The organism is Flavobacterium sp. ABG (assembly GCF_001027725.1).
In the GTDB taxonomy this organism is placed as follows: Bacteria; Bacteroidota; Bacteroidia; order Flavobacteriales; family Flavobacteriaceae; genus Flavobacterium; species Flavobacterium cupriresistens.
In genome coordinates this window covers 115344-167974 of sequence record NZ_LEKS01000014.1, presented here as the reverse complement: position 1 = coordinate 167974, position 52631 = coordinate 115344, and the positions used below count along the sequence as shown (strand labels likewise).

The following is a 52631-nucleotide window of genomic DNA, read 5'->3' as shown; positions in this document are numbered from 1 at the left end:
AATTCGTATATTGTTCTGCTAAAATTGTATATACCAAATAGATACGCTTTAGAATAGCTGTCTTCAAATGTTTTTCCGTTCATTTTAATAGAAATAATCTAAATCATGAAAAATTCATTACTACTCTTCATTGCATTCTTAGCTTTTACATCGTGTTCAAAACATCAAGGGGAAAAAAATGTTGCGATCACTGGAATAGATTCCACACTGCGACCAGGTGATGATTTTTTTAAATATGTAAATGGCAAATGGTATGATTCTGTGCCAATACCTGCATCTCAAGCCGGAGTTGGTGCTGGTATGTTTATGAATTACCCACAACGAATGCGCTTGCAAGTAATATTGGACAGTATTTCGCAAAGCAAGAATCCGGCAGGAAGTATAGCACAAAAGGTAGGGGACTTTTATGCATCAGGTATGGATACTGTAACCATTGATAAACGCGGTTATACACCTATCAAACCTCTATTAGCCAAAATTGAAGCAATTAGCGATGTGCCGTCCTTAATGAACTTTGTGGTTAATGAAGTAAAAGTGGACAATTCTTCTATTATAGGTTTCGGAGTGTTACCCGATGATAAAAACAGTAGTATGAACATTGCTCAAGTCTATCAAACAGGTATCGGTTTGCCTGACAAGGACTATTATTTCAAATCAGATTCATCAACTGTTGCCATACAGAAATCGTACAAAAAATACCTTGCCGCATTATTTCAGCAAACAGGCAGCAATGCCAAAGAGGCTATAAAGAATGCGAATTTGGTTTACGATATTGACAAACAACTTGCACTTTCGCATAAAACAAAAGTTGAACTTCGCGATGTACAGGCAAATTATAATAAAATGGCTGTGACAGATCTTGTAAAAAGACATCCCAACATAGGTTGGACTACTTTTTTAAAAAAAAAATTCGTATATTGTTCTGCTAAAATTAAATATACCAAACAGATACGCTTTAGAATAGCTGTCTTCAAATGTTTTTCCGTTCATTTTAATAGAAATAATCTAAATCATGAAAAATTCATTACTACTCTTCATTGCATTCTTAGCTTTTACATCGTGTTCAAAACATCAAGGAAAAAAAAATATTGCGATCACCGGAATAGATTCCACACTGCGACCAGGTGATGATTTTTTTAAATATGTAAATGGAAAATGGTATGATTCTGTACCAATACCAGCATCTCAAGCCGGAGTTGGTGTTTATATGTTTATGAATTACCCACAACGAATGCGCTTGCAAGGAATATTGGACAGTATTTCGCAAAGCAAGAATCCGGCAGGAAGTATAGCACAAAAGGTAGGGGACTTTTATGCATCAGGTATGGATACTGTAACCATTGACAAACGCGGTTATACCCCTATCAAACCTCTACTTGCCAAAATTGAAGCAATTAGCGATGTACCGTCCTTAATGAACTTTGTGGTTAACGAAGTAAAAGTGGACAATTCTTCTATTATAGGTTTCGGAGTGTCACCCGATGATAAAAACAGCAGTATGAATATTGCCCAAGTCTACCAAACGGGTATCGGTTTGCCTGACAAGGATTATTATTTCAAATCAGATTCATCAACTGTTGCCATACAGAAATCGTACAAAAAATACCTTGCCGCATTATTTCAACAAACAGGCAGCAATGCCAAAGAGGCTATAAAGAATGCGAATTTGGTTTACGATATTGATAAACAACTTGCCGTTTCGCATAAAACAAAAGTTGAACTAAGGGACGTGCAGGCAAATTATAATAAAATGGCTGTGACAGATCTTGTAAAAAGACATCCCAACATAGGCTGGACTACTTTTTTAAATAATTTAGGTGCCAAAACCGATTCTATTAATGTATGCCAACCGGCCTATTATGATGCCCTTAATAAGCTCTTAAGAACCATTCCCATTACGAATTGGAAGATTTACTTGAAAGCAAATTCTCTGGAAAGATATGCAGATGACTTAAGTAAGCCTTTTGTAGATGCTTCATTTGAATATACCAAAGTACTTTCCGGTCAAGCTGTTCAAAAATCACGTGGCGAAATAATGGCGAATGTCCTTGATAATTACTTAGGCGACGCGTTGGGCGAATTGTATGTAAAGAAATATTTTTCAGAAGATGCCAAAAAGCGTATGTTGATTCTGGTGAATAATCTGCAAAAAGCGTATGCCAAAAGAATTGATAAATTGGAGTGGATGAGTCAAAGTACAAAACAAAAAGCCAAAGAAAAATTGGCAGCTATGACTAAGAAAATAGGATATCCGGACAAATGGAAAGATTATAGCAATGTACAGATAGCGAGGAACACTTATTTTGAGAATGTAGTTTCGGCTGCTACAGTTGCCTATCAATTTCAATTGGCAAAATTGGGCAAACCAGTCGGTAAATCAGAATGGTATACTACAGTTCCAACAGTTACGGCTTATAATAACCCAACTGCAAATGAAATTGTTTTTCCTGCAGGTATTTTACAACCCCCGTATTTTGATAATAATGCAGACGATGCGCTTAACTATGGAGGTATTGGAATGGTTATAGGCCACGAAATGACCCATACTTTTGATGATCAAGGTGCCCAATATGACAAGGATGGAAACTTAAAAAACTGGTGGACAAAAGAGGATTATGCAAAGTTTAAATCAAGAATACAACAGGTTATCAATTTGTACAGCACGTATACCGTTTTAGGCGATCTGCACGTTAATGGCGAAATGACAGTTGGTGAAAATACGGCGGATATTGCCGGAATAGCAGTTGCTTATGATGCTTTTAAAATGACTGAAGAAGGAAAAGGAAATACAAAAATTGACGGTTTTACTCCAGATCAACGCTTCTTTATTTCTATAGCCAAAATATGGAGAGTAAAAATGAAAGACGAGTTCCTGCGTTTGTTGATTAACAATAACCCACATTCTCCACCAAATTGGCGTGTTAATGGCCCCCTAATGAATACGACACCTTTTTACGACGCCTTTAATGTACAACCAAAAGATAAAATGTTTTTGCCAAAGAAAGAGAGAATAACAATTTGGTAATACACTAGCTCTGTGGAGTATTCCCGTGAAAAGCTACGCAAAGGTCCCTGTGAACTTTGCGTAGCTTTTTGGCTTATTAGAAATTATGTTTCAACTTTTGAATAGGAAAATAGCTCACAAAAAGTTGGAATTTGGAATTTAAAAATATTGGAATTTACCCTATAAGTATGACTAAAAACAAAAAGCCTCAGATTTCTCCGAAGCTTTTGGCTAGTGCCAGGAGGTATTCAAATATGTATGCAGTTTATTGGAGACTTTTACTAAAATGTTCTTAGTTTATGGGGACGAAGTTGGGAGACTTTGCGCGACAGGGTTGCGGAGATTTCATAAAAGTGTATTGTTTAACCAAATTTCTCCAGTATTGTCCTTTCGACGAAGGAGAAATCTTCGCAAGAAACTCCACAATATAAGGTAATTACGGATTTCCATAATAAAGCTATGAATTTATTAATGTTATTTGTTGTTAGTACTCTTCTTGGTTGAAGAGTTTATTGTTTAATTTAAAAATATATTATGGAAAAAACTGAAGCTATTAAGCCAGGGCCAAAGCCAAAAACTCCTGATGGAACACCTGATGAAAGAAGGAGAGTTACTCCGCCAAATCAACCAAAACATCCGGATTTAAAACCTCATATTCATAAGCCAAAAGATTAGAGGTTTAAGTTTTTTGAGTTTAAAGAAAAGACAGCTTTATAACTGTCTTTTTTCTGTGTTATGATGATAAATAAGATTTGTATTCAGTTTGTTTTAATTTAATTGCATAAAGAGAGTAATGTATAAATTTGTTTTAAAGTCAGAGACTTTATAGAGGTTTGTGATTTTAAGACTTTTTAAAAAGGGCAAAGTCGGAGACATTTGCGCAGCGGATTATTACAATATTTTAGCATGTACATCTTAATTTTTTCTATGCTTTTTGTTTGTATAGCCACTCCTATAAGTGCTAAAAAGCATCAATCCAATTTAATATCCTTTTGATAGTTTGTAGTGGAAATATTATATATTTGAAAATAAATAAGATATGAAATTTATCACACATATAAATACGTTGGTGGCAATTTTGCGAGACTTCTAACCTACATTAATTAACAAGAAATAAAAAATGAAATTAACAATTACAATCGGACTTCTTTTAATTGGACATCTTACATTTGGACAAGACAGAATTCAAAAAATTGACAGTTTACTTAATTCCCTTTATTCAAAAGAGAAAATCAATGGAAATGTTCTAATTGCAGAAAAAGGGAAAGTTATATATAGCCATAGTTTTGGACTTGCAAACGAAACAACAAAAGATAAATTGAACGAAAATTCGATTTTTGAATTGGCATCTTGTTCAAAGCAGTTCACAGCTATGGGGATAATGATACTTAAAGAAAAAGGGAAGTTGAATTTGGACGATGACATCAAAAAATACTTACCCGAACTTTCTTTTTATAAAGGTATAACTGTAAGAAACTTATTAAATCATACTGGAGGTCTACCAGACTATATGCAGCTTATGGATAGTTTATTTGACAAATCTAAAATTGCCACTAACAAAGACATAATTACTATATTTAGTAAACATCAACCAAAAATATTATTTGAGCCAAATACTAAATGGGAATATAGCAACACGGGTTATGCACTATTGGCATCAATAATTGAGAAAGTATCGGGTTTGACATACGCTGACTATCTAAAGAAAGCTATTTTCCAACCGTTGAAAATGAAAAATACCTTTGTGTACACTCGTAGATTATCGCCAAAGAAAATTGACAATTATGCTTTTGGTTATGTTTACTCAGATAGTTTGAAAAAATATGTTTTACCAGACGAATTGAAAGAAACTAAAATGGTTATTTGGCTTGATGGTATTGTTGGAGACGGAACAGTTAATTCAACTGTAAAGGATCTGCTGATTTGGGATAGAGCATTATACACCAATAAATTACTCACAAAAGAGGGAATGAAAGCAGTTTTTGAAGTAACAACTTTGAAAGACGGAGCTAAAAGAAATTATGGTTTTGGTTGGGGAATTGAAGAAAATACTGATTTTGGAAAAATTGCAAACCATAGTGGTGGTTGGCCAGGTTACGTAACTTTTATCGATAGACATATTACAAATGATAAAACAATAATAATACTTCAAAATCACAACAACGTTACAATTCCTTCAAAAGCAATTAGAAGTATTCTATATAATAAACCATTACCTGTGCAAAAAATCAGAAAAGAAGTTATTATTACAACTGAAGAACTTCAAAAGCTTGTTGGGACTTATCAAGTTGAAAAAGATTTTGAAATCAAAATTTCATTAGATAAAGACCAACTATTTTCACAATTGACAGGACAAAATGTGTTCCCGATATTTGTAGAAAGTGAAATGTTATTTTTCTATAAAGTAGTAGATGCACAAATTCAGTTTGAAAAGAACGAAAAAGGAGAAATTTCAAATTTGTTTTTATTACAGAATGGAAATAAGATAGAAGCAAAACGGACGAAATAAAAACGGCTACCAACACACCTGCTAAAACCTCAGCTCTCCGAAGAGTTCTTATGAAAAGCTGCGCAAGTGTCTCCGACTTTGCGCAATTTTTATTGTTGTAAGAGAATGAAACCTCTATAAAATCTCTAACTATTATCAATATCTTCACGAGAATAAAAAGGCAAATAGAATAATTTAGTACTATTGATTATTCAAAAACAGAAATCCTATTTATATATGTCTTTATTCAAAATCAATTGCCTAAACTAATTTTACTTTTTCAGTACTTTTGAAATTTAAAACAAGGTTTCGAATACTTGAGATTACAAATCTGCGTGATTGAAATTAGAAATTTCAATCTAAATTAAATTCATTGATTATGGAATCAAATAAAAATAGCAATAAAGGTTACACACCTATTGAGCCTGATATTTATGATAAACTAAATTGGGATTACGATTTAATTGTCCAATGCTTGGAGTATATCCGAAAAGAGATTCCAAATATTTTAAAAATTGAGGATAATAAAGTTGATGTATTTTTAGTTTCGCTATGTAATTTTTTAGGACAAAATTATCCTGCAATTGGGATTAGATGTAAATCAAATTTAAAAGACCTTGTAGATTTTGATTTTTTTGAAATTGACGAGAAAATAGAAACCTGGTTAGACAGTATTGGAGGAGTTGAATCTTTAAAGCAAAAATCAAAAGGTATTAAATGTATTGATTGGAAGACATAGGAGTTGTCAAGTTTTTGTTCTGATTTTTTAATTTCACAACTCTGTAACTTTGCGAGATTCTTGTTTCTCTATAACTCTTGACCCAAAGGGTTCACAAAAAGTTGGAATTTGGAATTTAAAAATATTGGAATTTTCCCTATGAGTATGGCAAAAACAAAAAAGCCTCAGATTTCTCTGAAGCTTTACCTAGTAGCGGGAACAAGACTCGAACCTGTGTCCGCCGTGGCGGATATAAGCCCTCTGGATTATAATTTAAAATTAGATTTTATAATAAATTATGTTTCAATACTAGATTTTAAGTAGTCTTCTATTTTGAAAGTTTTTGTTATTGAATAAGAAAAGGGTTCACAAAAAGTTGGAATTTGGAATTTAAAAATATTGGAATTTCCCCTATGAGTATGGCAAAAACAAAAAAGCCTCAGATTTCTCTGAAGCTTTACCTAGTAGCGGGAACAGGACTCGAACCTGTGACCTTCGGGTTATGAGCCCGACGAGCTGCCTACTGCTCTATCCCGCGTTGTTTCGGGTGCAAAGATACGCCCATTTTTGAGAAATCCAACGAAAACTTAAAAAAATGTTTTATTTTCTGTATTGAGTTGATATGACTACCTTTGCACCCAAGACCTTTGGGTCGAACCGTACGGAATAAAATTAAATAATACACAAATGTCACATAAAGCAGGTTTTGTAAACATCATCGGGAATCCAAACGTTGGAAAATCAACATTGATGAATGCCTTTGTTGGAGAAAGATTATCGATCATTACATCAAAAGCACAAACAACACGCCATCGTATTCTTGGAATCGTAAATGGTGAGGATTTTCAACTTATATTATCGGATACTCCAGGGATCATCAAACCGGCTTATGAAATGCAGGAATCGATGATGAACTTCGTGAAGTCAGCTTTTGAAGATGCAGACATTCTGGTTTATATGGTCGAAATAGGGGAGCAGGACTTAAAAGACGAAGCTTTCTTTAATAAAATCATTCACGCTAAAATTCCGGTTTTGTTATTGTTGAATAAAATTGACAATTCAAATCAGGAACAATTAGAAGAGCAAGTAGCATTTTGGACAGCAAAAGTACCAAACGCGGAGATTTTCCCAATTTCGGCTTTGCAGAATTTTAATGTACCTGAAGTTTTCTCGAGAATTATTGAGTTGCTTCCGGAATCACCTGCTTATTATCCAAAAGATCAATTGACAGACAAACCGGAACGTTTTTTTGTAAACGAAACCATCCGTGAGAAAATCTTATTGAATTACAGTAAAGAGATTCCATACGCAGTTGAAATTGTGACAGAAGAATTTTTTGAAGATGAAAAAATCATCAGAATTCGTTCGGTAATTATGGTGGAACGAGAAACACAAAAAGGAATTATCATTGGACATAAAGGAGCAGCTCTTAAAAAAGTAGGTATGGATTCCCGTATCGATTTAGAGAAATTCTTCGGAAAACAAATTCACATTGAACTTTATGTTAAAGTGAATAAAAACTGGAGAAGCAACGCGAATATGTTGAAACGATTTGGATATAATCAATAAGGAGTTTTTTTGTTTCAGGTTTCAAGTTTCAGGTTTGAGGTTGTGAAATGTGAAACTAGAATTTCTTGTGTATTTTGGACTAGCCCTGATAGTAGTGGAAATCCTTTTGTGAGCTTCTTTAGCGAACAAAAGATTGAAACGGATAGCAGGAATCAGCTCCTGAGAGAATAAATTATTTTGTTTTTTTAGTTTCAAGTTTCAAGTTTTGGAACGTTAACCTGAAACCTGAAACCTGAAACTAAAAAAAAACAACAAAAACCACAGCAAAAAAGTTAGATAGTGACTTAGCCACTTTTTTAACTACCTTTGCAAAAAATTAAAATACAGTATTTTGGATTTATAAGAGTTGTGATTTTGGGAAACCGGAATCTAAAATCTAAAGTCCGGGATCTAAAATAAAAAAAGATGAATAACATTGTTGCGATAGTAGGAAGACCTAATGTAGGGAAATCAACCCTTTTTAATAGGCTGATACAAAGAAGAGAAGCTATTGTAGATTCGGTTTCTGGGGTTACCAGAGATAGAAACTACGGTAAAAGCGAGTGGAACGGAAAAGAGTTTTCTGTAATTGATACCGGTGGATACGTTCGCGGAAGTGATGACGTATTTGAAGGTGAAATCCGTAAACAAGTAGAGCTTGCTATCGATGAAGCTGATGTTATTATTTTTGTAGTAGATGTTGAGGAAGGTATTACACCAATGGATGAAACGGTGGCTAAATTGTTGCGTAAAGTAACTAAGCCTGTTTTATTGGCTGTAAATAAGGTTGATAACGCTATGCGTGAGAAAGACGCGATTGAGTTTTATAATCTTGGTTTAGGAGATTATTTCACTTTCGCCAGTATTTCAGGAAGCGGAACGGGAGATTTGTTAGATGCTTTAATTGATGCATTTCCGGAGAAACCAGTAGTTGAAGTTACCGAAGAGTTACCACGTTTTGCTGTTGTAGGACGTCCAAACGCAGGTAAATCTAGTTTTATCAACGCTTTAATTGGTCAGGATCGTTATATCGTAACCGATATTGCAGGAACTACCCGTGATGCGATTGATACTAAATTTGACCGTTTTGGTTTTGAATTCAACTTGGTAGATACGGCGGGAATTCGTCGTAAAGCGAAAGTTAAAGAAGATTTAGAATTTTATTCTGTAATGCGTTCGGTCCGTGCGATCGAGCATGCAGATATTTGTATATTGGTTATTGATGCGACCCGTGGATTTGAAGGTCAGGATCAGAGTATTTTCTGGTTGGCAGAGAAAAACCGTAAAGGGGTTGTAATCTTGGTAAACAAATGGGATTTAGTAGAAAAAGATACTATGTCGACAAGAGATTACGAAGAGAAAATCAAAAAAGAATTAATGCCTTTTACAGATGTGCCAATTTTGTTCGTTTCGGCTTTGACGAAACAACGTTTATTGAAAGCATTGGAAGCTACAGTTCAGGTTTTCGAAAACAGAAAGCAAAGAATTGCAACGTCAAAATTCAACGAATATATGTTGAAAGTGATCGAGGCTTATCCACCACCGGCAACAAAAGGAAAGTATGTGAAAATTAAATATTGTATGCAGTTACCAACTTTAACACCTCAGTTTGTGTTTTTTGCTAACATGCCACAATATGTTAAAGAGCCATACAAGAGATATCTTGAAAATAAGATTAGAGAAAATTGGGATTTCGCAGGAGTTCCGATTGATATTTATATTAGAGAAAAATAATATACAAAAGTAAATAAGTGTTAAAAATATAAAAACCCTTATATATGTTTAGTTTATAGGTTTTTTTTTCATTCTGTCTTTTTGTTGTTTATGCTTGTTCATTGGCCTATTCAAAAAGTGGCGAGAAAAGTGTAGTAGAATATGGGGATAAAAAAAAATCAAATAGATGCAGACGCTCGCAGTGGAAGGATTACATTATGGAGTAAAAATTCTGATGGGTTAACTTTTGTCCAACCTAAACGAGTAATTAAAATGATAGAGAATTTAAAAGGAATCAAGGATAATTATAATCAATAAAGTTAATTTTGAGTTTTATGAATTACTTAAGATTTTAAGATAGGTAAATTACATATAATTAAAAATAAAAAAATAGGCTCCATTCATTAATTGAATGAAGCCTATTTTTTATTATCTATTAATTAATTTCTTATTCGTTTTCTGTAAGGGGTATAACAACATCAGTCTGAATAACTGAATCAGGGTCAATAAGAGGAATAATGAGTCCACTAATTTCTGTTCCTTCGGTTTTTGCATGCAACATACCACGTGCAGCACCAATTGCTACGACAAGCATAATTTTAGTGGTTTCTAGGGGAATTATAAAAGTTTTTTCTTTTTTATTATAAAGCTTGTCAAAATCTTTTTTTTCAGCTTTAAAATGTGCTCCCGCTTCAATAACAAGAAGCTCTTTGTCGTCTTTTGTTACTTCAAATCTAAAAAGACAAGCTAGCATCAATTGTGAAGGTTCAATACCTAACTGTACTGAATTGTTCATTTCTATTTCAGATTTTTTAAATGCAGAAGGCAGGTGTTCTGAATAAAAAAACTGCTCTGTGGTGAGCTTTAGTAATGATACTTCGAGTTTCCTACGTTTAGCCATTTTGGAGTCGAGTGTTTTTGAAAATTATAATTGCTTTTTTGGTAAATAGGTGATGAAATAAATGGCTGTTGTCTGGCAGTCCATGTGATAGTCACCACGTGTTTTTTAGGGCTTAATTCAGGAATTTCTATTAATTTTATTCCTAACACTTTTTGAATCTTGAATATAGTTGTAATACTCAAGTTTTCTCTTGATCTTAACAGTTTTGAAACATATTGCTTTGATACATTTAGTTCATCTGCTAGTTTTGATTTTTTCCAGCCCAGTTCTTCAAGTCTCATTATGATTCTCAAAGAAAGTTCAAATAAGAAATCCTCAGATTCCTCGTTATCCAATTGAAATTGAAACTTTTCTTTCCATGAATTATCAAAAGTTGTTTCTTCAATAAGCTGTTTTAGCTTTTTATTTTCCATAATAATAAATTAGTCATTGAGATTGCACAAATCAATTTGATCGTCATCCCCAGACCTTAAAAATTCCTCGGCCTGTTTAAGTTTCAATAGTTCCTCCTGCAAATGCGTTGGAGACATATCTCTTGTCAGTTTAATACCTCCACCAGTAATTACAAAGGTGTTTTTAGAGCAGCGAATAGCATAAATTCTCAGCCAGTTATGATTTAATAAGCCTTTGCCTTTATCCCATTCAAATTTTCCAATTTTACCATTTGTTAATGGCTTAAAATAATCTGAGAGATATTTAAAATCGTTGCTTTCTCCATTCGCGATATTCAGAATTGTTTTTTGTACATCTTTTGCTTGCGCACGAGTGTCACGAATGGCTCTTTCAATATCAATACCTCCCCAAGCATCGCACTTTAGATCAGTTAGATTGGCTTTAAAAAATTTATTTAACCAATATGGATCTCCCCAATTATTAAACAGTTTTTCAAATTCATTTTTTTTCTCCCCATCATATTTTACGGAATATAATATATCTGGTATTAAACCTTCAAGTTTAAATTTACGATTTTCAGCCATAAAAATCAACTTATAGGTTTATTTATTAAGCAAATATATTTAATTAAATGACATACCAAACATTTTTAGTAGAAACATTTCAATCTTTTCACAATAATACTTTAATGATTTCATTCCTCCAATTATATGAAAAGGAGCTTAACAACAGTGTACAAGATGGAAATTAAACTTGAAAAATTAATTATAGAATTATATCTCATTAATTGCATAATCATAAACTTGGAATTTTAAGTGATTTGAAAGTCAGTTAAAAATAATTGTAATTTTTTGTAGCCTATTTGTGTTTTTATTTTGTAATTATTTGATTTTCAATTTTTATATTAGAGAGAAATAAAATTTTCTTTTTAAATAAGATAAAAAAAAAAGCAACCTTTCAAACTTTGAAAGGTTGCTTTTTTAGTTTAATGCAAAAGCATGTTTTACGGTTGGTTTTCATCATAGAAGAAAAGTTGTTCTAATGCTGGACTTCCGTCAGAGTCGTCAACATCCCCATTATGTTTTCTGGTCGAAGAAGCCAGTTTTAGGGTATAGGTACATCGTGTCAGGTTATTATTCGGTGGAGCGTTGAGCGGTGAATTGTCTTTTATTCGTTTTAGTAATACAGAGTCTATTACTCCATCTGAAATGTACCTGTTTATAGTATAACTGTTATTATTTAAATGCAAACTACCGGAAGCTAAATACGGGTGATAAAGCGTGTATTTGGCATTTATTGTACCTTTTATTGGACTGCAAAGCGTACTTTCTTCAAGCTCTTTAATGGCCAATTTTCTATAGATCGGATTGTTGTTCATGACAATAGAATTAAGCGTTTTTCCATCGCCTTCAATTATTCCAAAACTATTTGCAGCTTTATCAATTACTTCTCTGATTTCAAAACGAATGGCAAATTTCTCGATCAGAATATCGTTTGCTGCAGGAATTGGTTGTCCGGCACTAAAGAGGTCCGGTACATTCGGTGCATTGGTTAATTCTGCTGTATTGATAGAAATAAGTGTATCTTCTTCAATGACATTATATAAATCTAAATCTGCTAGGGTTAAACCATTGGCAATCAAAGTTCGTTCAATCGCATGGTTGACATCAAACCAGCCATCTGAATCAAAATCACTTTGAGCGCTGTCTACAAAAATATCATCAAGGTATAAAATAGGTATTTTTCTGGATAGTTTAGAAACGGTACTCGGAACAAATAGGTTGTTGTCCAATTTGCCGACAATTTTTGTGAAGTTGTCTTTATCTACAGGAGGTGTGTTATTTAGAGCTGTTACATCACTAACTCTGAATCGGTATTCGATTGGGTTTCCGGCTATTGATTTTAAGGCCGCCTGACCTGTTAATCTGATGATGGAATGCAGGACATGTTTACCTGAACCGGCAAAACCTTCAGCGTCAAAGGCGTTGGGACCTAATCCGTAAGAAGCAGTGAACTGAGATCCAATTCCTGCCCATGCACTTGGGAAAGAAACTCCGGGATCTGTTACCTTTACTTCAGAACATAAAGTCACACACAAACAGTATCCGACATTTTTGCGTGCATTGGCTTTGGTCTCTTTAACTAATTTTGTGCCTCCCAGTTCAGCTTTAAAATAAACATCGGGACCACTTTTGAAAGAAAGAAAAGAGGGGTCAGTTTCGATGTTGAACCACGGCGATAAAAAAGTCTTTTTGAAGTCGGCCGAAGAATAATCAATTCTAAAGTGTCCGTGAGAATCAGTTGTTGCGGTTCCTAAGGTATCATCAGTAAGAAGATCAGCATCCATTGCGATTACTTCTGCGTTGGCAATTGGAGTATTTGTTTCACAGTTCATCAAATGCCCACAAATCGTCCAGGCATCAAAAAAGTGACCTCTTATATAACACCACCATTTATGTGCTATAGTATACCTCCATCTGTAAGTTTGGTCTTTTTCCTGTTTTTCAAGTTCAGACTGCATTGAGATAGAAGTAAGGTGAAATTGTATAATTTCATCTCTTTTTGGTTTTGGAAATTTGAACGGTACAGTTCCGCAAACAAAATCAATATCGTAATCACCAACTACAAATCTTTCGTCCAATTCAATTTCAAAATTCCCATTCTCATCTGTTTTTTTTCTGGTGATAAGTAATTGCTCTCTTTGTTTTACCTCTTCTTTAGAAACAAAACGGAATGTTTCTTTTAGATTTGCATTAGCGGCAACAGTTTCTTTTCTGTACGGATGATACAGTAAAATTTCAACGTCAGAGATAGACTCCAGACAGTCTTCACATATAAATCCTCTTAAGGAACCTTTAAAAATATTTTTCATGATAATGCGTTTTAAATTGCTTACTCTAATCAGTTTTGACTTTTCTGTCCTGCTCTTTTCAGGATTTTCTGAATTCTCCTTATTTTCTTTAATTACAGATAACAAAGGTTTTGTATTTAGATGTAAAAGAAGTCAGGAGAAAGACTGTTTTTGCAGGGGCATATTTCCCCTTTTTTTGTGTTTTGAAATAAAAACGTACCCAATTGCAACTAAACCTTTTTGTGTTTTTAGAGTCTTATTGTTATAATTAAAAGCCTTATGATTAAATTATATTCTTTTGTTTTGCTCTTGCTTTGCTGTTATACGGCTAATGCACAGAATGATATTGTTGTGAAAGGAACTGTTATTGACATCAATACGCAGTTGCCTTTGGAATTAGCGACGGTTTATTTTACGACCGTTAGAGATTCTACAGTAATTGAATATACTACAACCGATAAAAATGGTTTCTTTAGTCTGAACATTAAGAAATATGATAAGCCTGTTTTTTTAAAGGTGAATTATATTGGATATCAAACTTATTTAGAGGAACATAAAGGACTTACCGAAAGCAAAGACTTCGGAAAAATATACCTGCTTGAAAGTGTCAATGCGCTTAATAATGTAGTAGTGAAAAATGAGGCACCACCAATTACCATTAAAAAAGATACATTGGAGTTTAATGCGAATTCTTTTAAAGTCCGCCCGGATTCTAATGTTGAGACTTTACTAAAACAATTACCCGGTTTTGATGTAAATAACGATGGGAAAGTTACCGTCAACGGAAGAGAAGTAACGCAGTTTTTGGTTAACGGAAAAACCTTTTTTGATAAAGACGGCGCAATTGCTTTGAAAAATTTGCCAGCAGAAATCATAAAAAAAGTTCAGGTTTCGGATTTTAAAACCAAAAAAGAAGAATTGTCAAAACAAGAATCTACTTCGGATTATTCGAGTATTAATTTGACAATTGATGAGAAAAAAAACAAAGGCTACTTTGGGAAAATACTGGGAGGTTACGGTTCTGATGAGCGCTATGAAAGTAGTCTGATGATGAATTTTTTCAATAATAAACAGAAAATAAGTGTTTTGGCTTCTTCGAATAATATTAATTCGACCGGATTTTCGATGGATGATGTATTTGATAATATGGGCGGAGGAAGAAACAGTAACGGAAGAAACGCCAACAACAGCTCCGCCAGTACCAGTAAAGGAATTACCCAATCTAATCTTGCCGGAATAAACTATTCTGATGATTGGTCTGAAGAATTAGCGGCAATGGGAAGTTATAATTTCTCGAACTCCAATACTACAAACAACAGTAAAGCCAATCAGATTAGTTTTTTGCCAAAAGGAAATATTCTGACGGCATCTGACGCTACTACAAGAAATGAAAATACGGGAAACAAAGCTAATTTCGAATTGGAGTACAAAATCAGTCCTACGATGCGACTTGTTGTTGTGCCGAAATTAAATCTAACCCAATCGGACAATACTTCTAATTCGACCAGTTTTTCTGAGGATGAAAATGGGCAGGCTTTAAATCAAAGTAGTTCAGAATCTAATAGTAAAAATGAGAACACTAATTTTTCAAACGGTATCAATTTTAATAAAACCTTCGAAAAAGAAGCGCGAAATTTCAGTGTGGTTTTTAACAATAATAATACAAAGAGTGACGGGAATGTTTTAAACCGTTCTGAAACCATTTTTTATCAGGGCGACAAACCCAATGACGAACGAAACCAGAATAGCAAGAACAATGTTACTACGGATTCTTATACGGTTGATTTGGAGTACACAGAGCCGATAACGGACTCCTTAAGAATCAGATTTGGTTCTGATTTTGATTGGGAAAAGACCGTAAACGATAAGAATACGTTCAATTATAATGCAAGTACCGATTCGTATTCGGACTTAGATTTGTCTTTGACCAATTATATTTCTTCACGTCAGAACAGTATTAGTCCTAAGTTTGGAATCACCTGGCAAAAGAGGAAATTTACGCTTAATTTGAATTCTCAAACTTCCATTATCGATTATGATAATCATTCCTTATACTTAAACAAAGCGACCGATTTAAACAAAAAATATGTATTGCCTTTTGGGAATTTGCAGCTTAGATATAAATTTAGTCGTTCTAAAAATCTGACTTTTAGATACGATTATTCCAACGCACTTCCAACGGCAACGCAATTATTACCGGTTATAGACCTGTCCAATCCATTGAACAGTATTATTGGAAATCCGAATCTGAATCCGATAGAGAAAAACAGTGTGAGCGTCAATTTCAGGAATTTTGATTTCCGTACCCGTTCGGGGTATAGTGTGTTTGCTAAGACAGATTATTATAACAATGATGTGGTTACTACTTCAGTTTATGATGACAGTGGTAAACGAAACACTACTTATGCAAACATTTCGGGAACGTACACGACTTCTGTTGGCGCAAATTGGAATCAATCTGTGAAAAAGGATGCCAGTGTGCTACGATATGGGTTAGCATTAAACTCGAGCTATTCTTTTGACAAAGGATTTACAAATGCGGTGATGTATGAAGCAAGATCAATTGGAATTATACCAAAAGTATATTTAAGTTATGAATATGGAGATGTGATTACCATAGCGCCATCTTATGATTTGTCTTATAATGAAACAAAATATAAGAACTATTCGAGAGAGGCTACTTCAAATGTAATTCACAAAATTAATTTGCAGACCACGACATACTGGCCAGCCAATTTGATTTTTGGAAATGACTTTGGATATACCTATAATTCTAATATTTCAGACGATTTCAAGAAAGATTTTTTCCTTTGGAATACCAGTTTGTCCTATGGTTTTTTCGATAAAAAAATGTACCTGAAAGTAAAAGTGTACGATGTTTTAAATCAAAATCAAAGTGCTACAAGAACTATTTCTGCAACCTCAATTCGCGACGAAGAGAATACCGTTTTAAAACGATATTTAATGTTTTCTGTAGCTTATAAAATTGGAAATTTTGCTGCTAAAGAAAAAAGAGGCGGGCGAAGAGAAAGAGAAATGTAGTGTATTAAGCTTTAGTTTTGCGATTAATTTTATGATAAACCGTAAATCGAATAATATCGCGATCGTAAAAATCAACACCGCTGGCACGTCTCTGGAAGCTTTTCATATAACCCAATTCTAATCCGATGTTGGGGTTGAAATGATAACGTAAGGCAGCGTAAATTCGATTTTGATCGAACGTATTTCTCTTATTGTCTTTTCCGTAATTGAGTAAAATTTCGTCTGAAATAGTCCCTTTCAGGTTGCGTTTGTCTTTTTCCCAAAGCGTAAAAGTAGATTGCAGTCTGTATCTGAACCGCCACGAAAAAGAAAAATCATCCAGTAATTCTGTTCTGCTGGCTTTCTGCATAAAACGTTCCTCAATCTGAAAGCGATTGTGGAAAGTGATTTTCGCTATATCATTGATTAAAGTAATATCCTGCTGGCCTCTGTATTCCGGAACCGAAAAATTAGGATCAATACGCGGATCTTGTGTATTGACATTAAAATAGGCAAATCCACCGCCTAAATCGATTGTTTTATTGGCTCTGTAACGCCCCTGTACACGGACAACAAAAAGATTTTCATGAATGGGATTGACAAAACTTCGATTGTCCAGTTCCGTATGAATGGACCATTTTTCAGTTAAAGGAAAGATATTATAGTACCGAATCCAGGTCAGGGTTTGTTGATCCGTTTTTTTCTGAGCCTGCAAAAAGGGACTTGTGAGGCTTAAAAAGAGCACTATTCGGAGGATTTTCATCTAAGCTGTATAAATTCAGGCTGCGAATATATATAAATCAGAGCGAATTTATAGAATTTAAGATCGTTTTTTAAATTTGCTTTAAAAGTAATTTTGTGATTTTCAACAACTTTTTTAATAAAAAAACGAGACCTGCTACTTAAAGCGGGCCTCGTTTTGGTATCTATTCCATCTAAATCTATGTTTCTATGTGTTAAAAAAAAAGCAACAGGTTACAGCATGATCACTTTATAAAGAATATTTCAAAGTGATTCCGTACGTTCTCTGGTCACCCAAAACACCAGCATATTGTCCGGTATTTCCTCCTGCAGGTAATAATTGCTCATAATAATCCTTATTTAAAAGATTACGTCCCCAGAAATGTACCGATAGACCATCAGTAGCACGGAAACCTAAACGAGCATTAAAAATAGCATAACCTTGTACCACTAAGTATTTCGAAGCAGAAGGACTTGATGAAAATTCAGAACGAGCGTAAGAATCTAAGGCTAGAAACACTTTACCGGCATTTCCGAAGAATTTTGCATTGTCGGAAAGTTCCCCTCCTAAAGATCCTGCCCATCTGGATGCGCCCGGCAGATCAGTTCCGGACACATCTTTATAAGCAACCGGAGCTCCCGTTTCCTCTAATGGAAGTGGTGCATTGGTAAACTTAACATATTTACCATCAGTATACGTAGCCGCTCCGTTAATCGTTAAGTTTTGATTTACTACAAAACTGGCGTCCAATTCTACACCTCTTACACGAACTTTATCCGCATTGGCAAGATAACCTCTGTTTACCCCCAATTCAGCAGCCTGAACATTGGTTTGGAAGTTTCTGATATCGGTATTAAAGAAAGTCACGTTAAAAATCGAGTTCTTAAATGGAGAAGTTTTTACACCAACTTCATAATGATTTACCTCTTCCGGTTTAATTACGGCAAGATTAAGTAAGGGCTGACCAGCTGAATTGGTCGGAAGTCCGGCAACATTCACTCCAACCGGTTTGTAGCTTTTTGCAAATGTAGCATAAGCATTGATTTTGTCCGTAGCTTTATAAGACACTGTTATATTTCCGGAGAAATCGGTATCATCTGTATTTGATGTGAAGGCTTGGTCGCTGTAAACTTGTTTTTTCAAAGCAAGCAATGCAGGATCGGTAGTCTGAAGTCCTCCGTAAGTAGTACGAGTATAATCAGCATCTTTTTTGTCAAAGTTGTAACGTAAACCTGGTAATACATGCAGTTTTTCGGTTACAGCCCAGTCTAATTGTCCAAAAACAGCTGCACTGGAAGATCTTATGCGAGCATCTGTTTTGATTCCGTATCCTTCAAAAAGACCCGGAGTTTTCCATAACGGACTTGTTGAGCTTTGTGAGAATCTCCATTGTGCATTTCCGGATTCTTCAGTACCATTGGTTTTTGAAGTTTGATCAATAAAAAAGACCCCTACAACACCGCTCAATTTTGAGCTAAGTTGTCCTGCATAACGTATTTCTTGTGTGAATTGTGTTTGTCTGGTTGGGTTTTGTGATTTAGCAAGTACTTGTAATCCTGTGAAATCCCTGTCGTTTGAAGGATCCCAGTTCCAGAAACGCCAAGCTGTTGTAGAAGTAAGTGTTCCTCCTCCGATTTTGGTATCAACATTAAGAGAAACACCTCCTAAGTCTTGTCCGGAACGCCACGGCGTATCATGATCTATTCTACGATCAAATGCATTCTGACTTGGAAGCTGATAATTTAAATCGGCAATAATAGCATTAAATTGGCGGTATGGAGCTCTTTGAGTAGGGGCAACACCCGCTACAACCTGCGCATATCCGTCAGGACGCTGTGTTGTAATATCTGCTGCTAGTGTAATATTTGTATTTGCTGTCGGAGTATACAATAATTGACCTCTAATTCCTTGGTTGTTTAAGGTATTTGTAGCTCTTCCAGTGGCAACATTATCGATTAAACCGTCACGTTGTGTACCTGAAAAAGACAAACGACCGGCTATTTTTTGACTTAAAGCTCCTGTTATAGATGCTTTGGCTTGCAAAAAGGCAAAATTCCCGTAACTAACTTCAAAGTCTGCACCCGAAGTAAAACTTGGTTTGCGGGTCGTAATGTTAAAAGCTCCCGAAGTGGTATTCTTTCCAAACAATGATCCCTGTGGTCCGCGCAATACTTCGATTTGTTCTACATCGATAAAATCCAGAGTAGTGGCTGCCGGACGGGCGTAATAAACACCGTCAACATAAAAACCAACTCCCGGATCAATTCCATCATTAGTAAGACCAAAAGGAGACCCCAAACTTCTGATGTTGATTCCTGTATTTCTTGGGTTTGATGAGTATAATTGTACTGATGGTACAAGTTCTTTGATACGATTGACATTAAAAGCGCCTGTTTGCTCTGCTTGTTTACCGGTAATTACCGAAATAGCAATCGGTACATCCTGTACTTTTTCGATACGACGTCTGGAAGAAACAACAACTTCTATAAGTTTGTTTTCTTCGTTTAGTGTTACCAATAGCGGAGAGCTTGGTAAAGTTGTGATAGCAAATTCAGCAGTTGTATAGCCAACGTATTGAACTAATAACGTCAAAGGAAGTCTTCCCTGACTGTCTATGCTGAATTTTCCACTGGCATCGGTAGTAGTATTAAAAGTAGTTCCTTTTATGACCACATTAGCGGCTGGTAAAGGTATGTTTTCATCTGTTGTTACCACACCTTCTATGTTTTGTGCGAAAGAGATGGAGAAAGTTAAAAAGGATAGTATTGTAAGTATATTTTTTATAGTAGTTTTCATTTTTATATTAATTATATGTGATTAGTAGAATTTAAATTAATTTTTTTTTACCAACACATACACATACAAAAAGAATTGTTTTTCACAGTAGTGAATTGACTATTTCTATTTTTTTGCAAAAAACTTTTTGATCCACCTGATCGATTCGAATGTACTTTCATAAGGTTTTAATTTTGGACTGGTTTGCTAATTTTTTCTGCAAATATATATAAATTCTATAAAAATAGTCGAATTTAAAAAATATTTTTTTATTTCTTCACCAGTGAAGCGATAGTGATCCCTTCCATAGCTTTTAAAGTTTTGTCTCGAATAAGGACTAAACCATGATGTAAGCTGCATTCTGACTCTGTTTTACAATCAGAACAAGGTTCGTAAAAGTTTAATGAGGCACAAGGTAAAAGTGCAATGGCGCCGTCAAATAAACGGTGAATTTCGGCCAAAGTAATATCGTTTTTAGATTTTATCAAATAATATCCACCAAATTTTCCCTGCTTACTGCTCACAAAACGTCCTCGTTTCAGATCCAATAAAATCTGTTCTAAAAACTTTTTAGGAATGTTCGCTCCATCAGCAATTTCTATTGTTTTAGAAATGTGATTTTCGTCTTGTTCTGCTAAATAAAGTAAGGCCTTAAGGGCGTATTTTGCTTTATGTGATAACATTTAAATTGAATTATTAATTGTAAAATGTGACTTGTAAAATGTAACCAAAAATATCTTTTCAAAAAACCTGAAACCTGAAACCTGAAACTTGAAACTTCAAACCGACTCCAGTTCCCGCGACTTAAAACTGCGACTTAAAACTGCGACTGCGACTAGAACCCGCGACCAAAAGTCTACCATCCTCCGCTAGATCCTCCACCGGAGAAACCTCCGCCTCCAAATCCACCGCCGAAACCGCCACCTCCGCCTGATGATCCACCACCGAAGCCTCCGAAACCGCCTCCTCCGCTACTGCGACCTAAGCTGCTCAGAATAATAACGTCCATAAGGCTAGGGCCTCCACCGTTATTGCCTGAATTTCCTCCGCCACCTCTTTTGTTTCTGGAGATCAAAAATAATACAATTACAACAATAACAATAAAAGGGAGGATAGGAAAATTTTTTCCTTTTGATTGTTGCTTGCGTTCACCTTTGTATTTTCCTTTAAAAACATCAAATAAAGCGTCAGTTCCTTTGTCAAGTCCGTTGTAGTAACTACCTGCTTTAAATTCGGGAATAATAATATTTCTGATAATTTCACCACCAATTCCAGCAGTCAGACGATCTTCTAAACCATAACCTGGATTAATGGCAATTTTTTTCTCTTTTTTGGCTAATAAAATAATAACACCGTTGTCGTCTTTTGCTGTTCCGCCAATTCCCCATGTTTGTCCCCATTTTGTAGCGAGCTGACTAACATCTTCATTTTGTAAACTTTCTATGGTAATCACTACAATTTGAGTAGTGGTAGAATCTGAATACCGAATGAGCTTTTGTTCTAACTGTGTTTTTTCAGTTGCACTCAGAACGTTTGCATAATCGTAAACAGAGGTTTGAAAACTTGGTTTTTCGGGAATAGTAAATTGGGCAAAAACACAATTAACGGTAAAAAAAGCGATTAACAGAAAGGATAAATGAAAGATTCCTTTAGAATTTGAAGTTTTATTTTTGGAAATATTCATTGTTTATCCTTTTGAGATTTCGTTTGATAATTCGTTAGTATCGTCAGCCAATCGTGGAAAATATTTTTTTAATTGTTCTCCGGCGCTTAAAATGCCATCGACAATACCTTGTTTGAAGTTTCCGGATTTAAATTGAGTGACCATAATGTTTCTGGTCGAATCCCAAAAGTCTGATGATACAAGGTCATTTATACCTTTATCTCCGCAAATGACAAAATTTTTATCTGCCACGGCAAAGTAGAATAAAACACCATTTTTAAGTTGCGTTTCATCCATTTTTAATTCGTGAAAAACTTCTAAAGCCCTGTCAAAATGGACTTTAGAAGTAGTTTGTTCTATATGTACTCTAATTTCGCCCGAAGTATTATTTTCAGCCATACCAATAGCTTCAACAATTTCTTGTTCTTCTTTTTTGGATAAAAAATCTTCTACTTTTGACATTTGAGTTATTTTAGAGTTTAGATTGTTGATTTTAGATTTTAATTAAATCAATAATCAAAATATTGGGTCTTTTTAGAATTTTACTTCAACCGGTTTCTCAGCACCTGCAACAGCTTGGAAGTATGGTTTTTCTTTGTATTCACCTAAAAACCATTTGTTCGGAATAGATAAAATATAACCATTGTACTCCTGAACTGATTCGTTAAAACGAGTTCTTGCTGTTAAAATTTGGTTTTCAGTACTCGCTAATTCATCTTGTAATTTTAGGAAATTTTCATTTGCTTTTAAGGTTGGATATTGCTCAACAGAAACTAATAATCTTGATAAAGAAGAAGACACACCACTTTGTGCTTGGTTGAATTGAGACAATTGCTCCGGAGTAACATTACTTGGGTCAATAGTTACTGAGGTTGCTTTTGCACGCGCTTCGATAACCGCTGTCAAAGTCGATTTTTCGAAATCAGCTGCACCTTTTACCGTGTTTACTAAGTTTCCGATCAGGTCATTTCTTCTTTGGTAGGCAGTATTCACATTTCCCCACTCTTTATTAACAGCCTGGCTGTATTTTAATCCGGTGTTTTTAATTCCAATTGACCAAAAAGCTATAATAGCAACCAGTACTACAATAATTCCTACGGGGATTAACCATTTTTTCATATTTGTTTCGATTTAAATTTGTGTTTTGTTTTAAAATGCTGTTATAATTCGTTCTTAATTTCTGTTAATTGTATTTTTATCGACTCTAATTTACGTATTATTTCGAATTTATCTAATGTTTTCTTTTGGCCTTCTTTCAAATGGATTTTGGCGCCTTCGAGTGTAAAACCACGTTCTTTTACCAAATGATAAATCAATTGTAAATTGGTAATATCATCCGGAGTAAACATTCTGTTGCCTTTAGCATTCTTTTTGGGTTTCAAAATATCGAATTCACTATCCCAAAAACGGATCAAAGAGGCATTGACATTAAAAGCTTTGGCAACTTCGCCAATGCTGTAATATCTTTTATCTTTAGAAAGTTCAATATGCATGATTTGTATTTTTCTATTAGTACTTCAAACTTACTACTTTTTACAGTATTAATCTAATGACTGGTTTTCCTGATTGGCCATGTGTGAAATGGCAACATATTCTACTGCCGAAATATTTCCGTAATAAAAATTCAAAGGATTTACGACTTTACCATCTTTATGAACTTCATAATGACAATGTGGTCCTTCTGATCTTCCGGTGCTTCCAACGTAACCAATAATGTCGCCTCTTTTAACATGTTGTCCGGGTCTGCAGTTGTATTTGCTTAAATGTGCATACAAACTCTCATATCCAAAACCGTGCCTGATGACTACATGATTTCCAAAACCTGACGCCGTATTGTCAGCTCTGGCGATTACTCCATCACCCGTTGCATAAACAGGAGCACCCGTATTAGCGGTGAAATCCATACCGTTATGCATTTTTCTCACTTTCGTGAAAGGATCAATTCGATATCCAAAACCGGAAGCAATACGTTTCAAATTTTCATTTCGGACTGGCTGAATGGCAGGAATTGCCAATAACAAATTTCCTTTGGCACTAGCCAATTTTAAAATTTCATCCAATGACTTGGATTGGATCGCCAGTTGTTTGGAGAGTTTATCAATTCGTTTGGTGGTATTCAATACCAATTGCGAATTGTTATATCCTTCTAAGTCTTTGTATCGATTGAGGTCTCTAAAACCTGATTTTCGTATAGAATCCGGAATTTCCGCTTTATTAAAATAGACTCTGTAAATGTTGTTATCCCGATCTTCTAGTGCTTCTGTTACCTCATTAATTTCATCCATTTTTTTATTCAAAATCGAATAATGTAACTTCAAGTTTTCAATTTCACGTGTCTGTAGGCGATCTTTTGGCGTTTCGAAATAAGGAGTGTTGAGTAGAAGAACAAAAATTAAAAATCCAAACAGCGCTGAAGCCAGCAAAAACAGTAATGCATAACCAATTTTGATTCTCTTTCTGGTTTTTATTTTCGTATAAGCCAGATTTTCTGAGTCGTAATAATATTTTACTTTCGCCATATTTTAAAATACCCTATTTTTGCAGCTTGTAAAATAGTTAGTGGAACAAATTTAATAAATGTTTCAGTTGTTCCCCGCTTTTTTTCAAGAATTAAAGAAATCAATTAGATAATTAGATAATGTGGTAATTGGATAATTTATTGTTTGGAATGGTAAATTTTTAATTTTAAATGAAGCATTATTAATTGTTTTATTATCTAATCGACACAGTATCAAATTGACACATTTTCAAAATATCGCATTAATAAAAATATGAAATCACAAGACGTACGTAAACAATTCCTAGACTTTTTTAAGAGTAACGGACACTTAATTGTTCCATCTGCTCCAATTGTACTTAAAGACGACCCAACCCTTATGTTCAATAACTCGGGAATGGCCCAGTTTAAAGAGTATTTTTTAGGGAATGGAACGCCAAAAAGTCCGAGAATAGCCGATACGCAAAAATGTCTTCGTGTTTCAGGAAAACACAACGATCTTGAAGATGTAGGTTTTGATACCTACCATCATACCATGTTTGAAATGCTTGGGAACTGGTCTTTTGGAGATTATTTCAAAAAAGAAGCCATCAATTGGGCTTGGACTTTATTGACAGAAGTTTATAAAATTCCAAAAGAAAATCTTTATGTTTCTGTATTTGAAGGAAGCAAGGAAGACAATGTGCCATTTGATCAGGAGGCTTGGGATATTTGGAAAACATTAATCGACGAGGACAGAATTATTCTTGGAAACAAGAAGGATAATTTCTGGGAAATGGGAGATCAGGGACCATGCGGACCATGTTCAGAAATTCACGTTGATTTACGTACTGAAGAAGAAAAAGCACTGGTTACAGGAAAAAGTCTTGTAAACAATGATCATCCACAGGTAGTTGAAATCTGGAATAATGTATTTATGGAATTCAACCGTAAAGCGGATGGTTCTTTGGAGAAACTTCCTGCGCAACACGTAGATACCGGAATGGGATTTGAGCGTTTGTGTATGGCATTACAAGGAAAAACATCCAATTACGATACAGATGTGTTTACGCCACTTATTGAAAAGGTAGAACAAATCACAGGTTTAAAATACACACCGAATGATGTCGCTCTGAGCGGAGTCGAAGAGAGTGAGGAACAGAATAAAACTAATATTGCGATTCGTGTAATTGTAGATCACGTACGTGCGGTTGCATTTGCTATTGCAGACGGACAATTGCCATCAAACACAGGAGCGGGTTATGTAATTCGTAGAATCTTGCGTCGTGCGATTCGTTACGGATTTACGTTCTTAAATACAAAAGAGCCGTTTATTAATAAATTGGTTGAAGTTTTAGCGAATCAGATGGGAGAATTTTTCCCTGAGATAAAAGCACAACAACAATTGGTTACCAATGTAATTCGTGAGGAAGAGGCTTCTTTCCTTAGAACCTTAGATCAAGGATTACAATTGTTAGACAAAGTAGTTTCTGAAACAAACGGAAAAGAAGTTTTGGGAGCTAAAGTTTTTGAATTATACGATACGTTTGGATTCCCAAAAGATTTAACAGCTTTAATTCTGAAAGAAAAAGGGTATTCGTACAACGAAGAGGAGTTTGAAAGTGAATTGCAAAAACAAAAAGCGCGTTCACGTGCAGCATCTGAAGTTTCAACGGAAGACTGGAATGTTTTAATTCCCGGAAATGTAGAAACTTTTGTAGGATATGATCAAACGGAGAATGAAGTAAAAATTACCAGAATTCGTAAAGTCGATTCTAAAAAAGATGGAATTCTTTATCAAATCGTTTTAGACAACACTCCATTTTATCCCGAAGGAGGAGGACAGGTTGGTGATAAAGGAATCTTGGTTTCTGCAAATGAAACGATTGAAATCATCGACACCAAGAAAGAGAACAATCTGATTTTGCATTTTGCAAAACAATTGCCGGAGAATATTGAGGCTGGTTTTACAGCAAAAGTAAATACAGATTTAAGAACGTCAACGTCCAAAAATCACTCGGCTACGCATTTGATGCATTTGGCTTTGAGAAGTATTTTAGGAACGCACGTAGAGCAAAAAGGGTCATTGGTAAATCCAAATTATCTGCGTTTTGACTTCTCGCATTTCAGCAAAGTTTCTGATGCTGAATTACGTCAGGTTGAGGCGAGTGTAAATGCTCAGATAGAAGAGCAATTGCAATTAGTTGAACACAGAAATATTCCGATTCAGGAAGCTTTGTCAAAAGGTGCAATGGCTTTGTTTGGAGAGAAATATGGCGATAATGTTCGTATGATTGAGTTTGGTGACAGTAAGGAGTTATGTGGAGGAATTCACGTGAAAAATACTGCTGAGATCTGGCATTTCAAAATCATTTCAGAAGGAGCGGTTGCAGCAGGAATTCGTCGTATCGAAGCGATTACGGGTGATGCTGTGAAGAATTTCTATGAGAATCAAGAAAATACGTTAACGGAGATAAAAGAGGCACTTAAGAATCCACAAGATGTTTTAAAATCGGTTGCTACGTTGCAAGATGATAATGCTAAGCTGAAAAAACAAATTGAGCAATTGCTTAAAGAAAAAGTTGGCGCTTTAAAAACCGAGCTGGAGAAAGATTTTCAAGTAGTAAACGGCGTAAATTTCCTTGCCAAACAAGTAGATTTAAGCATGGCTTCTACGAAAGAACTAGCTTCAGCTTTAGGAAGTTCAAAAGCAGATTCGTTTGTGTTTTTAGCTTCAACAGAAGACGGTTTGCCAAATATTCACTGTTATATAGCTAAAGAATTAGTAGCAAGTAAAGGTTTGAATGCAAATGCTGTTATTAAAGAATTAGGAAAGTATATTGAAGGAAATGGAGGAGGACAACCTTTCTTTGCATCCGGAAAAGGTAAAAATACAGCTGGAATTAAAGAGGCTTTAGCTAAGGCGATCGAGTTTGTAAAATAAGTTTTTTTTTTTTTTTTTTGAATCTCGCGAAGTCGCGGAGTCGCAAAGTTTTATAGAGCTTGGCGTCTTTGCTACTTTGCGAGATTTTTGTTAAGTAGCTATTATTTCAATAGTGCTCTTTTATTTTTAATACTAAAAAGTAAGTTTTTTCTGTGTATTTGTAAAAAGAATAAGATGACAGAAAATGAAATTTCAGCAGTTGTTGTAGATGTTTGTTATAAAATACACGTAAAACTTGGACCGGGATTATTAGAGTCTGTTTATGAAGCTATTCTATATCACGAATTGACAAAAAAAGGACTTAATGTTGAGAGACAAAAAGTATTACCGGTTATTTGGGATCAAATACATTTAGATATTGGTTTTAGAGCTGATTTAATTGTTGAAAAGAAAGTGATTCTAGAAATTAAATCCATTGAACGACTTACTGATATCCATGCGAAACAAGTTTTGACTTATCTTAAAATTACAAAAATGAAATTAGGATTACTGGTAAATTTTAATGTTCCAATAATTAAACTTGGTATAAAAAGAGTAGTTTCAAATCTTTAGTTTTTTTAAGATTGAGAGTTTAGAAAAAAATAAAGCCGCAAAGTATTTAAAATAAAAACTTTGCGACTCCGCGACTTTGCGAGATTTTTTAGATTCTATTTACGCTCTCCAATTTGCTGACGCCACATAGCATAATACAACCCTTTTTCAACAATTAAATCCTCATGTTTACCTTGCTCAATAATTTTACCCTGTTCTAAAACAAATATTTTATCAGCATGCATTACGGTAGATAAGCGGTGTGCAATTAAAACCGTGATTCTGTTTTTGTCGGATATGTTTCGGATTGTCGCGTTGATTTCTTCTTCTGTTATAGAATCTAAAGCAGAAGTGGCTTCATCAAAAATCAATAAATTAGGGTTTCTTAAAATAGCTCGGGCAATCGATAAACGTTGTTTCTCTCCGCCTGAAACTTTAATTCCACCTTCACCAATTGTGGTGTTTAAGCCATCTTCGGCACGTTTTAGCAGTTTCTCACAACTGGCTCTTTTTAGGGCGTCGTATAAGTCTTCGTCTGTTGCAGATGGTTTGACGAATAATAAATTCTCCCGAATTGTTCCTGAGAATAGTTGCGCGTCCTGCGTTACGAAACCTAACTGTTTTCTTAAATCCAATAAATCAATTTCGGTTGAATCAATATCATTGTAAAGCACCTGACCTTCTTCCGGAGTATATAATCCAACCAATAGTTTTACCAAAGTTGTTTTTCCGGAGCCTGATGGCCCGACGAAAGCAACAGTTTGTCCTTGTTTAATTTCGAAGTTAATATTTTCTACGGCCTTGAATTTGGCTGTTTTATGTTTGAAACTAACATTAGAAAAAAGCAAGGATTGAATGATTCCAACATGCTTCGGTGTTTTTGGACGGAATTCTTTTGGAGCATTTAAAAGCACTCTGAAATTTTCCATGGAAACTTTTGTTTCGTTTAGGGCAATGATGAAATTCCCTAACTCTTGAAGCGGACCAAAAATAAAGAATGTAAAAAAGACCATGGTCAATAAATCACCCACAATAATTTTTCCTCCAAACAAGAAATAGTACAACGTAAAAACAACACAGGTTCTTAAAAAATGAACCGTAGTACCTTGTATGAAACTTAAACTTCTGATGAATCGGACTTTTTCTAATTCAAGTTGAAGAATTTTAAAAGTATTCAGGTTCAGACGTTTTTCTTCCTGATAGGTTAGACCAAGACTTTTTACAAGTTCGATGTTTCTTAAACTTTCAGTTGTAGAGCCTGCCAGAGCATTGGTTTGATTTACAATTTTCTTAGAAACGATTTTGATCTTTTTTCCCAGATAAGAACTTACCAAAGCAATAATTGGCGCCGTAACTAAAAAGATTATAGAAATACGATAATCGATTCGGGAAACATACAAAATCACGAATACAAACCCAATAATGGTTTGAAAAATTAAAGAGATTGATAGTGTAATTAATTTCTCAGAATCAGAACGTACTTTGGTCAGTTTACTTAAAGTTTCTCCACTTCGTTGGTCTTCAAATTCGGCATAAGGTAAATCGAGTGATTTCTTAATACCATCGGTATACATTTGAGCTCCTGTTCTCTGGATAACGATATTGGTGAAGTAATCCTGAAAGTTTTTGGTAATTCTTGAGATCATTGCGGCACCCAGCGAAAGCGCTAACCAGAAGGACAGAGATTTTATAAAACCAATTTCATTTCCTTTGTATTTCGCCAGTCCAACCCCGCAATCCTGCATTAATTTACCGGTAATAATAGAGTCTGATAAGCTGAAACAGATGTTTATTGTGGCCATAATTAAGGCAAAAAACAACAGTAACTTATGTTTGATTATGTATGAATAGAGTAATTTCATAGTTAGATTTAAAATTTTAGAAGTGTAAAAGTAGTGAATTGATAGATTCGCTAATCTTAATTTTGAGTATTAAAAAGCCAATTTTTTGTAAAATTATGTATGCTTAGATATAGGCGAGATTTTAGATTTTTATTTTTTGAAAGGAGCACTCAATTAGAATGGGAAATTCTTAAAGAGAGAATTGTCTTACATGGGTACGATGCTAGAAATAAAGCCTTTTTTTAAATTTCATCGGCGAATGTAATTGGTGTAATTTAGTACAAGTTTGTTTTTTAGAGAGTTAAATGATGAAATGCTTTTATTACGATTTCGGCGGATAAGATTCGTTTTTTTACTATTTAGAATGGACTGATTTTTAGTTCAAATTTATAATTTGAATGCAATACATTTGCCGAAACTATTTACCTGTAATTTGCTTAGAATGAAAAAAATATTATGCCTTTTTAGTGCTTTAGTGTTGATATTAACATCTTGCTCGAGTGATGATTCATCTTCGACTCCGTCGACTCCTTCCAATCCCTCCAATGTATCAAATGTTTTGATAAAAAAAATGATTTTAACAAATACTTCCGAAGGTGTTCATGAAATTAATTTTACTTATGATGGAAAAAAACTGGTAAAAGAAGTTGCAAGTAGCACGGGATTTTTAAACTACACAAAAAATTACTATTATACTGGAGATTTAATTACTAGATATGAGCAAATATGGGGAAAGTATAATAGTACTGTAACTGATTTAACATATGAAAATAATAAATTGAAAACGCTATTTGAAAAAAGAATTGATTTAAAAAAGGGTACCGTTTTTTTAACCAAAACAACTTATACTCATAATCTTGGTGGAACAGTTTCTTTTGTAATAGCTACGGTTGATAAAGATACCAATGAAGAAAGCGCTATAAGAAATGGCAGATTGATCTATGTTAATGGTGCTATTGTAAAAGATGAACGTTTTGATGATCCCACAGGAGTTGAATTTATAGCTATAGAATATGATAAGAGGAATAATCCTTTTAAAAATGTAGTAGGTTTTAATTTATTATTACGTTATTCAGATTTTAACTATTTGGTACATAATAAAACAAAAACGACAACAAAATCTATTTATAATTTTAGTGTAAGTTATTTTACTACCTACGACTATGATGAAAATAGTTTTCCGGTAGCTGCCAGACATGTTGATGATACAGGAGTTGAATATGCAAAAACGGAATATTTTTATTACTAAATTTTTGAACTTAACATAATTGAAGCCCAGATGCAATAACATCTGGTTTTTGTTTCTAAAAAGGCCAAGTTTTATAGGAAACAAAGCCATATAATTTAAGAAAAGAAATATCAATCTCTTCAAGCAATAAATCAATAGATTATAAATGTGAAATTATTTCTTTAGGTTTTTGCTTTGCGGTAAATAGGGGGAATAAACGCGATTCTTTTAAATTCGTTAATAATTATTGAAGTTGTTGATTGTTAGGTGGTTATTAGTTTATTGTTGTGTAAGCAATGATTTCTTGTGATTAATTAGTTTTTAGTGCTAAAAAAACGTCAGAATATATTGAGTAATTCAATTTACTTTTCTTTAAATTTGGCGTAAATATTAACTTTTAACTTTCTTTAAATGAAATTTTTTTTACTCTTCTTTAGTGCTTTAATATTAACGTTTACTTCATGTGCAAGTGATGATGCTAAATCTTCGCCTGACGAAAATTATATTTTGCCTAAAACCATTATTCTGAAAGAAATTGGTTCCCCGGTTGATCAAACGTTAACAACTAATACCTTTTCCGGAAATAAAATTGTAAGCAGTATTACAGGAAATTTCAAGATATTATATAGCTATGAAGGCAATTTAATTACCAAAGAAGAAACTTTTATTTTAGATCCAAATGCGGAAGTAAAGGAAAGAAAAACAAGGGAAATTTTGCACACTTATGAAAACGGTAAATTAAAGACCAGTATCCTGATGAGATTATTTACGGCAGCTAATCCTAATGGACAATATGCGAGCAAAATAGATTACACACACACTTCAGATAATTTGATTTCTTATGTGGAATATTCAGTAACTACCGGTACTCCGGAAGAGAAAATAGTTGATAGAGGTATTTTGACCTTTAAAGATGGGAATCTTGTAAAGTATGAACAGTATTTCATGGATTCACCAACACTTACAGGAACATTTCAATACGAATATGATACAAGTAACAATCCTTTTAAAAATGTTTTGGGTTACAGGTCATTGAAGGTTAAGACTAGCGCAGCCGGAAATAATAATGTGATAAGAGGCAGCTCGACTATTGAAAATATTGTTGACCAAACAATTTTTAGAAATACTTTTACTTACAATGACAAGGGGTATCCGATCTTAAGTATAGAAACAAAGGGATATGGTACCGAAATCGATTCGGAAACCAGATACACCTACTAAGAACATAAAATCTTAAAACATTGCAAAAACCAAATACTTCTGTATTTGGTTTTTTTATTGGTGAAAATTGGTGAAATTCGTGTTTTAATAAAATCCTATGCAATTCAGAACCCAGATCCCAATTTCGCAAACAAGTAACCCAATAGACTATACTTCTAAAATTATGTCTTTAGGTTCCTGTTTTGCAGTAAATATGGCAGAAAAACTGGATTATTTTAAATTCGATAACAGTTGTAATCCATTTGGGATTATTTTTAATCCTGTTTCGATTGAGCGGATTATAAAAAGGGTTGCGGAGCAAGAATTGTTTACCGAAAAAGAGGTTTTCTTTCATAACGAACGCTGGCATTGTTTTGAAATACATTCCGATTTAAGCGCTTCAAATAAAGAAGAATTAATTGAAAACTTAAATCAAACTCTCCAAGCAACAAAGCAGCGATTACAAGAAGCAACACACCTAATAATCACCTACGGCACTTCTTGGGTTTATCGCCATAACGAAAGCAACGAAATTGTTGCCAATTGTCACAAAGTGCCACAAAAGCAATTTTCAAAAGAACTAGTGTCGGTTGAAGTGTTACAGCAAAGTATTCAAAATACAATCGATCTGGTTTTGACTTTAAATCCAAATATCAAATTCATTTTTACCATTTCTCCGGTGCGCCACATCAAAGATGGTTTTGCAGAAAATCAATTAAGTAAATCGCATTTATTTACGGCACTTTACGCGAATCTAAAATCTAAAATCAACAATCTAAAATTAACCTATTTTCCTTCTTATGAAATTATGATGGATGAACTCCGTGATTATCGTTTTTATAACGAAGATATGTTACACCCCAACCAGATAGCAATTGATTATATCTGGGAACGATTCAGTGAAAACTTCATTGCTGAAAAAAGTATTCCGATTATGAAAGAAGTTTCAGAAATTCAAAAAGGATTAACCCATAGAAGTTTCAATCCCGAATCAGAGCAACATCAGGCTTTTTTATTAAAATTGCGTCAAAAAATAGCCGCTTTGGAGACGAAATTGCCCCATATTAAGTTTTAAAACAGGGCTTTATTTTTTTAGAAGTAGTCTTGAAATAATTATTTATCACTGAAATTTTAAAATAATTGGCTGTAATTATGTAAATTGTTGAAGTATAATTTTTACAATTTTGTATTTGAACAAATTCAGCTACGCTATTACTTAACGTGTTTTATTGACGTATGAATAAGAAACCCATTCATTTTCTAAAAAAAACACTTCGTGTACTTCTTTGGTGCATGGTTTCGGTTATTGTGTTAGTGTTACTTCTCACTATTCTAATTCAGATTCCGTCCGTTCAGAATTATGCAAAAGATAAGGCAATTACGTATCTGCAGGAAAAGATCAAAACCAAAGTTTCGTTAGACCGAATCGCGATTAATTTTCCCAAAGAAGTAGTTCTGGAAGGTTTTTATTTTGAAGACCAAAACAAAGACACTTTATTGAGTGGTAAAAGTCTTGAACTCGATATTGACTTGTTTAAATTGGTCAGTAGTGAACTCGAAATAAATGCTATTGCTCTTAAAAACACAACTGCCAATATTTCAAGAAACAAAGAAGGCGTTTTTAATTTTGATTACATCTTAAAAGCTTTCGAATCAAAGGAAGAAAAACCCGCAGATCCAAACGCTAAACCTTTTAAAATAGCAGTTGTAAAAGTAAACCTGGATCATGTCAAATTGAATTTTAAAGACGATTTTTCTAAAAATGATGTCCACGTAAAACTGACTCATTTTGATACCAAATTCAAGAAATTCGACTTAGACAAAATGGATTTTGATATTCCGAATATCAATTTAAACGGTTTTAAACTGGTGCTGAATCAGGATTTAGTAGAAAAAATAGCAGAGGTTTCTGTTAAGACGGTCGATACAATTTCAAAACGAAGTGATTTCAGTTTAAAATTAGACAAAATCAGTTTATCTAAAATTGATGTTTTATACGATAATAAAGATTCGAAATTGGCTTCAGGATTGGTTCTGGGAAATCTGAATCTGAAAGTCAATAAAATTGACATGAAAAAGCAACTGTTAGATTTTGATACTTTTCAATTAAAAAGCTTAAAAGGGAATCTGCAATTAGGAGTAAAAGACAAGCAAATAAAAACGCCCGATTTAGATACAACCGCTATTGCTCAGGCGGGCTGGAAAGTAAAACTTCAAAATATTGATGTAGAAAATGTAGCTTTTAAATTTGACGATATGCAGTCAAAATCCGTTTCGAAAGGAATTGATTACAGTCACCTTGATTTGAGTCGGTTTAATTTGAAAGCCGAGCAATTCTATTACACGACGGATACCATTTCGGGAAATATAAAAACGTTTACGATAAACGAAAAGAGCGGTTTACAACTTCAATCTTTCAAAACAGATTTCTTTTACGGTCCCAAGAATGCTTACTTGAAAAATCTATATGTAAAAACCCCGCAAACACTCTTAAAAGACGGGATAAAAGTACAATACCCGTCGATTGCAAAAGTGGCTAAGCATATCGAAACACTAAGTTTAGATGCCAATTTGAACCAATCAAAATTGGGCTTTAAAGACATTTTATTGTTTGTTCCGGATTTGCAAAAGCAGGAAATTTTCAGGAAAAACCCAAATGCAGTTTTGCTTTTGAATGCTCGTTTGAATGGAAAAGTGAATGACCTTACAATCAATCAATTTGATGTGAGCGGACTCGGAACAACCAAACTTTCACTTTCCGGAATAATCAAAGGAATGCCAAATACAGACAAAGCTTATTTCGATCTGAATATCAAAAAAATGGCAAGTTCTGCTAAAGATATAGCCTCCTTTGTGTCGAAAGGAACGATTCCGAAAAGTATTCAATTACCTTCTCAATTTAATGTGCAGGGAAAATTTAAAGGTTCTGTTCAAAATTTCAAAACCAATCTGACTTTAAACAGTAGTTTCGGAAATGCAAAAGTGGATGCCCTATTTGATCAAAGGGTAAAGAAAGCAGAAAAATATGATGCTCAGGTTTATTTATTGGATTTTGACTTAGGCAGATTAATTAAAAATGACTCGGTTGGAAAAATTACGCTTAAAGCGAAAGTCAAAGGAAAAGGTTTAGATCCGAAAACAGCACAAGCCCATTTGGACGGAATCGTTCAAAAAGCGGTGTACAATAAATATACCTATCGGGATTTAGCCTTAAATGGTGAAATAAAAAAAGGCTCTTTTGCTGTAAAAGCGGGAATGAAAGACCCTAATCTGAATTTTGAATTGGATGCAAGCGGAAGTACAAAAGAGCAATACCCATCGGGACAGATTAAATTGAACCTTGACATTGCCGATCTGGAAAAGCTAAATCTACACGCTGGCCCAATGAAACTAAGAGGAAACGTTGATGCCGATATCGCCAACAGCAATCCTGATTTTTTGAACGGAAAAGTTTTCTTGTCGAATATTCAAATCTTGCAGAATGCGACCCCAATTGTTTTGGACTCTATAAAAGTAATTGCTGTTGCAGATCAGAATCATAATAGTATCAAAATTTCATCTCAGTTTTTAAAAGCTGAAATGAATGGAAAATACAAATTGACAACGCTTTCAAATAGTCTAAAGAAATCACTTTCGAAATATATTGATTTACAAACGCCAAAGTCGAAAGCGGTTTTAGACGAACAAAATATAACGTTTAATCTGAGTGTAGAAAATGACCCGATTCTGTTTCAATTAGTTCCAAATCTGACAAGTTTAGAGCCCATTAGAATTAGCGGAAAATACAACAATGTCGTCGATTCATTAGAAATAAAAGGAACTTTTCCGAGAATTGTATATGCAGAAAATACCATTTCTGACGGGAAAATTAATATAGAAGCCAAAGAAAATGCTTTAGAATATCAAATTTCTGTGGCCTCAGTAGAAAGTAGTTCTTTGAAAATTCCGTTTACAAGTTTAGTAGGAAAAGTAGAAAACAATGTGCTATCATATGCGTTGGAAGTAAAAGACGGCAAAGAAAAACAACAGTATTTTATTGCTGGAGAATTGCAGCATGAGGCCGATAAAAATGTACTGAAATTAGAGGCCGATAACTTTGTTCTAAATTACGATAAGTGGAACATCGATCCTGAAAATGCAATAGAATTTGGAGGCAAAAGACTGTATGTAAACAAGTTTAATCTGGAGAATGCAGGGAATGAACTCAAAATACAATCCGAAGGAAATCAGGACAATGCACCATTAAAAATGGAGTTTGTAAACTTCAAAATCGAGACGATTCTGAATATGGTCAAAAAAGAAGAATTATTGATGCAGGGTTTGATTAATGGTTCTGTTTTGGCCGATAATGTAATGACAAAACCAACTTTTACTTCGGACCTAAAAATTGATGCTTTTGCTTTTAAAGGAGAACCAGTTGGTGATATTACAGTTAAAGTGGACAATAAAACCGAAAACACCTTAAATGCAAACGTAAATCTAAGCGGAGAAGGAAATGACGTGAACCTTACTGGCGATTATAAAATTGAAGAAGGCAGTTTTGATTTTGATGTAGTGCTTGATAAATTGTATTTAAAAAGCATTCAGGGGTTCAGTATGGGGAATATTAAAGATGGAACGGGGTTTTTATCAGGGAATTTCAAAATTACAGGAAATACAGCTGCACCAAGAGTTAACGGAGAACTGAATTTTAACGACACCGGCTTCAGAGTAACACAATTGAATTCATATTTTAAAATAAATAAGGAGAAAATTGCTTTTAATAATGAATCCATTTCTTTTGACAGATTCTCTCTTTTTGATGAAAATGATAATGAACTTTTTGTAGACGGAAACATCCAATCGGTAAATTTTAGAGACTTTAATTTTGATTTGCTTGTTCAGGCAGATGATTTTAGAGCCATACATTCGAAAGAAAAAGACAATGAATTGTTTTATGGAGACTTGTTTTTAAATTCAAAATTAAATATCAAAGGAGATTTGGACCATCCCGTTGTTAATGGAACAATCAAAATAAATAAAGAAACAAAATTTACGGTTGTTATGCCGCAATCAGATCCTTCTATTGCAGACAGAGAGGGAATTGTAGAGTTTGTTGACGAAGACAACAAGTATCTGAAACAAACGGTCGAATTGCAAAGTAAACTCGATCAATCGAAGTTAAAAGGAATGGATGTTAGTGTTGCAGTTGCGATAGACAAGGAAGCAGAATTTACTTTGGTTATTGATAAAGGAAACGGTGATTACCTGAAATTAAAGGGAGAAGCAGAGCTTGTTGGTGGAATTGATCCATCGGGAAAAACAACGCTGACCGGAAAGTATGAGTTTACAGACGGATCTTACGAAATGAATTTTAATGGAATCCGCCGAAAATTTGATATTAAGAAAGGAAGTTATATCGTCTGGAATGGCGAACCAACAATGGCAGACCTGAATATTACGGCCATTTATAAAGTCAACACGGCACCAATTGATTTACTCGGAAATCAATTGTCAGGCAAATCGGCGGCAGAAAAAAACACCTATAAACAAAAGCTTCCGTTTCAGACTTTATTAAAGATGAATGGAGAACTGATGAAACCCGAAATCTCTTTTGACATTGTATTGCCGGACGACAATTACGATGTCTCCTCAGATGTCGTTTCTCTTACGAAAACCAAGTTGAAACAATTGCAACAAGATCCTGCGGAACTAAATAAACAGGTTTTTGCTCTTTTATTACTGAACCGGTTTGTGGGTGAAAACCCGTTTGCAAGCGAAAGTGGCGGTACAAATGCGGGAACATTAGCGAGACAAAGTGTGAGTAAAATTCTGTCTCAGCAGCTAAACGATCTTGCGGGAGAATTGATATCAGGAGTTCAATTAGAATTTGGTTTAGAATCGACAGAAGATTATACATCGGGAACAATGCAAAACAGAACAGATCTGAATGTGGCTGTTTCTAAAAAATTGCTCAATGATCGATTGAAGGTTACTGTTGGAAGCAGTTTTGGCGTAGAAGGGCAGGAGCGTGCCAACGAAGAAAGTACCAACATAGCCGGAGACGTTGCCTTAGACTATCAACTCACAAAAGACGGACGTTATATGGTTCGTGCGTATCGAAAAAACCAATATCAGGTAGCGGTTGAAGGCCAGGTGGTAGAAACAGGTGTCGCTTTTGTTATTACGATGAGTTATAATAAATTTCGTGAACTCTTTCACCGCACTGAAGCCGAAAAGCAATTGATAAAAGAGGAAAAAGTCCGTAAAGAGAAAAGGAAGCAAAAAGAGAAAGAAGAAAAAGAAGAAAAGGAAAAAGAGAAAAACCAAATTGAAGGAAATGAGCAAAAAACATAGCTATATAGAATCCTATTTTATGAGGTATTGTGTCGTGCTGTCCTTATTTTTTGTTTTTGGATGTAGCAACACAAAATACCTGCCCGAAGGTGATTTGCTGTATACAGGTGGCACTGTAACAGTAAAAGACACTATACTTAATAAGAAAGACAGAAAAGCGCTGGAGAGTGAATTAGAAACCTTATTGCGCCCAAAGCCCAATAAACAAATACTGGGATTAAAACCCAAATTATGGTTTTATAATATTGCCGGAGACCCCAAAAAGCAAAAAGGAATTAGATATTGGCTTCGAAATAAAGTAGGGGAAGCTCCCGTGCTTTTCAGCAAAGTCGATTTAGAGTACAATGCATCCGTTTTGCGAAATTTTGCAGAAAATCGCGGTTATTTTAAGACCAGAGTAAGTACCGATTCTACTGTTAAGGATAAAAGAGTAACGGCAGAATACATCGTTATTCCTAAAAAACAATATAAAATTAAGAGCGTTACTTTCCCTCAAGATTCATCGGAAATTGCAAAAGTGATCAGCAAAACAAGTCGAAGAAGTTTGTTGAAAGTGGGTAATCCGTATGATTTAGATGTTATAAAAGCTGAGCGAGAACGAATTGATGCACGATTAAAAGAAAAGGGATACTATTATTTTAATCCGGATTATATTTTGGCTCAGGTTGACAGCAGTAAAGGCGATCATGAGGTAAAAATTAAATTGAAAATCAAAGAAGAAACCCCTGTAAAAGCAACTGTAGCTTACAAAATAGATAAGATATTGGTGTATCCGAATTATTCTTTATCCAACGATAGTGCCGTGTATCGCAAAAAAGATCGCAAACAATACAATGATTTTACGATTATTGATACTGCAGATACTTTTAAACCAAGAGTTTTTGACCGAACGATATATTTCAAAAAGGGGGATTTATACAACAGAAAGGATCATAATCTTACCTTAAATCGTTTTGTGAATTTGGGTACTTTTAATTTTGTGAAAAATGAATTCAAAGAATCAGACAGTATAAAAAACGCTTTAGATTCGTATTATTACCTGACGCTTCTGCCTAAAAAGTTTATTCGGGTTGAGGTTTTGGGCAAAACCAATTCGGCGAGTTATACCGGAACAGAGATTAATGCCAATTGGAACAACAGGAATTTCTTTCGGGGAGCAGAATTGTTTACCGTATCGGTTTTTGGTGGTGCCGATTTTCAGCTTTCCGGACAAAACAGCGGAAAAAATATTTACAAACTCGGAGCAGAAACCAGTCTGACGTGGCCGAGATTTATTACACCGTTCCGCATTGAAGGAAACAGCGAATTTGTTCCCAGAACGAAAGCCACTTTGCGATACGAATATCAAAAAAGAACCCAATTGTACGCCCTGAATTCGTTTAATACTTCGTTCGGATATTTGTGGAAAGAAAACATTCGCAAAGAACATCAGTTCAATATAGTGGATATTACCTATGTAAGTCCAAATAATGTAACACCCGAATATTTAGAGGATATTGAAGAAGATGCGTCCTTGGGAAGAGTGATCGAAAAACAATTGATTTTTGGCCCAACCTATTCGTACACCTACACCAATACCATGCAAAAGCGTAAAAAGAATACGTTTTATTTTAATGGAGAATTAGATTTAGCGGGGAATATTACGGGATTGGTAACGGGAGCCAATATCAAGAAAAACGATACGATAAAAATATTTGATGTTCCGTTTAGTCAATACGTAAAAATCAAAGCAGATTTAAGACATTATTTAAAGTTGGGTAAAGAAAGCGAACTGGCAAGCCGAATTATCCTTGGTGCCGGATTTGCTTATGGAAATTCAAATACCCTGCCTACATCCAAACAATTTGTAGTAGGGGGAACCAATAGTATTCGTGCCTTTAGAGCAAGATCGTTAGGTCCCGGAAGTTATAAGGCAGAAGTGACTTCAAGCGATTACGTACCGGATCAATCTGCCGATTTAAAACTGGAATTTAATACTGAATATCGGGCGAAACTTTTTAGCATTGTAAGAGGTGCCGTTTTTGTAGACGCAGGAAATATTTGGCTTTTAAATGCTGATCCAAATCGACCAAATGCCGAGATTACCAAAGATTTTATGAAACAAATCGCAGTAGGAGCCGGAGCCGGATTGCGTTTTGATTTATCGTTTTTAGTTTTAAGAACCGATCTTGCTTTTCCGTTAAGAATCCCATACCTACCCGAAGGCCAAAGATGGGTAATCGACGATATCAACTTTGGAAGTGGTTCCTGGAGAAAAGACAATCTGATTTTTAATATTGCTATAGGATATCCTTTTTAGCGTTTTCCCAACACGAATTAACACGAAGGTTGGTTGGTGTCTTTTAATTGGAATTGACCAATATACGCAAAGCGAGATTAGTGCAAATTAGTGCAATCCATGTCAAAGCTTTTTTCAACACGAATTACACGAATTAACACGAAGGTTGGTGTCTTTTAAATTAAAAATCCGTGAAATTGAAGGAGCAAACACAAAGAATAATTAGTGCAAATTAGTGCAATTCGTGTTAAACCTTTTTTCGCCACGAATTACACCAATTAATACAAAGATTGGTGTCTTTAAAATTGAATTTATCAAATTAAAATTTGTGAAATTGACTGCTATCCGCAAAGATTGATTAGTGTGAATTAGTGAAATTCGTGTCAAAAAAAAATAGCAACAGAAAACTTCTTAAAAAAAAGAAGTAAATTCGTCTAACTAATTTAATCGAATGCAAAACTTAATAAAGAGAATTTTAGCTGTAGCCGTAATCGTGGTCATTGTGATTTTGGCTTTTAAATATTGTGGGTTTAAAAAAGAGGAGGAGCCAGAAATCGGTTATAACACCAATTTAATTCAGCAGCAAATCTTAAATGTTGGGAAATTGGTAGTCACCGAAGGCCATTTCTCGGAAGTCATCACGTACAAAAACCAGCAAAAGTATTTGATGGATATGGTTTCTTTTGAGAAAAAAGCACTTATTGTAGTAAATGCCAATGTTACGGTAGCATATGATTTGCATCAAATGAAATACGATATCGACGAAAAAAATAAAACAATCACGATCCTGAATATTCCAAAAGAAGAAATTACAATCAATCCGGACATTCAGTTTTATGATGTGGAACAAAGTAAATTGAATCCGTTTACAGGAGACGATTACAATAAAATCAATAAATCGGTAAAGGCAAATCTGGCCAAGAAAATCGAAAAATCATCCTTAAAAACCAATGCTCAAAACAGATTGATTAGTGAGTTATCTAAGATTTTAATTTTGACTAATTCAATGGGGTGGAAACTGCAGTACAATGGGAAGGTGATTGAATCGGATAAGGATTTTAATAAGGATTTGAAATTGTAATGGTTAGCGCCGCAAAGGCTCAAAGCCGCAAAGTTTTTATTTTGCCACAGATTTAAAATGATTAAAAAAAACTTTACGATTTCGCGACTTTACGAGATTATGTAGCAGTTAGTGCCACAAAGGCACAAAGCCGCAAAGTTTTTATTTTGCCACAGATTAAAAGGATTAAAAAAAGCTTTGCGATTTCGCGACTTTGCGTGATTATGTAACGGTTAGTGCCGCAAAGGCTCAAAGCCGCAAAGTTTTTATTTTGCCACAGATTAAAAGGATTAAAAAAAAACTTTACGATTTCGCGACTTTGCGAGATTATGTAACGGTTAGCGCCGCAAAGGCACAAAGCCGCAAAGTTTTTATTATGCCATAGATTAAAAGGATTAAAAAAACTTTGCGATTTCGCGACTTTGCGAGATTAAAAAAACCGCAGTAAAGAAAAAAACTTAGTGCCTTAGCGCCTTAGCGGCAAAACCCCTAAACAGCTTCCTTATCAAAAATCAAATCCAAACCACCCGAAATCAAATGTGCTACTTCTGCACGTTTTGTTTTCAACTGATCCAGGTGTACTAAAATTTCCTGTAAAAGCTGTGTTTCGTCTGAATCTTTCAAAAGCTCCGCAATTTCAACAGAAAGCAACCAATCGTTTGAATGGTTTTCTTTTAGTTTTTCAAATACAAATTTCAATTCTACTTTAGAATTTTTATTTTCTCTAATGGTACGTACTGTTTGATATAGCGCTTCTAAGTCATCGCGTTCGTCAGTCTGTACGGCTTTAATAGTGGTTGTTTTTGGAACATTATTGATCAAGTCAAAACTATTTACATCAGCTGGGCCTGAAAATGCCGAAACCACTTTTTTACCAATTGCCATATCGTAATTACCCCATTCCGGACGGAACAAAACTTCCTCTCCATGGGTTACGGTACAATTTCTAAAACTGATTAAAATAATCTCTCCGTGCAGGTTTCTGGAGCCGGTGATGATTTCACCCTCAACAATAATGTTGCCTTCAAATTCAAGTCTTACAGCTTCATTTTCAACGATGCTATAGGCTTGTAAATCTTTAGGACTCATGTCTTCAATGGCTAAATTGAAGCCTTTTAGTTTTCCAATCGGGCTTCCAAATCCATCAGGATGAGTTAGCGTTCCGTGGCCTACTAATTCTTTTTCGCGGTAAGACAAAGCCGTTTTTCCGGTTGCCTGAATGTAAACCGGTTTTCCTTCGTCTTCAATCACTTTGGTAAACACTCCCGAAATCTGTAGACCAGTACTCAATTCGATAGTCCCTAAAGCATTCGAATGGATTAGTTTATTGATTCCCGAAAGACCTCCCGTACGTAAAGCCATTTTATTGGCAAATTCCTCTAAAATCAAACTTAAATACGAGAAATTTGGGGTTACATACAATTGCGGTTGCAATTGTGTAATATCAAAATTCTGATTGGCAGCCGAGATATCGTAAGGAATTTTCTTTACGTTATCGGTCATACACCAAGCGCTCTCTCCAATGGAAGAAAGTAATCCGGCGCCATATATTTTTGGATTTTCAACAGTACCAATCAAGCCATATTCAACCGTCCACCAATGCAGGTTTCTGATTTGGGCCATTTCAGATAATTCGCCCATATTGTTTTGTAAATCGGCAACCGCTTTCTCCGCTTCTTCAATTTTGTCCTGAGGAGTATCTTCAGCTTCTTTCAAAATCGAAAGTAATCGAATCGCTTCGTACATCTGATAATCTTTGTGAGAAGAAATCGCTTTACAGCCAATTTCTCCAAAACGACGCAGGTATTCTGCATATTCCGGATTGGCAATAATAGGTGCGTGGCCGGCACCTTCGTGAATAATATCCGGTGCAGGAGTATATTCGATATGTTCTAATTGTCTGATATCTGATGCAATAACCAAAACGTTATACGCCTGAAATTCCATAAAGGCGTTAGGCGGAATGAATCCGTCAACCGCAACGGCAGCCCAGCCAATTTCAGTGAGAATACGGTTCATACCGTACATACTTGGAATAGAATCTACTTCAATTCCAGTTTTTCTTAGTCCGTCTAAATACGAATGATGGGCAACTTTAGACAGATAATCTACATTTTTACGCATCACATAACGCCAAACTGCCTGATTGATAGGTGTGTAATCGCTATAGTCCTGAGGTTTAATAAATTGCTTTAAATGTTTAGGCAATCGCTCTAATAAAGGATTTGTTTCAATAGTTGGGTTCATTTCGAAAACGTTGTAGTTTGAAATGTAAAATTACGAATTTACAGTGCGTTTTTTGGCATTCGTTACAACTTTTTGTACAAAATTATTTATTGCTGTTTTTTGTGAAAGCTCTCTCAACCAGGATGGGAGGAGAATTGGGTCTTTTTTGGAATGAAGAATCCGTGTCTTTAGTTTTTTATCAGCCACAAATTCACGAATCTTTTACTAAACTATAATTCGTGAATTTGTTTCGTTTGGCTGAAGTCTAATTTTTTTGCTGTGCTTCTAAATTTCTGAAGTATTCAATTTTGTAATTGAACATGTAAGCCATATTGGCCGCACGGACTTTTGCCTCTTCAGCTAATTTTCCGGCAAATAAAAAATCTACTGTTGTGGTGAAAATCTCCATCCAACGGTCAAAATGTGCTTGATCTATAGGTAATTGTTTGTGTGGCGGAAACGGACTTCCGGAATAAGTGTGTTCTTCTAATAAAATAGTTTGCCAAAAGGAATACATTTTTTCCAGATGCTCCGGCCATCGTCCTAACATTTTTTGATTAAAAATAGGCCCAATTAAATCATCATCCTGCACTTTTGCATAAAAAGTATTTACTAAAAGTTTAATATCGCCTAAGCTTGAAATATCTTGAGTTGCCATGTTTATAAAAGTAAAATTCGCCTGCAAAAATACAATATAACTAAGGGTTTGCTTTCTGATATTTATCATTTAACGTTGTTTTTAACCAATTAACTGTGTAAATAAATCCTGATTGTCATTCAAATATTGAAATTCAAAGCCATTTGCAGTCATATTCCATTTGATGGACATAATATCTTTTTTGTTTTTTAATTCTAAACCAACAACAACAGACCCTACTTCACGGTTGTTTTTTTTGTGAAACTGGAAATAAGTGATATCATCATCCGGTCCAAGAATGTTATTTACAAACTCTTTTAAAGCTCCGGGGCGCTGCGGAAATTGAATCATGAAATAATGCATCAATCCTTCGTAGAGTAAAGAACGTTCTTTTATTTCGGCCGTTCTTTCGATGTCGTTATTGCTTCCACTTACGACACAGACTACATTTTTGTTTTTTATTTTGTCTTTATAAAAATCTAAAGCTGCGATAGTCAAAGCCCCTGCAGGTTCAACAACCATAGCTTCTTCATTGTATAATCTTAAAATGGTAGTGCAGACTTTTCCTTCCGGGACCAGAATGATATCGTCCAGATTTTTGCGACAGATCTCAAAAGTAAGATCACCAACTTGTTTGACAGCGGCACCGTCAACAAATTTATCAATCGTTTTTAATGCTGTGTTTTTATCTTCCTTAATTGAATTTTTCATTGATGGAGCTCCCTGAGGTTCAACGCCTATAATTTTGGTATCAGGACTCAAATGTTTAAAAACCTCGGATAAACCGGAAGCCAATCCGCCACCGCCAATGGGTACAAAGACATAATCTATCGGTTTTTTATAATGGTCGAGAATTTCCAGTCCAACCGTTCCCTGACCCGCGATCACTTTCAAATCATCAAAAGGATGGATGAAGGTTTTGTGGTTTTCCAGTGCATCAGCTGTGGCAGAGGCGTAAGCATCATCAAAAGTATCGCCGATAAGAACAATTTCAACAAACGATTTCCCGAATAATTGTACTTGTTTTACTTTTTGCTTTGGCGTTGTTTTGGGCATGTAAATTTTGCCTTTTATATGCAGTAAGTTGCAGGAGTAAGCAACGCCCTGCGCATGATTTCCGGCACTGGCACATACAATTCCTGTTGCTTTTTCAGGATCGCTTAACGAAGATATTTTGTTGTAAGCCCCTCTGATTTTGTACGACCGGACAATTTGTAAATCTTCTCTTTTTAATAAAATAGTAGCTTTAAATTCTTCTGAAAGATTCAAATTTTGAGTCAGTGGGGTAGCGGCAACTACATTTTCGAGTTGTTTTTTGGCGGCAAGTACTTCGTTAAATAGGTCCATGTTTTTTGTTTTATTCTTTGCCACAGATTAAAATGATTAGAAAGATTTAATCTATGCGAATCTGTGAAATCTGTGACAAAAATTAGCTGTATTTAAATTATTTAAAATAAAAAAACCTCCCGATTTGGGAGGTTTCATAAAATTGTATTTGTTTACTTCTTTATATAACACCTCGCCATTATCGCTGAATAGCAATAATGTTAATAATAGCGATACTAATGTTATTTAAATTCGTCATTTTTTAATTGTCTGAAAAACAAATGTATTAATTATTTTTTTATCTGCGTGTACTGAATTGTAATTTTAGTTGTAAATCTGGATTCTGTTCCAACAGGTAGCAGTAAGCATTTCATTAAATAGATCCATTTTTTTGTTTTATTTTTTACCACAGATTAAAATGATTAGAATGATTTAATCTGTGTGAATCTATGAAATCTGTGGCAAAAATTAGCTGTATTTAAATTATTTAAAATAAAAAAAACCTCCCGATTTGGGAGGCTTCATAAAATTGTATTTATTATTTATTTACTTTTTTAACGGAGGATATTGAGCTAAAATTTTAGAAACAAACTCGGTTACTTTTTCGTCTTTTTTGTCCACGTTTTTAGTCAGCGTTCCAATACCTTCACCTTGCCAGATCATTTCTTTCTTTTTGGCATCGATCAAATCAATATATAAAGTACCTTCTGTAGAAGTAGAAACTGTAGTTTGTCCTCCGTACATCATGTAAGGATTCCAACCCCAGCCCCAGCCGTAACCCCAGCCAGCACTAAATTGATTTACATTTACCTGTTCTCTTGCTTTAGTAAAAATGTTTACTAATACATCCGGATTGTCACTTTTAGTAAAACCTTTGGCCAGCATTTGCTCGTCTATGGCACGTAGTATACGTCTTTTATCCAAATCAGATATTTCAACCTTATCAATTCCGGGCTTAAAAAAAGCATACGTTTTATAAGGTGTGAAATCTACGTTTTTATCATAATCAGAATAAACACTAACGGTACTGCAAGAGGTTAGTATTAAAAGCAGAAAAATCGGTACTAATTTGAATGTTTTCATATTTATAAAATTTTAATGTTCTAATTTTAAAATAAGAAACTCTAGATTAAAGCAGACTTTCGTCAACAATATTAGGTAAAGTAACTTTTAATAAAGGCTGAACTTCCATGGCTCTTTTTATTGCAAAAATTGCCTCGTCATTTCGAGCCCAGCTTCGTCTTGAGATTCCGTTGTTAACATCCCAAAAAAGCATTGATGCTAAACGTTTTGAAGCCTCTTTAGAACCATCAAGAACCATACCAAACCCACCATTTATAACCTCTCCCCAGCCAACTCCACCTCCATTGTGAATAGAAACCCAGGTTGCTCCTCTGAAACTGTCTCCAATCACATTTTGAATGGCCATATCAGCTGTAAAGCGAGAACCATCGTAGATATTTGAAGTCTCACGGTACGGAGAATCGGTTCCTGAAACGTCATGATGATCACGTCCTAAAACGACAGTACCAATTTCACCTCTGGCAATTGCCTGATTAAATGCTTCTGCAATTTTAATACGACCTTCAGCATCTGCATATAGAATACGGGCTTGTGAACCTACCACTAATTTGTTTTCCTGCGCTCCTTTAATCCATTTGATATTATCCTGCATTTGTTGCTGAATTTCATCCGGAGCAGTTTTAGCCATTTCTTCTAAAACCTCAGAAGCAATAGTATCTGTTTTTTGTAAATCTTCCGGTTTTCCAGAGGTACAAACCCATCTGAAAGGGCCAAATCCATAATCAAAACACATTGGTCCCATAATATCCTGAACATAACTCGGGTATTTAAAATCGATGTTGTTTTCAGCCATTACATCAGCACCGGCACGGGAAGCTTCTAATAAGAAAGCATTTCCGTAATCAAAAAAGTAAGTTCCTTTTGCGGTGTGTTTGTTGATTGCTGCTGCGTGGCGGCGTAATGTTTCTTGTACTTTTTCTTTGAATAATTCAGGATTATTAGCCATCATATCATTAGCTTCTTCAAATGAAATTCCAACCGGATAATAACCACCGGCCCATGGATTATGAAGCGAAGTTTGGTCAGAACCCAAATCGATTTTGATGTTTTCTTTATCGAAACACTCCCAAACGTCAACCACATTTCCTAAATAAGCAATAGAAACCACTTCTTTATTGGCTTTTGCTGTATGTACCCTTTTTACCAATTCTTCGGTTGAAGTTACAATTTCATTAATCCAGCCTTGTTCGTGACGGATTTTAGTGATTTTAGGATTTACTTCGGCACAAACAGTAATACAGCCTGCAATATTTCCTGCTTTTGGCTGTGCACCACTCATACCACCAAGACCTGATGTTACGAATAAATTGCCTTCCGGATTTTGTTTTATTTTTCTAAAACCATTTAAAACGGTAATGGTAGTTCCGTGTACAATTCCCTGTGGCCCAATGTACATATAACTTCCGGCTGTCATTTGTCCGTATTGTGAAACACCCAAGGCATTCATTTTCTCCCAATCGTCAGGTTTTGAGTAATTCGGAATTACCATTCCGTTCGTAACGACCACTCTTGGTGCTTCAGTATGCGAAGGGAATAAACCCATCGGATGTCCTGAATACATTGTTAAAGTTTGTTCGTCTGTCATTTCAGACAAGTACTGCATAGTCAATAAATATTGGGCCCAGTTCTGAAAAACAGCTCCGTTACCGCCATAGGTAATTAACTCATGCGGATGTTGCGCCACAGCATAATCCAGATTGTTCTGAATCATGTGCATAATCGCTTTTGCTTGTACTGATTTTCCCGGATATTCGTCGATTGGTCGGGCGTACATTCTGTAATCCGGACGCAGACGATACATATAAATACGACCGTATGTTTCTAATTCTTCAGAGAATTCAGGAATTAATTCGGCGTGGTGTTTTGGATCAAAATAACGTAAAGCGTTCTTTAAAGCCAGTTTTTTTTCTTCAACAGAAAGAATTTCTTTTCGTTTTGGCGCATGGTTAATCGCTAAATCGTATTCTTTTTTTGAGGGTAATATAGAAGGAATTCCTTGTTGTATTTGTTCTTGAAAAGTCATTGTTTTTTGAGGTTCTAAGTTGCTAAGATTCGGAGTTGCTAAAGTCCTAATAAAGACTAATAAGCAGCTCTCAATTTTTTAATTTACATATTTTAAATTAAAAAAAAAGCTAGGGATAACGAATATCCGACCTGTGATAGGATTTGTGGATCTTAATCCTAAATTTCCGCAAGAGAATATCCATGTAATTATTTTAGGTTGTTGATTTTAGATTTTAGATTGCTGATTTTTAATTATCAAATTGTCTAATTGACACATTTTCTAATTGTCACATTACCTCATTTTTTTAATTTCACCTGTTCGCTTGTCATATCCGTAGGGACAATGGCGGCAGCCGCTTTTACAGCAATAACCACGTTTTAGATGGTGTTTTTCGGTAAAGCATTTGTAACCTTCGGGTGTGTAATAAAAATCTTCACCCTCGATTAATTTATTTTCATTACTTTGCTCTTTCATAATCCTGTTTAGACGCAATGTTTATTTGTTTTTTTATTAAAGCCCTATTTCGATTATGGTTTTAATGAAAACAAACAATTTTGCCTTTACAAATTTATAAATTTTACAGCTAATGTTTCTGATTGTTGCTAAATATTTAATTCCGAATGGATATCGCGGCATGGCTGTATTTCCATTCGTTATTGTTAAATATAATTTGGATAAAGGAAACAAGGTTTTTTTAAATCATGAAAAAATTCATTTGCGACAGCAATTAGAAATGCTTGTTATCCCTTTTTTTGTCTGGTATTTTTTAGAATATTTAGTACGCTTAATTCAATACAAAAATGCAGAAAAGGCTTATCGAAATATTAGTTTTGAAAGAGAAGCCTATGCCAACGAAACCGACTTGAGATATTTAAAAACCCGTTCCTTTTTTCAATTTTGGAACTACTTAACTTTAAAATAAAAATAGATTTTGAACCAACAAATTCATATCGATCTTCCCAATCATATTTCTTTGACGATAAAACGCGAAGACTTACTCCATCCGTTTGTTTCCGGAAATAAATTTAGAAAATTAAAATACAATTTACTTCAGGCAAAAGCCGAGAATCAAGAAACAGTATTGACTTTTGGTGGTGCTTTTTCTAATCATATTGCTGCGGTTGCTTATGCCGGAAAAGAGCAGGGTTTTAAAACAATCGGAGTGATTCGCGGAGAAGAACTTTTGGATAAAATAGATGGAAATCCAACTTTAAGATTTGCTCAGGAAAACGGAATGCAATTTGAATTTGTTTCCAGAGAAGATTACCGGCTTAAGAATGAAATTTCTTTCTTAGAAAATTTAAAACAGCAATTTGGCGACTTCTATCTGGTGCCCGAAGGTGGTACAAATGAATTGGCTGTAAAGGGCTGTGAAGAGATTTTAACCGCCGAAGATGCCGATTTTAATTACGTTTGTTGTGCCGTTGGAACAGGTGGAACAATTTCGGGATTGATAAATAGTGCCTTTCCAAATCAGAAAATTTTAGGGTTTCCAGCGTTAAAAGGTGACTTTTTAATGGATGAAATTCGTATTTTTGTCAAAAATGAGAACTGGAGTTTGATTTCTGACTATCATTTTGGAGGATATGGCAAGATAAATTTGGAATTAGTTGAATTTATTAATGCTTTTTTTGAAGAAAATAAAGTGCCTTTAGATCCGGTTTATACAGGAAAGATGGTTTTTGGCGTTATAGATATGATCCATAAAAACTATTTTCCTGCGCATTCAAAAATTTTACTCATTCACACCGGAGGACTACAGGGAATTGATGGAATGAATTTAAAGTTGAAGCAGAAAAAATTACCAATACTAAAAACGAATGTTTAAGAAAATAATAATACTCTTTCTGATTGCAGCATTGGCAAGCTGTTCTTCCAGCAAACCTGCTATTGCAACAACTAAAAAAGCAGCAGCAATTCAGAAACCCAGAACCGCTTCGACAAGAAAAACGGCTAATTCTAAACCAGTAGCCAAAAATCCTTCTAAAAATAATACAAGCGAAGTCATTCAGTCTACTTCAAAAACCGTTGTTACCAGTGATCTAATCAATAATTATGTGTTGCAATACAAGGATATTGCGGTAGGTAATATGCAGAAATATGGTATTCCTGCCAGTATTATTTTGGCACAAGGAATTTTAGAATCGGGTGCAGGAAGAGGCGATCTGGCTTTGGAGGCTAATAATCATTTTGGAATAAAATGCCATAAAGACTGGGTGGGAGATAGTGTTCGTCATGACGATGATTCGGCTCAGGAATGTTTCAGGAAATATACAGAAGCTTCAGAATCGTACCGGGATCATGCTTTGTTTTTAGTTGGAAAAAATAGATACGCTACCTTATTTACTTACGAAAAAGACGATTATAAAGCCTGGGCAAAAGGATTACGAGCAGCGGGTTACGCCACAGATCCTAATTATCCCGATAAATTAATTAGTTATATCGAGCGTTACAATCTGCATCAGTACGATTGTCAGGTTACCGGAAAAGCATATACGCCTTATAATAAATCGGCTCCGGTGAGAACTTCTTCTACCAATACAAGTTCTAGTCCCAACTCTAATTCCAATTCCAATTCCAATGATCCTTCGTTATATGAAGTACAAAAAGGAGATACTTTGTATTCGATTTCCAAAAAATTCAATTTAATGGTGGAGGATTTGAAGCAGAAAAATAATCTTACTGATAATGCGCTTTCTATTGGGCAGAAGTTGAGAGTTAGGTAGTTTTTTAGTCTCGGTCTCGGTCTCCGTTTTCAGTTGGGTTGGAAACATTAAAAAAATCTAAAATCTAAATTCAGAAATCTAAAATATGATTTATAAAAGAAGTAGTCAGCTTTTTGCTGAAGCAGAAAAAGTAATTCCCGGAGGAGTAAATTCACCAGTACGAGCTTTTAAAGCCGTTGGAGGGACTCCAATTTTTGTAAAAAGTGCCAAAGGTGCTTATTTGTATGATGAAGATGGAAATAAATTAATTGATTACATTAATTCATGGGGGCCAATGATTTTAGGTCATGCCTATCAGCCTGTTGTGGATGCTGTAATCGAAAAAGCAAAGTTGGGAACTTCATTTGGAATGCCAACGGAATTGGAAACAGAAATCGCTGCTTTGGCCGTTTCTATGGTTCCGAATATTGATAAAATTCGTTTTGTAAACTCAGGAACAGAGGCGTGTATGAGTGCGATTCGTTTGGCTCGCGGTTTTACAAAAAGAGATAAAATTATAAAATTTGCAGGTTGTTACCACGGGCATTCTGATTCGTTTTTGATTCAGGCAGGAAGTGGTGCGGTAACTTTCGGATCTCCAAATAGCCCGGGGGTTACAGAAGGAACTGCAAAAGATACTTTGTTGGCAAAATACAATGATTTAGAGAATGTAAAGACTTTAATCGAAGCGAATAAAAACGAAATTGCGGCTATTATTATCGAGCCTGTTGCCGGAAATATGGGTTGTATTCCTCCTCATGAAGGTTTTCTGCAAGGCTTAAGAGAACTATGTACCGCAAACGGAATTCTATTGATTTTTGATGAGGTTATGACGGGTTTCCGTTTGGCTCGTGGTGGTGTTCAGGAGTTGTTTAATGTTGATGCTGATATTGTAACTTTCGGAAAAGTAATTGGTGGAGGTTTACCGGTTGGGGCTT

Annotated in this window: 39 protein-coding genes and 1 tRNA gene (1 of these 40 only partly in view); 20 read left to right on the top strand and 20 right to left on the bottom strand. The window is 34.8% G+C overall.

The window, feature by feature from the left end:
* Nucleotides 1-105: 105 nt before the first annotated feature.
* The 5 genes from AB674_RS15400 (at nt 106) to AB674_RS15385 (ending at nt 6231) form a co-directional block, all read left to right on the top strand.
* Nucleotides 106-1128, top strand: coding sequence for a M13 family metallopeptidase N-terminal domain-containing protein (locus AB674_RS15400; RefSeq protein ID WP_240478095.1), 1023 nt, complete (start codon nt 106-108; stop codon nt 1126-1128).
* On the top strand, nt 1013-3025 hold the full coding sequence (locus AB674_RS15395; RefSeq protein ID WP_047778012.1) for a M13 family metallopeptidase: 2013 nt from the start codon (nt 1013-1015) through the stop codon (nt 3023-3025). Before AB674_RS15400 ends, AB674_RS15395 begins: the two co-directional genes overlap by 116 nt.
* Nucleotides 3026-3538: 513 nt before the next feature.
* Nucleotides 3539-3679: a hypothetical protein gene (locus AB674_RS22860; protein WP_165579383.1), complete on the top strand. Its 141-nt coding sequence runs from the start codon at nt 3539-3541 to the stop codon at nt 3677-3679.
* 445 nt (nt 3680-4124) lie between these two features.
* A complete protein-coding gene (locus tag AB674_RS15390; protein WP_047778010.1) occupies nt 4125-5513 on the top strand; it encodes a serine hydrolase in 1389 nt (462 codons plus the stop codon).
* Between the two features lie 358 nt (nt 5514-5871).
* Nucleotides 5872-6231: a hypothetical protein gene (locus AB674_RS15385; RefSeq protein ID WP_047778009.1), complete on the top strand. Its 360-nt coding sequence runs from the start codon at nt 5872-5874 to the stop codon at nt 6229-6231.
* Nucleotides 6232-6675: 444 nt separating this feature from the next.
* Here AB674_RS15385 and AB674_RS15380 read toward each other — a convergent pair.
* A tRNA-Met gene (locus AB674_RS15380) sits at nt 6676-6748 on the bottom strand.
* Between the two features lie 149 nt (nt 6749-6897).
* On the opposite strand from AB674_RS15380, the gene era reads away from it, so the two are divergent.
* Entirely contained in the window at nt 6898-7779 is an 882-nt protein-coding gene (gene era, locus AB674_RS15375; protein ID WP_047778007.1) for a GTPase Era, read from the top strand.
* A gap of 405 nt (nt 7780-8184) precedes the next feature.
* The gene (gene der, locus AB674_RS15370; RefSeq protein ID WP_047778006.1) at nt 8185-9492 is read left to right on the top strand and encodes a ribosome biogenesis GTPase Der; all 1308 of its coding nucleotides are present in this window, start codon (nt 8185-8187) and stop codon (nt 9490-9492) included.
* 427 nt (nt 9493-9919) lie between these two features.
* Here der and AB674_RS15365 read toward each other — a convergent pair whose 3' ends face one another.
* The 4 genes from AB674_RS15365 to AB674_RS15350 form a co-directional block, all read right to left on the bottom strand.
* Nucleotides 9920-10372 carry a hypothetical protein gene (locus tag AB674_RS15365; RefSeq protein WP_047778004.1) on the bottom strand — a complete coding sequence of 151 codons (453 nt, stop codon included), beginning with the start codon at nt 10370-10372 and terminating at the stop codon, nt 9920-9922.
* The gene (locus AB674_RS21945; protein ID WP_053004290.1) at nt 10336-10785 is read right to left on the bottom strand and encodes a helix-turn-helix transcriptional regulator; all 450 of its coding nucleotides are present in this window, start codon (nt 10783-10785) and stop codon (nt 10336-10338) included. Before AB674_RS21945 ends, AB674_RS15365 begins: the two co-directional genes overlap by 37 nt.
* A 9-nt stretch (nt 10786-10794) precedes the next feature.
* Nucleotides 10795-11349, bottom strand: a complete 555-nt coding sequence (locus AB674_RS15355; protein WP_047778003.1) for a hypothetical protein — start codon at nt 11347-11349, stop codon at nt 10795-10797.
* Between the two features lie 419 nt (nt 11350-11768).
* The gene (locus AB674_RS15350; RefSeq protein ID WP_131701551.1) at nt 11769-13637 is read right to left on the bottom strand and encodes a hypothetical protein; all 1869 of its coding nucleotides are present in this window, start codon (nt 13635-13637) and stop codon (nt 11769-11771) included.
* A gap of 258 nt (nt 13638-13895) precedes the next feature.
* Between AB674_RS15350 and AB674_RS15345 the strand changes: the two genes are divergently transcribed.
* Nucleotides 13896-16658 carry an outer membrane beta-barrel protein gene (locus AB674_RS15345; protein ID WP_047777999.1) on the top strand — a complete coding sequence of 921 codons (2763 nt, stop codon included), beginning with the start codon at nt 13896-13898 and terminating at the stop codon, nt 16656-16658.
* Nucleotides 16659-16662: 4 nt separating this feature from the next.
* Here AB674_RS15345 and AB674_RS15340 read toward each other — a convergent pair whose 3' ends face one another.
* The 8 genes from AB674_RS15340 to AB674_RS15305 all read right to left on the bottom strand — a co-directional run bounded on the left by AB674_RS15340 (nt 16663) and on the right by AB674_RS15305 (nt 24336).
* Nucleotides 16663-17400: a DUF2490 domain-containing protein gene (locus tag AB674_RS15340; RefSeq protein ID WP_047777998.1), complete on the bottom strand. Its 738-nt coding sequence runs from the start codon at nt 17398-17400 to the stop codon at nt 16663-16665.
* A 228-nt stretch (nt 17401-17628) separates the two neighbouring features.
* On the bottom strand, nt 17629-20175 hold the full coding sequence (locus tag AB674_RS15335) for a TonB-dependent receptor (protein ID WP_047777995.1): 2547 nt from the start codon (nt 20173-20175) through the stop codon (nt 17629-17631).
* 248 nt (nt 20176-20423) lie between these two features.
* Nucleotides 20424-20837, bottom strand: a complete 414-nt coding sequence (locus tag AB674_RS15330; protein WP_047777994.1) for an RrF2 family transcriptional regulator — start codon at nt 20835-20837, stop codon at nt 20424-20426.
* A gap of 173 nt (nt 20838-21010) precedes the next feature.
* Entirely contained in the window at nt 21011-21838 is an 828-nt protein-coding gene (locus tag AB674_RS15325) for a TPM domain-containing protein (RefSeq protein WP_047777992.1), read from the bottom strand.
* A 3-nt stretch (nt 21839-21841) separates the two neighbouring features.
* Nucleotides 21842-22279: a TPM domain-containing protein gene (locus AB674_RS15320; protein WP_047777990.1), complete on the bottom strand. Its 438-nt coding sequence runs from the start codon at nt 22277-22279 to the stop codon at nt 21842-21844.
* 72 nt (nt 22280-22351) lie between these two features.
* Nucleotides 22352-22936: a LemA family protein gene (locus tag AB674_RS15315; protein ID WP_047777989.1), complete on the bottom strand. Its 585-nt coding sequence runs from the start codon at nt 22934-22936 to the stop codon at nt 22352-22354.
* 41 nt (nt 22937-22977) lie between these two features.
* Nucleotides 22978-23310, bottom strand: coding sequence for a MerR family transcriptional regulator (locus AB674_RS15310; protein ID WP_047777988.1), 333 nt, complete (start codon nt 23308-23310; stop codon nt 22978-22980).
* Nucleotides 23311-23358: 48 nt separating this feature from the next.
* Nucleotides 23359-24336: a M23 family metallopeptidase gene (locus AB674_RS15305; RefSeq protein ID WP_047777986.1), complete on the bottom strand. Its 978-nt coding sequence runs from the start codon at nt 24334-24336 to the stop codon at nt 23359-23361.
* 252 nt (nt 24337-24588) lie between these two features.
* Between AB674_RS15305 and alaS the strand changes: the two genes are divergently transcribed.
* Both alaS and AB674_RS15295 read left to right on the top strand, forming a co-directional pair.
* Nucleotides 24589-27237, top strand: coding sequence for an alanine--tRNA ligase (gene alaS / locus AB674_RS15300; protein ID WP_047777985.1), 2649 nt, complete (start codon nt 24589-24591; stop codon nt 27235-27237).
* 174 nt (nt 27238-27411) lie between these two features.
* Nucleotides 27412-27789 carry a GxxExxY protein gene (locus AB674_RS15295; RefSeq protein WP_047777983.1) on the top strand — a complete coding sequence of 126 codons (378 nt, stop codon included), beginning with the start codon at nt 27412-27414 and terminating at the stop codon, nt 27787-27789.
* A gap of 95 nt (nt 27790-27884) precedes the next feature.
* Here the strand turns inward: AB674_RS15295 and AB674_RS15290 are convergent, their stop codons facing one another.
* On the bottom strand, nt 27885-29630 hold the full coding sequence (locus tag AB674_RS15290) for an ABC transporter ATP-binding protein (protein ID WP_047777981.1): 1746 nt from the start codon (nt 29628-29630) through the stop codon (nt 27885-27887).
* 421 nt (nt 29631-30051) lie between these two features.
* Here AB674_RS15290 and AB674_RS15285 point away from each other — a divergent pair, with 421 nt between their 5' ends.
* From AB674_RS15285 to AB674_RS15260, 6 genes are all read left to right on the top strand, one after another.
* Nucleotides 30052-30858, top strand: coding sequence for a hypothetical protein (locus tag AB674_RS15285; protein ID WP_131701550.1), 807 nt, complete (start codon nt 30052-30054; stop codon nt 30856-30858).
* A gap of 390 nt (nt 30859-31248) precedes the next feature.
* Nucleotides 31249-32058 carry a hypothetical protein gene (locus AB674_RS15280; RefSeq protein ID WP_047777978.1) on the top strand — a complete coding sequence of 270 codons (810 nt, stop codon included), beginning with the start codon at nt 31249-31251 and terminating at the stop codon, nt 32056-32058.
* 97 nt (nt 32059-32155) lie between these two features.
* Nucleotides 32156-33112 (top strand): GSCFA domain-containing protein, encoded by a 957-nt coding sequence (locus AB674_RS15275; RefSeq protein ID WP_047777976.1) that lies wholly within the window; start codon nt 32156-32158, stop codon nt 33110-33112.
* A gap of 161 nt (nt 33113-33273) precedes the next feature.
* Nucleotides 33274-38373 (top strand): translocation/assembly module TamB, encoded by a 5100-nt coding sequence (locus AB674_RS15270; protein WP_047777975.1) that lies wholly within the window; start codon nt 33274-33276, stop codon nt 38371-38373.
* Entirely contained in the window at nt 38357-40672 is a 2316-nt protein-coding gene (locus AB674_RS15265; protein ID WP_047777974.1) for a BamA/TamA family outer membrane protein, read from the top strand. Before AB674_RS15270 ends, AB674_RS15265 begins: the two co-directional genes overlap by 17 nt.
* A 430-nt stretch (nt 40673-41102) precedes the next feature.
* Nucleotides 41103-41732, top strand: a complete 630-nt coding sequence (locus tag AB674_RS15260) for a DUF4230 domain-containing protein (RefSeq protein WP_047777972.1) — start codon at nt 41103-41105, stop codon at nt 41730-41732.
* A 468-nt stretch (nt 41733-42200) separates the two neighbouring features.
* On the opposite strand, the gene AB674_RS15255 is transcribed toward AB674_RS15260, so the two are convergent.
* The 6 genes from AB674_RS15255 to AB674_RS22235 form a co-directional block, all read right to left on the bottom strand.
* Nucleotides 42201-43958 carry an aromatic amino acid hydroxylase gene (locus tag AB674_RS15255; RefSeq protein ID WP_047777970.1) on the bottom strand — a complete coding sequence of 586 codons (1758 nt, stop codon included), beginning with the start codon at nt 43956-43958 and terminating at the stop codon, nt 42201-42203.
* A 244-nt stretch (nt 43959-44202) separates the two neighbouring features.
* Nucleotides 44203-44595, bottom strand: coding sequence for a group III truncated hemoglobin (locus AB674_RS15250; RefSeq protein ID WP_047778025.1), 393 nt, complete (start codon nt 44593-44595; stop codon nt 44203-44205).
* 81 nt (nt 44596-44676) lie between these two features.
* Nucleotides 44677-45921, bottom strand: coding sequence for a threonine ammonia-lyase IlvA (gene ilvA, locus AB674_RS15245; protein WP_047777968.1), 1245 nt, complete (start codon nt 45919-45921; stop codon nt 44677-44679).
* Nucleotides 45922-46446: 525 nt separating this feature from the next.
* Nucleotides 46447-46983, bottom strand: coding sequence for a DUF4136 domain-containing protein (locus tag AB674_RS15240; RefSeq protein ID WP_047777967.1), 537 nt, complete (start codon nt 46981-46983; stop codon nt 46447-46449).
* 46 nt (nt 46984-47029) lie between these two features.
* Nucleotides 47030-49006 (bottom strand): urocanate hydratase, encoded by a 1977-nt coding sequence (locus AB674_RS15235; protein ID WP_047777965.1) that lies wholly within the window; start codon nt 49004-49006, stop codon nt 47030-47032.
* Between the two features lie 273 nt (nt 49007-49279).
* Complete coding sequence (locus tag AB674_RS22235) at nt 49280-49462, bottom strand: DUF5522 domain-containing protein (RefSeq protein ID WP_082210652.1); 183 nt, start codon at nt 49460-49462, stop codon at nt 49280-49282.
* A gap of 112 nt (nt 49463-49574) precedes the next feature.
* On the opposite strand from AB674_RS22235, the gene AB674_RS15230 reads away from it, so the two are divergent.
* The 4 genes from AB674_RS15230 to hemL all read left to right on the top strand — a co-directional run.
* The gene (locus tag AB674_RS15230; protein ID WP_047777964.1) at nt 49575-49910 is read left to right on the top strand and encodes a hypothetical protein; all 336 of its coding nucleotides are present in this window, start codon (nt 49575-49577) and stop codon (nt 49908-49910) included.
* A gap of 9 nt (nt 49911-49919) precedes the next feature.
* Entirely contained in the window at nt 49920-50816 is an 897-nt protein-coding gene (locus AB674_RS15225) for a 1-aminocyclopropane-1-carboxylate deaminase/D-cysteine desulfhydrase (RefSeq protein WP_117610347.1), read from the top strand.
* On the top strand, nt 50809-51714 hold the full coding sequence (locus tag AB674_RS15220) for a glucosaminidase domain-containing protein (protein WP_047777960.1): 906 nt from the start codon (nt 50809-50811) through the stop codon (nt 51712-51714). The genes AB674_RS15225 and AB674_RS15220 overlap by 8 nt, the downstream gene beginning before the upstream one ends.
* Before the next feature lie 85 nt (nt 51715-51799).
* Nucleotides 51800-52631 carry the 5' portion of a glutamate-1-semialdehyde 2,1-aminomutase gene (gene hemL / locus AB674_RS15215; RefSeq protein ID WP_047777958.1) on the top strand. 455 nt of this gene lie beyond the right edge of the window, so 832 of the gene's 1287 nt are visible here — the first part of the coding sequence; the start codon lies at nt 51800-51802; its stop codon lies off the right edge, out of view.

Bases quoted from the DNA above. Each gene is read 5' to 3' on its own strand.
- alaS (WP_047777985.1), top strand. From the start codon at position 24,589: ATGAAATCACAAGACGTACGTAAACAATTCCTAGACTTTTTTAAGAGT.
- AB674_RS22860 (WP_165579383.1), top strand. From the start codon at position 3,539: ATGGAAAAAACTGAAGCTATTAAGCCAGGGCCAAAGCCAAAAACTCCT.
- der (WP_047778006.1), top strand. From the start codon at position 8,185: ATGAATAACATTGTTGCGATAGTAGGAAGACCTAATGTAGGGAAATCA.
- AB674_RS15235 (WP_047777965.1), bottom strand. From the start codon at position 49,006: ATGACTTTTCAAGAACAAATACAACAAGGAATTCCTTCTATATTACCC.
- AB674_RS15315 (WP_047777989.1), bottom strand. From the start codon at position 22,936: ATGAAAAAATGGTTAATCCCCGTAGGAATTATTGTAGTACTGGTTGCT.
- AB674_RS15390 (WP_047778010.1), top strand. From the start codon at position 4,125: ATGAAATTAACAATTACAATCGGACTTCTTTTAATTGGACATCTTACA.
- AB674_RS15280 (WP_047777978.1), top strand. From the start codon at position 31,249: ATGAAATTTTTTTTACTCTTCTTTAGTGCTTTAATATTAACGTTTACT.
- era (WP_047778007.1), top strand. From the start codon at position 6,898: ATGTCACATAAAGCAGGTTTTGTAAACATCATCGGGAATCCAAACGTT.
- AB674_RS15330 (WP_047777994.1), bottom strand. From the start codon at position 20,837: ATGTTATCACATAAAGCAAAATACGCCCTTAAGGCCTTACTTTATTTA.
- AB674_RS15400 (WP_240478095.1), top strand. From the start codon at position 106: ATGAAAAATTCATTACTACTCTTCATTGCATTCTTAGCTTTTACATCG.
- AB674_RS15240 (WP_047777967.1), bottom strand. From the start codon at position 46,983: ATGAAAACATTCAAATTAGTACCGATTTTTCTGCTTTTAATACTAACC.
- AB674_RS15320 (WP_047777990.1), bottom strand. From the start codon at position 22,279: ATGTCAAAAGTAGAAGATTTTTTATCCAAAAAAGAAGAACAAGAAATT.
- AB674_RS15385 (WP_047778009.1), top strand. From the start codon at position 5,872: ATGGAATCAAATAAAAATAGCAATAAAGGTTACACACCTATTGAGCCT.
- AB674_RS15255 (WP_047777970.1), bottom strand. From the start codon at position 43,958: ATGAACCCAACTATTGAAACAAATCCTTTATTAGAGCGATTGCCTAAA.
- ilvA (WP_047777968.1), bottom strand. From the start codon at position 45,921: ATGGACCTATTTAACGAAGTACTTGCCGCCAAAAAACAACTCGAAAAT.
- AB674_RS15340 (WP_047777998.1), bottom strand. From the start codon at position 17,400: ATGAAAATCCTCCGAATAGTGCTCTTTTTAAGCCTCACAAGTCCCTTT.
- AB674_RS15395 (WP_047778012.1), top strand. From the start codon at position 1,013: ATGAAAAATTCATTACTACTCTTCATTGCATTCTTAGCTTTTACATCG.
- AB674_RS15305 (WP_047777986.1), bottom strand. From the start codon at position 24,336: ATGGCGAAAGTAAAATATTATTACGACTCAGAAAATCTGGCTTATACG.
- AB674_RS15310 (WP_047777988.1), bottom strand. From the start codon at position 23,310: ATGCATATTGAACTTTCTAAAGATAAAAGATATTACAGCATTGGCGAA.
- AB674_RS15350 (WP_131701551.1), bottom strand. From the start codon at position 13,637: ATGAAAAATATTTTTAAAGGTTCCTTAAGAGGATTTATATGTGAAGAC.
- AB674_RS15345 (WP_047777999.1), top strand. From the start codon at position 13,896: ATGATTAAATTATATTCTTTTGTTTTGCTCTTGCTTTGCTGTTATACG.
- AB674_RS15365 (WP_047778004.1), bottom strand. From the start codon at position 10,372: ATGGCTAAACGTAGGAAACTCGAAGTATCATTACTAAAGCTCACCACA.
- AB674_RS15220 (WP_047777960.1), top strand. From the start codon at position 50,809: ATGTTTAAGAAAATAATAATACTCTTTCTGATTGCAGCATTGGCAAGC.
- AB674_RS21945 (WP_053004290.1), bottom strand. From the start codon at position 10,785: ATGGAAAATAAAAAGCTAAAACAGCTTATTGAAGAAACAACTTTTGAT.
- AB674_RS15335 (WP_047777995.1), bottom strand. From the start codon at position 20,175: ATGAAAACTACTATAAAAAATATACTTACAATACTATCCTTTTTAACT.
- AB674_RS15260 (WP_047777972.1), top strand. From the start codon at position 41,103: ATGCAAAACTTAATAAAGAGAATTTTAGCTGTAGCCGTAATCGTGGTC.
- AB674_RS22235 (WP_082210652.1), bottom strand. From the start codon at position 49,462: ATGAAAGAGCAAAGTAATGAAAATAAATTAATCGAGGGTGAAGATTTT.
- AB674_RS15270 (WP_047777975.1), top strand. From the start codon at position 33,274: ATGAATAAGAAACCCATTCATTTTCTAAAAAAAACACTTCGTGTACTT.
- AB674_RS15250 (WP_047778025.1), bottom strand. From the start codon at position 44,595: ATGGCAACTCAAGATATTTCAAGCTTAGGCGATATTAAACTTTTAGTA.
- AB674_RS15285 (WP_131701550.1), top strand. From the start codon at position 30,052: ATGAAAAAAATATTATGCCTTTTTAGTGCTTTAGTGTTGATATTAACA.
- AB674_RS15295 (WP_047777983.1), top strand. From the start codon at position 27,412: ATGACAGAAAATGAAATTTCAGCAGTTGTTGTAGATGTTTGTTATAAA.
- AB674_RS15275 (WP_047777976.1), top strand. From the start codon at position 32,156: ATGCAATTCAGAACCCAGATCCCAATTTCGCAAACAAGTAACCCAATA.
- AB674_RS15265 (WP_047777974.1), top strand. From the start codon at position 38,357: ATGAGCAAAAAACATAGCTATATAGAATCCTATTTTATGAGGTATTGT.
- AB674_RS15290 (WP_047777981.1), bottom strand. From the start codon at position 29,630: ATGAAATTACTCTATTCATACATAATCAAACATAAGTTACTGTTGTTT.
- AB674_RS15230 (WP_047777964.1), top strand. From the start codon at position 49,575: ATGTTTCTGATTGTTGCTAAATATTTAATTCCGAATGGATATCGCGGC.
- AB674_RS15355 (WP_047778003.1), bottom strand. From the start codon at position 11,349: ATGGCTGAAAATCGTAAATTTAAACTTGAAGGTTTAATACCAGATATA.
- AB674_RS15325 (WP_047777992.1), bottom strand. From the start codon at position 21,838: ATGAATATTTCCAAAAATAAAACTTCAAATTCTAAAGGAATCTTTCAT.